The 57,671-nt window shown below is 59.2% G+C and carries 48 protein-coding genes and 4 tRNA genes (2 of these 52 running past the window's edge); 10 read left to right on the forward strand and 42 right to left on the reverse strand.

What is annotated here, in order from left to right; all coding sequences use genetic code 11:
• The 32 genes from dnaE to tig all read right to left on the reverse strand — a co-directional run.
• A protein-coding gene (gene dnaE, locus ACO07N_RS22640) for a DNA polymerase III subunit alpha (protein WP_421983192.1) crosses the window boundary here: on the reverse strand, nucleotides 1-3,118 show its 5' portion. It extends 386 nt beyond the left edge of the window; the window shows 3,118 of its 3,504 coding nt (coding positions 1-3,118); it begins with the start codon at nucleotides 3,116-3,118; the stop codon falls past the left edge of the window.
• 453 nt (nucleotides 3,119-3,571) lie between these two features.
• Nucleotides 3,572-4,294, reverse strand: coding sequence for an ABC transporter ATP-binding protein (locus ACO07N_RS22645; RefSeq protein WP_421984479.1), 723 nt, complete (start codon nucleotides 4,292-4,294; stop codon nucleotides 3,572-3,574).
• Nucleotides 4,295-4,310: 16 nt separating this feature from the next.
• Complete coding sequence (locus ACO07N_RS22650) at nucleotides 4,311-5,615, reverse strand: lipoprotein-releasing ABC transporter permease subunit (protein ID WP_421983193.1); 1,305 nt, start codon at nucleotides 5,613-5,615, stop codon at nucleotides 4,311-4,313.
• 78 nt (nucleotides 5,616-5,693) lie between these two features.
• The gene (gene proS, locus ACO07N_RS22655) at nucleotides 5,694-7,022 is read right to left on the reverse strand and encodes a proline--tRNA ligase (protein ID WP_421983194.1); all 1,329 of its coding nucleotides are present in this window, start codon (nucleotides 7,020-7,022) and stop codon (nucleotides 5,694-5,696) included.
• A 601-nt stretch (nucleotides 7,023-7,623) separates the two neighbouring features.
• Nucleotides 7,624-7,896, reverse strand: a complete 273-nt coding sequence (locus tag ACO07N_RS22660; RefSeq protein ID WP_421983195.1) for a DUF1467 family protein — start codon at nucleotides 7,894-7,896, stop codon at nucleotides 7,624-7,626.
• A gap of 3 nt (nucleotides 7,897-7,899) precedes the next feature.
• Nucleotides 7,900-8,304 carry a methylmalonyl-CoA epimerase gene (gene mce, locus ACO07N_RS22665; protein ID WP_421983196.1) on the reverse strand — a complete coding sequence of 135 codons (405 nt, stop codon included), beginning with the start codon at nucleotides 8,302-8,304 and terminating at the stop codon, nucleotides 7,900-7,902.
• A gap of 44 nt (nucleotides 8,305-8,348) precedes the next feature.
• Complete coding sequence (locus tag ACO07N_RS22670; RefSeq protein ID WP_421983197.1) at nucleotides 8,349-10,028, reverse strand: ribonuclease J; 1,680 nt, start codon at nucleotides 10,026-10,028, stop codon at nucleotides 8,349-8,351.
• A gap of 42 nt (nucleotides 10,029-10,070) precedes the next feature.
• The gene (locus tag ACO07N_RS22675) at nucleotides 10,071-10,844 is read right to left on the reverse strand and encodes a biotin--[acetyl-CoA-carboxylase] ligase (RefSeq protein ID WP_421983198.1); all 774 of its coding nucleotides are present in this window, start codon (nucleotides 10,842-10,844) and stop codon (nucleotides 10,071-10,073) included.
• A gap of 8 nt (nucleotides 10,845-10,852) precedes the next feature.
• Nucleotides 10,853-12,292 carry an NADH-quinone oxidoreductase subunit NuoN gene (nuoN, locus tag ACO07N_RS22680; protein ID WP_421983199.1) on the reverse strand — a complete coding sequence of 480 codons (1,440 nt, stop codon included), beginning with the start codon at nucleotides 12,290-12,292 and terminating at the stop codon, nucleotides 10,853-10,855.
• 22 nt (nucleotides 12,293-12,314) lie between these two features.
• Entirely contained in the window at nucleotides 12,315-13,841 is a 1,527-nt protein-coding gene (locus ACO07N_RS22685; protein WP_421983200.1) for an NADH-quinone oxidoreductase subunit M, read from the reverse strand.
• Nucleotides 13,841-15,850 carry an NADH-quinone oxidoreductase subunit L gene (gene nuoL, locus ACO07N_RS22690; protein WP_421983201.1) on the reverse strand — a complete coding sequence of 670 codons (2,010 nt, stop codon included), beginning with the start codon at nucleotides 15,848-15,850 and terminating at the stop codon, nucleotides 13,841-13,843. The genes ACO07N_RS22685 and nuoL overlap by 1 nt, the downstream gene beginning before the upstream one ends.
• 6 nt (nucleotides 15,851-15,856) lie before the next feature.
• A complete protein-coding gene (gene nuoK, locus ACO07N_RS22695; RefSeq protein ID WP_029063407.1) occupies nucleotides 15,857-16,165 on the reverse strand; it encodes an NADH-quinone oxidoreductase subunit NuoK in 309 nt (102 codons plus the stop codon).
• Between the two features lie 99 nt (nucleotides 16,166-16,264).
• Nucleotides 16,265-16,879 (reverse strand): NADH-quinone oxidoreductase subunit J, encoded by a 615-nt coding sequence (locus ACO07N_RS22700; protein WP_421983202.1) that lies wholly within the window; start codon nucleotides 16,877-16,879, stop codon nucleotides 16,265-16,267.
• Between the two features lie 91 nt (nucleotides 16,880-16,970).
• Entirely contained in the window at nucleotides 16,971-17,459 is a 489-nt protein-coding gene (nuoI, locus tag ACO07N_RS22705; protein ID WP_306143737.1) for an NADH-quinone oxidoreductase subunit NuoI, read from the reverse strand.
• A 19-nt stretch (nucleotides 17,460-17,478) separates the two neighbouring features.
• Nucleotides 17,479-17,715 (reverse strand): hypothetical protein, encoded by a 237-nt coding sequence (locus ACO07N_RS22710; protein WP_421983203.1) that lies wholly within the window; start codon nucleotides 17,713-17,715, stop codon nucleotides 17,479-17,481.
• Entirely contained in the window at nucleotides 17,712-18,770 is a 1,059-nt protein-coding gene (gene nuoH, locus ACO07N_RS22715) for an NADH-quinone oxidoreductase subunit NuoH (RefSeq protein ID WP_319382328.1), read from the reverse strand. The genes ACO07N_RS22710 and nuoH overlap by 4 nt, the downstream gene beginning before the upstream one ends.
• Before the next feature lie 15 nt (nucleotides 18,771-18,785).
• Entirely contained in the window at nucleotides 18,786-20,849 is a 2,064-nt protein-coding gene (gene nuoG / locus ACO07N_RS22720; RefSeq protein ID WP_421983204.1) for an NADH-quinone oxidoreductase subunit NuoG, read from the reverse strand.
• 26 nt (nucleotides 20,850-20,875) lie between these two features.
• Complete coding sequence (nuoF, locus tag ACO07N_RS22725; protein WP_319382330.1) at nucleotides 20,876-22,177, reverse strand: NADH-quinone oxidoreductase subunit NuoF; 1,302 nt, start codon at nucleotides 22,175-22,177, stop codon at nucleotides 20,876-20,878.
• Nucleotides 22,178-22,186: 9 nt separating this feature from the next.
• Entirely contained in the window at nucleotides 22,187-23,419 is a 1,233-nt protein-coding gene (locus ACO07N_RS22730) for an NADH-quinone oxidoreductase subunit E (RefSeq protein WP_421983205.1), read from the reverse strand.
• A gap of 81 nt (nucleotides 23,420-23,500) precedes the next feature.
• Nucleotides 23,501-24,685: an NADH-quinone oxidoreductase subunit D gene (locus ACO07N_RS22735; protein ID WP_306143743.1), complete on the reverse strand. Its 1,185-nt coding sequence runs from the start codon at nucleotides 24,683-24,685 to the stop codon at nucleotides 23,501-23,503.
• Between the two features lie 11 nt (nucleotides 24,686-24,696).
• Nucleotides 24,697-25,302, reverse strand: a complete 606-nt coding sequence (locus tag ACO07N_RS22740) for an NADH-quinone oxidoreductase subunit C (RefSeq protein WP_319387673.1) — start codon at nucleotides 25,300-25,302, stop codon at nucleotides 24,697-24,699.
• Between the two features lie 88 nt (nucleotides 25,303-25,390).
• Nucleotides 25,391-25,969, reverse strand: coding sequence for a NuoB/complex I 20 kDa subunit family protein (locus tag ACO07N_RS22745; protein WP_299484012.1), 579 nt, complete (start codon nucleotides 25,967-25,969; stop codon nucleotides 25,391-25,393).
• The gene (locus ACO07N_RS22750) at nucleotides 25,960-26,325 is read right to left on the reverse strand and encodes an NADH-quinone oxidoreductase subunit A (RefSeq protein WP_306143746.1); all 366 of its coding nucleotides are present in this window, start codon (nucleotides 26,323-26,325) and stop codon (nucleotides 25,960-25,962) included. Before ACO07N_RS22750 ends, ACO07N_RS22745 begins: the two co-directional genes overlap by 10 nt.
• Nucleotides 26,326-26,803: 478 nt before the next feature.
• Nucleotides 26,804-26,880: transfer RNA gene (locus tag ACO07N_RS22755), tRNA-Asp, on the reverse strand.
• Between the two features lie 55 nt (nucleotides 26,881-26,935).
• Nucleotides 26,936-27,012: transfer RNA gene (locus tag ACO07N_RS22760), tRNA-Asp, on the reverse strand.
• A gap of 459 nt (nucleotides 27,013-27,471) precedes the next feature.
• Nucleotides 27,472-27,547, reverse strand: a tRNA-Val gene (locus tag ACO07N_RS22765).
• 494 nt (nucleotides 27,548-28,041) lie between these two features.
• Nucleotides 28,042-28,713, reverse strand: coding sequence for a hypothetical protein (locus ACO07N_RS22770; protein ID WP_421983206.1), 672 nt, complete (start codon nucleotides 28,711-28,713; stop codon nucleotides 28,042-28,044).
• Between the two features lie 155 nt (nucleotides 28,714-28,868).
• Nucleotides 28,869-29,144 carry an HU family DNA-binding protein gene (locus ACO07N_RS22775; protein ID WP_306143749.1) on the reverse strand — a complete coding sequence of 92 codons (276 nt, stop codon included), beginning with the start codon at nucleotides 29,142-29,144 and terminating at the stop codon, nucleotides 28,869-28,871.
• A 187-nt stretch (nucleotides 29,145-29,331) separates the two neighbouring features.
• Complete coding sequence (lon, locus tag ACO07N_RS22780) at nucleotides 29,332-31,761, reverse strand: endopeptidase La (protein ID WP_421983207.1); 2,430 nt, start codon at nucleotides 31,759-31,761, stop codon at nucleotides 29,332-29,334.
• Between the two features lie 330 nt (nucleotides 31,762-32,091).
• Nucleotides 32,092-33,357, reverse strand: coding sequence for an ATP-dependent Clp protease ATP-binding subunit ClpX (gene clpX / locus ACO07N_RS22785; protein ID WP_306143751.1), 1,266 nt, complete (start codon nucleotides 33,355-33,357; stop codon nucleotides 32,092-32,094).
• Nucleotides 33,358-33,592: 235 nt separating this feature from the next.
• Nucleotides 33,593-34,228: an ATP-dependent Clp protease proteolytic subunit gene (locus ACO07N_RS22790; protein WP_421983208.1), complete on the reverse strand. Its 636-nt coding sequence runs from the start codon at nucleotides 34,226-34,228 to the stop codon at nucleotides 33,593-33,595.
• Between the two features lie 199 nt (nucleotides 34,229-34,427).
• Nucleotides 34,428-35,777 (reverse strand): trigger factor, encoded by a 1,350-nt coding sequence (gene tig, locus ACO07N_RS22795; RefSeq protein WP_421983209.1) that lies wholly within the window; start codon nucleotides 35,775-35,777, stop codon nucleotides 34,428-34,430.
• A gap of 867 nt (nucleotides 35,778-36,644) precedes the next feature.
• Between tig and ACO07N_RS22800 the strand changes: the two genes are divergently transcribed.
• Nucleotides 36,645-37,643, forward strand: a complete 999-nt coding sequence (locus ACO07N_RS22800) for an aldo/keto reductase (RefSeq protein ID WP_421983210.1) — start codon at nucleotides 36,645-36,647, stop codon at nucleotides 37,641-37,643.
• A 186-nt stretch (nucleotides 37,644-37,829) separates the two neighbouring features.
• Nucleotides 37,830-38,579: a L,D-transpeptidase family protein gene (locus tag ACO07N_RS22805; protein WP_421983211.1), complete on the forward strand. Its 750-nt coding sequence runs from the start codon at nucleotides 37,830-37,832 to the stop codon at nucleotides 38,577-38,579.
• Nucleotides 38,580-38,683: 104 nt separating this feature from the next.
• On the opposite strand, the gene ACO07N_RS22810 is transcribed toward ACO07N_RS22805, so the two are convergent.
• Nucleotides 38,684-38,768 (reverse strand) — tRNA-Leu (locus tag ACO07N_RS22810).
• Nucleotides 38,769-38,850: 82 nt separating this feature from the next.
• Nucleotides 38,851-40,404, reverse strand: a complete 1,554-nt coding sequence (locus ACO07N_RS22815; RefSeq protein ID WP_421983212.1) for an NAD(P)H-hydrate dehydratase — start codon at nucleotides 40,402-40,404, stop codon at nucleotides 38,851-38,853.
• On the opposite strand from ACO07N_RS22815, the gene ACO07N_RS22820 reads away from it, so the two are divergent.
• The 3 genes from ACO07N_RS22820 to glnA all read left to right on the forward strand — a co-directional run bounded on the left by ACO07N_RS22820 (nucleotide 40,403) and on the right by glnA (nucleotide 42,641).
• Nucleotides 40,403-40,747: a hypothetical protein gene (locus tag ACO07N_RS22820; protein WP_421983213.1), complete on the forward strand. Its 345-nt coding sequence runs from the start codon at nucleotides 40,403-40,405 to the stop codon at nucleotides 40,745-40,747. The two genes, ACO07N_RS22815 and ACO07N_RS22820, sit on opposite strands and share 2 nt — an antisense overlap.
• A 21-nt stretch (nucleotides 40,748-40,768) precedes the next feature.
• Nucleotides 40,769-41,107, forward strand: coding sequence for a P-II family nitrogen regulator (locus ACO07N_RS22825; RefSeq protein WP_006934743.1), 339 nt, complete (start codon nucleotides 40,769-40,771; stop codon nucleotides 41,105-41,107).
• A 124-nt stretch (nucleotides 41,108-41,231) separates the two neighbouring features.
• Nucleotides 41,232-42,641: a type I glutamate--ammonia ligase gene (glnA, locus tag ACO07N_RS22830; protein WP_421983214.1), complete on the forward strand. Its 1,410-nt coding sequence runs from the start codon at nucleotides 41,232-41,234 to the stop codon at nucleotides 42,639-42,641.
• 58 nt (nucleotides 42,642-42,699) lie between these two features.
• On the opposite strand, the gene ACO07N_RS22835 is transcribed toward glnA, so the two are convergent.
• The 5 genes from ACO07N_RS22835 to ACO07N_RS22855 form a co-directional block, all read right to left on the reverse strand.
• Nucleotides 42,700-43,746, reverse strand: coding sequence for a P1 family peptidase (locus ACO07N_RS22835; RefSeq protein WP_421983215.1), 1,047 nt, complete (start codon nucleotides 43,744-43,746; stop codon nucleotides 42,700-42,702).
• A gap of 99 nt (nucleotides 43,747-43,845) precedes the next feature.
• The gene (phnE, locus tag ACO07N_RS22840; protein ID WP_421983216.1) at nucleotides 43,846-44,754 is read right to left on the reverse strand and encodes a phosphonate ABC transporter, permease protein PhnE; all 909 of its coding nucleotides are present in this window, start codon (nucleotides 44,752-44,754) and stop codon (nucleotides 43,846-43,848) included.
• A gap of 75 nt (nucleotides 44,755-44,829) precedes the next feature.
• Complete coding sequence (gene phnD, locus ACO07N_RS22845; protein ID WP_421983217.1) at nucleotides 44,830-45,837, reverse strand: phosphonate ABC transporter substrate-binding protein; 1,008 nt, start codon at nucleotides 45,835-45,837, stop codon at nucleotides 44,830-44,832.
• Nucleotides 45,838-45,859: 22 nt separating this feature from the next.
• Nucleotides 45,860-46,684, reverse strand: a complete 825-nt coding sequence (phnC, locus tag ACO07N_RS22850) for a phosphonate ABC transporter ATP-binding protein (protein WP_421983218.1) — start codon at nucleotides 46,682-46,684, stop codon at nucleotides 45,860-45,862.
• Between the two features lie 198 nt (nucleotides 46,685-46,882).
• On the reverse strand, nucleotides 46,883-47,152 hold the full coding sequence (locus tag ACO07N_RS22855; RefSeq protein ID WP_421983219.1) for a tyrosyl-tRNA synthetase: 270 nt from the start codon (nucleotides 47,150-47,152) through the stop codon (nucleotides 46,883-46,885).
• Nucleotides 47,153-47,318: 166 nt separating this feature from the next.
• On the opposite strand from ACO07N_RS22855, the gene ACO07N_RS22860 reads away from it, so the two are divergent.
• Together ACO07N_RS22860 and tyrS are read left to right on the forward strand one after the other, a co-directional pair.
• On the forward strand, nucleotides 47,319-47,537 hold the full coding sequence (locus ACO07N_RS22860; protein ID WP_421983220.1) for a hypothetical protein: 219 nt from the start codon (nucleotides 47,319-47,321) through the stop codon (nucleotides 47,535-47,537).
• Nucleotides 47,538-47,771: 234 nt separating this feature from the next.
• Nucleotides 47,772-49,025, forward strand: coding sequence for a tyrosine--tRNA ligase (gene tyrS / locus ACO07N_RS22865; protein WP_421983221.1), 1,254 nt, complete (start codon nucleotides 47,772-47,774; stop codon nucleotides 49,023-49,025).
• Nucleotides 49,026-49,067: 42 nt separating this feature from the next.
• Here the strand turns inward: tyrS and ACO07N_RS22870 are convergent, their stop codons facing one another.
• Nucleotides 49,068-52,325: an AsmA-like C-terminal domain-containing protein gene (locus ACO07N_RS22870; protein ID WP_421983222.1), complete on the reverse strand. Its 3,258-nt coding sequence runs from the start codon at nucleotides 52,323-52,325 to the stop codon at nucleotides 49,068-49,070.
• Nucleotides 52,326-52,552: 227 nt separating this feature from the next.
• On the opposite strand from ACO07N_RS22870, the gene bcp reads away from it, so the two are divergent.
• The 3 genes from bcp (at nucleotide 52,553) to ACO07N_RS22885 (ending at nucleotide 55,335) form a co-directional block, all read left to right on the forward strand.
• Complete coding sequence (gene bcp / locus ACO07N_RS22875; protein WP_421983223.1) at nucleotides 52,553-53,020, forward strand: thioredoxin-dependent thiol peroxidase; 468 nt, start codon at nucleotides 52,553-52,555, stop codon at nucleotides 53,018-53,020.
• Nucleotides 53,021-53,058: 38 nt separating this feature from the next.
• Entirely contained in the window at nucleotides 53,059-53,895 is an 837-nt protein-coding gene (locus tag ACO07N_RS22880) for a ferritin-like domain-containing protein (RefSeq protein WP_421983224.1), read from the forward strand.
• A 135-nt stretch (nucleotides 53,896-54,030) separates the two neighbouring features.
• On the forward strand, nucleotides 54,031-55,335 hold the full coding sequence (locus tag ACO07N_RS22885; RefSeq protein ID WP_421983225.1) for a M23 family metallopeptidase: 1,305 nt from the start codon (nucleotides 54,031-54,033) through the stop codon (nucleotides 55,333-55,335).
• A gap of 46 nt (nucleotides 55,336-55,381) precedes the next feature.
• Here ACO07N_RS22885 and prfB read toward each other — a convergent pair.
• Nucleotides 55,382-56,513, reverse strand: a protein-coding gene (gene prfB, locus ACO07N_RS22890; protein WP_306143770.1) for a peptide chain release factor 2 whose coding sequence is annotated in 2 segments (ribosomal slippage) — nucleotides 55,382-56,443 and nucleotides 56,445-56,513 — 1,131 coding nt in all. Because the reading frame shifts where the segments join, the coding sequence is not laid out codon by codon here.
• Between the two features lie 151 nt (nucleotides 56,514-56,664).
• Nucleotides 56,665-57,671 carry the final stretch of a penicillin-binding protein 1A gene (locus tag ACO07N_RS22895; protein WP_421984480.1) on the reverse strand. 1,438 nt of this gene lie beyond the right edge of the window, so 1,007 of the gene's 2,445 nt are visible here — the last part of the coding sequence; its start codon lies beyond the right edge, outside the window — the gene reads right to left on this strand; its stop codon occupies nucleotides 56,665-56,667.

The raw sequence follows: 57,671 nt of genomic DNA on the forward strand, positions 1-57,671 counted from the left end.
TTGCATCCGAAAGCCGCGCGATTCCCATCCTTGTCCCGGTGCGCGTCTTGCGTTCCTGAAGCGAAATGACCGTTCCCGCGAGCCTTCCATGCGACGCGCCCTGCTTGACCGCCTCGGCAAACTGGGTCCAGGGCTGCGCGCGCATCTTTTCCAGCACCTTCGCATATTCATCGATCGGATGCGCCGACAGGTAGAAGCCGATCGCCGCGTGCTCGCGCTGGAGTTTTTCGTCATTGGTCCAGCTGAGCACCTCGTCAAGCTGCAGCGGCTCTTCACTGTCGCTTCCGCCGAACAGTTCGTCCTGACCGAGCGTCCTGTTCTCCTCGGTCCGTTGGGCCAAACCCATGATCCGGTCGATCCCCTCGAACACGCGGGCCCGGTCCGGCTCGAGTTCATCAAACGCACCGGCGGCGACAAGGTTCTCAAGGGTTCGCTTGTTGAGGAACTTCGGTGAGATCCGGCGTGCAAAGTCGCCAAGGCTCTTGAACGGTGTATCCCCGCGCATGTCGACGATGTGTTCGACCGCCTGTTCACCGACGCCCTTGATCGCGCCCATCGCATAAAGGATCTTCCCGTCCGAAACATCGAAGACCACACCGCTGCGGTTGATCGACGGCGGCAAGATCTCGATCTTCATACGCCGGGCCTCCTGGCGGAAGTCACCCAGCTTGTCGGTGTTGCCGAGATCCAGCGTCATTGACGCCGCCATGAACTCGACCGGGTGGTTCGCCTTCAGCCAGGCGGTATGATAGGAGACGAGCGCATAGGCGGCGGCGTGTGATTTGTTGAAGCCGTAGTTTGCGAATTTCGCGACGAGATCGAAAATCGTTCCGGCCTGGCTCTTGTTGATTCCGCGCTCGACCGCCCCGTCGACGAAACGCGCTCTCTGGACTTCCATTTCCGCGGCGATCTTCTTGCCCATCGCGCGGCGCAGCAGGTCCGCCTCTCCGAGCGAATAGCCTGACAGCACCTGCGCAATCTGCATGACCTGTTCCTGGTAGACGATGATCCCGTTCGTCTCCATCAGGATCGGTTCGAGCAGCGGATGCAGGCAGTCAGGCTCCTGTTCACCGTGCTTGACCGCGTTGTAAACGGGAATGTTCTCCATCGGTCCGGGACGATACAGCGCCACGAGCGCGATGATGTCCTCGAACCTGTCCGGCTTCATGCCCGCGATCGCCCGGCGCATTCCCTGGCTTTCCAGCTGGAACACGCCGAAGGTCTCACCGCGCGCAAGCAACTCGTAGGTCCCGGTATCGTCGATCGGCAGACCGGCGACATCCACCGAGACACCCCGCCGCTCGATGAGGGCCACGGCCGTGTCGATCACCGTCAGTGTCTTCAGACCGAGAAAGTCGAATTTCACCAGACCCGCATCTTCGACCATCTTCATGTTGAACTGCGCGACCGGCATGTCCGAACGCGGGTCGCGATAAAGCGGAACAAGCTGTTCCAGAGGGCGATCGCCGATCACGACGCCGGCAGCATGCGTCGACGCATGCCTGTAGAGGCCTTCCAGCTTCTGGGCCATGGAGAGCAGTCTTTCGACGATCTCCTCTTCCCGCGCCGCCTCGCTCAGTCGCGGTTCGTCCGCAATTGCCTGGGCAAGCGTCACCGGATTGGCCGGGTTCGCCGGAACCAGCTTGCAAAGCCGGTCGACCTGGCCATAGGGCATCTGCAGCACGCGGCCGACATCCCGGAGCACGGCGCGCGCCTGAAGCGAACCGAATGTGATGATCTGCGCGACCTGCTGGCGGCCGTATTTCTCCTGAACATAACGGATGACTTCTTCACGCCGGCTCTGGCAGAAGTCGATGTCGAAATCCGGCATCGAGACACGCTCGGGATTGAGAAAGCGCTCGAAAAGCAGCGAGAACCGCATTGGGTCAAGATCGGTGATCGTCAGCGACCACGCGACAAGTGACCCGGCACCAGACCCGCGGCCCGGACCGACCGGGATATCCTTTGCCTTGGCCCACTTGATGAAGTCGGCAACGATCAGGAAGTATCCCGGAAACTTCATGCGCTCGATAATGCCGGTTTCGTAGTCGAGCCGCTCCCAATAGTCCTTTTCCTCAAGTCCCGGAGCCAGACCGTGTTCGTCGAGCCTCGCTTTCAGCCCTTCGCGGGCCTGGCGCTTGAGTTCGTCCGCCTCGGCCTGCTCGGCGGCTTCCGGGTCCGCATCCGCGTCGGTGAAACGCGGAAGGATCGGGGCCCGGCGCTCCGGCCGGAAACTGCATCTTTGCGCAATCTCGACCGTTGCTGACAGCGCTTCTGGCAAATCTGAAAAAAGAGCGCACATTTCAGCGCGGCTCTTGAAATAGTGTTCCGGCGTCAGGCGTCTGCGGTCCTCTTCGATGAGAACACGACCCTCGGAGATGCAGATCAATGCATCGTGCGCCTCATAGTCTTCGCGCTTCGCAAAGAAAGGCTCGTTGGTCGCGGCCACCGGCAGGCCGTGTTCGTAGGCAAGCTCCAGAAACGCGTCTTCCGTCTTGCGCTGCTCTTCCATCCCGTGCCGCTGGATCTCGACGTAGCAGCGACCGGAAAACGCCGCCGACAATTTCTGGAGACGGGTCCGGGCGATCGCCTTCTGCCCGGCTAACAGCGCTGCGCCCACCGGGCCCAGATGGCCGCCGGTCAGAACGATCAGGTCTTCCGACTTGGAAAACAGGTACTCGGCCGAGACATGCGGCTTCAAACCGGTCTCGGTATCGAGAAAGGCCCGGGAGGTCAATTCCATGAGATTGCCGTAACCGTGTTCGGTCATCGCGATCAGAACGATGTCGGCGAGCGCAATTTCACCCCGGCGCGCGCTTTCCAGACCATCATCGAAGAAGACGGACAGCTGACACGCGGTGATCGGCTGAATACCGGCCCCCCAGGCTTTTGAGGAAAACTCCTGGGCACCGAAAAGATTGTTGGTATCTGCGACGGCGAGCGCCGGCTGGCCGTCGTCTTTCGCCAATTCAAGAAGTTTCTTGATCGGCAACGCTCCCTCGAGGAGCGACAGCGCGGAGTGCACTCTCAAGTGCACGAAATCCGGGCCACCCGAACCGGGTTCGCCCGCCACCGGCGTGCTTTCAGACTGTACGGATCCACCTGATGTCACGGACATGCCGAGGCTCTTTTCTGCTGCTGGAATCAGAGCCTAGTCAATCTCGTCTTTGTGCTGCTGTCGAGACGCAGTCGGAGTTGTGCCCGTTCTTCTTCGCCGGCACACCGCGTTCATTGATTTTGGAAAGATCATCCACCGGTCCACCTGCCGGCGCTGGCCGCGCAATCTTGTCGGACAGCCGGATCAAGCAGCCGCGAAAAGAACATCACCCCAAACGGCGAGTGTAGTGCAGAAACAGACCAGGGAAGCAAATGCTGCAAAATCACGAGCGATATGGATCATGTCGTCCTCCAACGTCTTACTCTTGAATGTCAACACAATGTTCCATTTTTGTTCCTTTTGCAAGCACTTTTTGTTCACGCCCCTCGCCACAGGTGTGCCACAATTTTAAGCGGCATGTATTTGATTTGTTCTCAACGCCACGAAAAGGGCGGAACCGCGCGCCCGTAAACCTCAGCCAATCGTCTCGAGGTCTTTCACCAGCCCGTCTTCCAGCGTGATCGCCCGGTCCATCCGTCCTGCGAGTTCCAGGTTATGCGTTGCAAAGAGTGTCGCCACGCCCGAGGCGCGAACGAGTGCCGAAAGCGCTTCGAACACGTAGTTTGCCGTGTTGGGATCAAGGTTGCCCGTAGGCTCGTCGAGCAACAGAATGCGGGGCGCATTCGCGACGGCCCTTGCGACGGCGACGCGTTGCTGTTCACCGCCGGAAAGCTCCGAGGGTCTGTGACTTCCCCTGTCGGCAAGCCGCAGGTAGGCGAGCAGTTCATCGGCACGCTCCGCCGCAACATTCCTGGCCAGGCCCCGGATCATTTGCGGCATCATGACGTTTTCCTGCGCCGTGAACTCGGGCAGAAGATGGTGGAACTGGTACACGAAACCGATGTCGTTGCGCCGGATCGCCGTCCTTTCGTCGTCGGACAGATCCGAGCAGTTGACCGGCCCCAGAAACACGTCGCCCTCATCGGGTCGTTCCAGCAATCCGGCGATATGCAGCAACGTGGATTTGCCGGTCCCTGACGGGGCGACCAGGGCGACCATTTCACCGGCCTCTATCCTGAGATCCGCGCCCTTGAGGATATGCAGCTTCCTGTCACCCTCGTCGAAGCTTCTGACGATGCCGGACAGTTCCACGGCGGCGTGCTGAGTGCCGGGTCCAGCGTCCGTGTCCACGGCCATGTCCACCTCTCGTTCCTCACTCATACCTGAGCGCCTCGACCGGATCGAGGCGGGCCGCACGCCACGCCGGGTACAGGGTTGCCAGCAGCGAAAGGGCGAGCGCCATCAGCAACACCGTGATCGTTTCGCCGCTGTCTATTTCGGCGGGAAGTTTCGACAGGAAATAGAGCGTCGGATCAAAAAGCTGGGTCGATGTCAGCCAGGAAACGAATTGCCGGATGCTCTCGATATTGAGACATACGATCAGCCCGAGGAAAAACCCAGCAAGCGTTCCGACACAGCCAATGCTCGCCCCCGTGATCAGGAAGATCCTCATGATGGCGCCCCGGGTCGCCCCCATGGTCCGCAAGATGGCGATGTCCCTGCCCTTGTCCTTCACGAGCATGATCAGTCCGGAGATGATGTTCAGCGCCGCAACAAGGACAATCAGCGTCAGGATGATGAACATCACGTTGCGCTCGACTTCAAGCGCCGAGAAGAACGTCGCGTTGCGCTGCGTCCAGTCGGTGACCAGTGTCGGCCGTGCCGCCCCCTCCTCGATGGCATTGCGCATCACATTGACGCTGTCCGGATTAACCACATAGATCTCCACGCCGGTCGCCCGGTCACCCATGTTGAAGTAGGCTTGGGCCTCTTCCAGCGGCATGAACAGGAACGTGGCGTCGTATTCGCTCATGCCGATCTCGAAGATCGCCGACACCGGATAGGCCTTGACGCGCGGTGTGACCCCCATCGGCGTGACACTGCCTCTGGGTGAAATGATCGTGATGTTGTCGCCGACCGTCAGGCCGAGTTGCTGGGCCATGCGTGTGCCGATGACGACACCCTCGCCTGCATCGAACCCGTCGATGCTGCCGGGACTGATATTGTCGGCCACAAGCGGCATCCGGCGAAGATCGCTTTCGTAAACACCGCGAACGAGCGCGCCGAGATTGCCCGCGGGACCGGACACGAGGGCCTGCCCCTCGATGAAGGGAAACGCGGCAACAACGTCCGGAACCCCTTCGAGACGCTCCGAAACGGCGTCATAGTCGTTGAGCGGCATGTCGATGGGCTGAACGAGCATGTGCCCGTTGATGCCAAGGATCTTGTCCAGCAGCTCCGAGCGGAACCCGTTCATCACCGCCATGACGATGATGAGCGTGGCAACGCCGAGCATGATCCCGGCAAACGAGAAGCCGGCGATCACGGAGATGAAGGTTTCCCGCCGTCTCGACCGCAGATAACGCCCCGCGATCATCCATTCAAAGGTGGAAAAAGGCCGTGTCGGTGTTGCCGTCGTCTGGCCATCGCCAACATCCGCCATGTCTGCTGTCGTCATCACACTTCCACTTCAGCAATGCCCAGCCGGCCGCGAATGCTGCAACCGAATCCCCGTTCAAAGGATCACCGCACCGGCTTATTCCGTCAATGCCGACGTCAGCTTGTTGAGAGCGGCTTCCGGGGTCATCATTTCCTTTTCCCCAGTTGAACGCTCCTTCACTTCCAGAAGACCGTCCTTCAGTCCCCTCGGACCGGCAACCACCTGGTACGGCAGTCCGATCAGATCCATCGTGGCGAATTTTGCGCCGGCGCGTGTGTCGGTGTCGTCATAGAGGACTTCCACGCCCGCGGTTTCGAGTTTGGCATAGAGGTCTTCCGAAACACTGTCGGTCAACGCGTCACCCGGTTTCAGATTGACCAGCCCCACATGGAACGGTGCAACGGACTTCGGCCAAATGATTCCGTTGTCGTCATGATTCGCTTCAATCAGGGCGCCAAGAAGGCGGGAAACACCCACGCCGTAGGACCCCATGTGAACCGGCACCTCGGTGCCTTCAGCCGTCGCGACCTTCGCTCCCATGGCATCGGAATACTTGGTGCCGAAGTAGAAGATATGGCCGACCTCGATGCCGCGGGCGGACACCCGGTCTGCTTCGGCAAGCTGTTCGAATGCGGCCGCGTCATGCATCTCGTCAGTCGCGGCGTAGGGCGTCGTCCAGCGTGTCACGATCGGCGTGAGATCGGAAAAGAAGTCCGTTCCCTCCTCCGGGATCGGCAACTCCAGAAGAGACTTGTCGCAGAAGACTTCGCTTTCCCCGGTGTCGGCCAGAATGATGAACTCGTGGCTCATGTCTCCGCCGATCGGACCGGTCTCTGCCTTCATCGGGATCGCCTTAAGACCCATGCGGTCGAAGGTTCGCAGGTAAGCCACGAACATGCGGTTATAGGCGTGCCGGGCCGCTTCCTTGTCGAGATCGAAGGAATAGGCATCCTTCATCAGGAACTCGCGTCCGCGCATGATCCCGAATCGCGGACGCACTTCGTCCCGGAATTTCCACTGGATGTGGTAGAGGTTAAGCGGCAGATCCTTGTAGGAGCGGACATAGCCCCGGAAGATATCGGTGATCATCTCCTCGTTCGTCGGTCCGAACAGCATGTCGCGCTCGTGCCTGTCGGTAATGCGCAGCATTTCCTTGCCATAGGCATCATAGCGGCCACTCTCGCGCCACAGATCGGCAGATTGTATCGTCGGCATCAGAAGCTGAATGGCACCTGCCCGCGCCTGTTCTTCTTCGACGATGCGTTCGATCTTGCGCAGAACCTTGAAACCGAGCGGCAGCCAGGAATAGATGCCAGCAGACTGCTGCCGGATCATGCCTGCGCGCAGCATCAGGCGGTGTGAGACAATCTCGGCCTCTTTGGGTGTCTCTTTCAGGATCGGGAGGAAGTATCTGGACAGACGCATCATGTTCTCTCGGATTGGCGAATAGCTCGAATTATGCGCAGTCAAACCGCATGCTGCGCCTAAAAACAAGTCCCTTGGCTGAACCACACCTGCTTTTGCAATCCTTGCTTTATCGAATGGACAAAAGCGTGGCAGTTCCCTTCTTTTGCCGTCTTAATTGACCGGCCTTTTCGGGCAACTGGTGAACCAATTATCATGCGGATCAATTAGGCAAGCAAAAAAAATAGGCTCTTTACGACAAACAGGTGACAAGCGCGAATTGTTCCGCTAGGTTCCATTTCAATAACAAAAAGATGCTTCAGCAGAAATGCTAGGATGCTCAAGGACATCGCGGTCTGAGTCTTGGGAGGAAGGACCTTCTGGCGCATCGCAAGATCCGCAGCCGCCCAGCCAGGTTGTCAAACAACCGGCCAGGGAACGGGGGTCAGTTTGGACGCGGAACTCATCAAAGGCAGAGCTTGCTCTGCCTTTTTCTTTTGTGGACCTGCAACCCGTCCTCTTCAGTCACCAATGAACGGATCTGACAAACCCGATGCTCTAGGTATGCCCAAGGTACAGACTCACAAATGAGTCTGTACTCTAGACGGTCGCTTCCCGCGACTCAGCTTTGCGAAGGCGGTTTGAAGAACGGAATGTCGTCGAGACCGAATCCGGACTGACGCAAGGCCAGATAGCTGCCGAACACCATGGCTGCAATCACCGTCGTCAGCACGATGACCTTCAGGAATTGCGGCTTGTGCGGTGCGCTCGGTTCGCTTCCGGGGACAACGTCCCCGGCTTCTTCCTGCGTCCTGTGAAGACCGAACGGCAGGATTGCAAACAGGATGATCCACCAGATCATGAAGAAGATGGCCATGCCAAACGCGACCGACATCAATCAGGCCTCTTCCAGCTCGGTCAGCGTGCCGAGGAAGTCTTTCGGATGCAGGAACAGGACGGGTTTGCCATGCGCTCCGATCTTCGGCTCGCCGTCGCCAAGCACCCGTGCGCCGTCAGCGACAAGCTTGTCACGGGCTGCGAGGATGTCGTCCACCTCGTAGCACACGTGATGAATGCCCCCTGACGGGTTCTTTTCCAGGAACTTGGCAATCGGTGAATTGTCGCCGAGCGGCTCCAGCAATTCGATCTTGGTGTTCGGCAGATTGATGAAAACGGTGCTGACGCCGTGGTCGGGTTGCTCTTCCTTGCCCGAAACCACCGCACCGAGCGTATCGCGATAGACAGCCGTCGCCGCCTCGATATCCGAGACCGCAATGGCAACATGGTTCAACCGTCCGATCATTTCAGCTCCTTCACGCAGACGCAGCCCGGAGGCCACACACTGGATTATAGTTGGGTCACCATAACCTTGCAGAGCGTCTTTTTGCCCCACACGTCGAGTATCTCGGAACGCGCCGCCCGCCGGGCTGCTTCACCGACAAGGTCCTTGTCCTTGCGCCGCGCCTTCGGAATGCTTGTCACCGCACCGATCACGGCCTTGATGACAATGTCTTCCATCGGTTCGCCATCGTCATCCGTGTCCGGCAAACCCAACAGCGCAACGTCCGGATCGCTCAACAGATCTCCGGCCCGATTGACCACGAGTGCCACGATGGCCGCTCCGGCAAAAGAAAGCTTGCGCCGTTCTTTCACGCCGGTCACCTCCGGGTCGTCGAGAACGCTTCCGTCCTTGACCAGAATGCCCGACGGCGCCTCGTCGATGACGGCAGCCCTTCCTGCGTTCAGGCGTATGATGTCCCCGTTCTTGCCGCGGACCACTTCCGGAACACCCTGTTCCTTCGCAAACGCGGCATGCGCGGCAAGATGCAACGGCTCACCGTGAACGGGAAGCACGACTTTCGGGTTGAGCACTTTGTATAACTGTTCCAACTCGCCCCGGCGCGGGTGGCCGGAGACATGCACGAGCGCATCCTTGTCCGTGACGATGTCGATATCGTTGTCGGCGAGATTGTTGAGCACCTCGGCAACCGCCTTCTCGTTTCCTGGAATGGTGCGCGAAGAAAATATGACGGTGTCGTCACGGGAGAGCGCCACGTTACGGTGGTCCCCTGCCGCAATACGTGCAAGTGCGGCCCGGCTTTCGCCTTGCGATCCGGTGCACAGGAGAACCGTCTTGTTCCGGGGCAGATACCCGAATGCCTCTTCGTCGTGAAACTGCGGCAGCCCGTCCATGTAGCCGAGCTCGCTTGCCACCGCGATCACCCGGTGCATCGACCGCCCGACGATCACCACATCGCGGCCATTGGCCGCTGCGGCTTCGGCAACGGCGCGGATCCGCGCGACGTTGGACGCGAAGGTGGTCACGGCAACGCGTTGTTTGGCCCCGGCAATCACTTTTTTCAGTTCGGCGGCGACATCCCGTTCGCTGGGACTGATACCGTCACGCACCGCGTTTGTGCTGTCGCAGACCAGCGCCATCACGCCTTCCCGGCCGATCTCCGCCAGTCGGTCCAGATCGATGGGCAGACCGACACCCGGTGTCGGATCGATCTTCCAGTCGCCGGTGTGCAGAACGAGGCCGGCCGGTGTCCGGATCGCCAGGGCGCAAGGTTCGGGGATCGAATGCGCCATCGCGACGAATTCGACCTCGAACGGACCGATCTCGTGCCGCTCACCCTGTTTGACGATCGTGACGGGTACTTCTTCCGCGCCCGGCTCGCTCTCCGCCTTTGCGGCCAGCAGCCCGGCAGTAAACGCAGTTGCGTAAACCGGAACCTTCAGGAAAGGCCACAGGTGCAGAATGCCGCCATAGTGGTCTTCGTGTGCATGGGTGATGACCATGCCGGCAATATTGTCGACCTCGTCTTCGAGAAACTTGATATCGGGGAGAAGCACGTCGATCCCGGGCAGGTCAGGCCCAGCAAAGCTCACCCCGCAATCGACGATGAGCCAGGTCCGGTCATGTTCCGGGCCATAGCCGTAGAGACCGAGATTCATACCGATTTCACCAACGCCACCAAGCGGCAGGAACACGATTTCGTTTTTATTCTTGTTGGCCGAAGCCATGGATTGCTCCTTTAAACTTTGGAGCAGGCGGTTCACCGGAACTCAGTCACCGGGAAAGAAAACATCGCCTGCATAGAGGGTGCGTACGCTGCCGTCATCCTGCTTGAGGACCAGGTGGCCGCGCGCATCCAGATCGGCAAAAATGCCGGAAATTTCTTCTCTGGCTGTTTTTACGGAGATCTCTTTGCCCAGATGGGCCGCCCGATCGAGCCAGTTCTTCCGGATCTGTTGAAATCCCCCCGGTTCCCGCCATGTACCCAGATGCGCCGAAAAGGACGACGCGAGTGCCCCGAACATGCGCTCGGCAGACACCTGGAGCCCCAGGCTCCTCAGATCAGTCGCCTGGTACATTGCAAGTGGCGGATGGGAGATACAGTTGACCCCGAAACCGATAACGACCGCCTGACGGCCATCGGCGAGAATCTCCGCCTCAAGCAGGATGCCTGAGAGCTTCGCTCCATCGACCAGCAGATCATTCGGCCATTTCAGCTGCACCAGATGGAGTGTTCCGGCCGCTTTGTCAACTGCATCGGCAAGAGCCACCGCTGCCACGAGCGGCAATTCGCCGATCCGCTCGGCCGGTTTCGGGTCGATCAGCAGCAGGCTGGCAAACAGATTGCCGACCGGAGACGACCAGTCGCGCCCTCTGCGCCCCCGGCCTTCCGTCTGTTCTGCGGCACGGATCCAGAGATTGCCGCCATGCCCGGCGCGCGCACGTTCAAAACAGAGCGCATTGGTCGAACCGACGCTGTCCAGGTCTTCAAACAGAAAGTCCGGCGCACCTGGCGCCGGACGTTCAAGATGGTCCCGTGTCATCAGAGCGGTCAGAACAGCGACTGCGCAGCGGCGCTTGCCGCATTGACCACCTGTCCGGGTGCCAGCCAGAACAGAACGACGAACACGCTCGACAGACCAAGGACGACGCGCAACTCCATCGGCATGGCCTCGAAGCCTTCGACCGGCTCGTCGAAGAACATGACCTTGACGATCCTGAGATAATAGTAGGCACCGACCACGGACATCAGTACGCCGATGATCGCGAGCGGGTAAAGACCGGCCTCGACAGCAGCAACGAAGACGTACCACTTGCCGAAGAAACCGACCAGCGGCGGAATACCTGCGAGCGAGAACATCAGAAGTGCCAGAAGGATCGCCATCGGCAGGTTCGTCTGCGACAGTCCCGACAGGTCGTCAATCTCTTCGACCATGCCGTCCTTGCGCCGCATGGACAGGATGCAGGCGAACACGCCGAGCGTCATGCCGAGATAGGCGATCATGTAGAATATGACGCCTTCTACACCGGTCTGCGTGCCGGCGGACAGCCCGACCAGCGCGTACCCCATGTGACCGATGGAGGAATAGGCCATCAGCCGTTTCAGGTTGCGCTGCCCGATCGCGGCAAACGCACCGAGCGCCATTGAGGCAATCGAGACGAAAACAACGATCTGCTGCCAGTCGCTGGTAACCGGCTGAAACGCCTCGATCACGATGCGCACCATCATGCCCATCGCCGCGACCTTGGGCGCAGCGGCCAGGAAGGCGGTAACCGGTGTCGGTGCGCCCTCGTAGACATCCGGTGTCCACATGTGAAACGGAACGGCCGAAATCTTGAAGGCAAGGCCCGCCAGGATGAAGGTAAGACCGATCACGAGACCGATCGAAGCGCCGTCATGCGCCAGCACCTCGGCGATCGCCGCGAAGGAAATCTGGCCGGTGAAACCGTAGACCAGCGACATCCCGTAAAGCAGCATACCCGAGGAGAGCGCGCCCAGGACGAAATACTTGAGGCCGGCTTCCGTGGACCGCACGCTGTCACGGTTGATCGCCGCAACGACGTAAAGCGCCAGGCTCTGAAGTTCCAGTCCCATGTAGAGCGCGATCATGTCGTTTGCCGACAGCATTAGCATCATGCCGAGCGTGGCGAGAACGATGAGGATCGGATATTCGAAATGATCGAAGGACTGGCTCTTGGCATAGGCCCACGACATGGCGATGGCAAAGAACGACCCCGCCAGGACCAGCAGTTTCAGGAGATAGGCGAAATCATCGAGCACGAAGGACCCGCCGAAGGTTTCGCCGAAGCTCGGCACGAGCATGAGCACCAGGAAGCCGGTTCCGAGCAAGCCCATGGCCCCGCCGAAGACGACATAGCTGACGCCCTTTCCGCCGAACGCTCCGATCATCAGCAGCACCATGGCTCCGACGGCGAGGATGATCTCCGGCAAGACCGGCATGAGATCTGGCAATTGGCTCACATCTGACATAGCTCTGTCTCGTCCTCGAAACCTATTGTGCCGCTGCAGCGGCGGCGGCGTGCTGGGTGACCCCGGCCGCTTCAAGCGCTGCAGTGTACTGATTGATGAGATTGTCCACCGATCCTTGTGTCACATCGAGGATCGCCATCGGATAGAAGCCGAAGAAGATGGTCAGGATGATCATCGGAAACAGGATGACCTTTTCCCTGAGGTTCAGGTCCAGCATCGACTTCAGGCTTTCCTTCTCCAGGGCACCGAACACGACGCGGCGGTAGAGATAGAGCGCATAGGCGGCCGACAGGATGACGCCCGTCGTGGCAAGGAAGGCAACCCAGGTATTGACCTGGAAGGCGCCCATCAGCGTCAGGATCTCACCGACGAAACCCGAGGTTCCCGGCAGCCCGACATTGGCCATCGTGAAGATCAGGAAGGCAACCGCGTATTTGGGCATCCGGTTGACGAGACCGCCATAGGCGGAGATCTCGCGCGTATGCATCCGGTCGTAAATCACGCCCACACACAGGAAGAGTGCGCCGGAGACAATGCCGTGCGACAGCATCTGGAAGATCCCGCCCTGCACACCCTGTTCCGTCATCGTGAAGATGCCCATGGTGACGTAACCCATGTGCGCGACCGACGAATAGGCTATCAGCTTCTTGATGTCTTCCTGGGCAAGGGCGACCAGGGACGTGTAGATGATCGCGACCACCGACAGTGTGAACACGAAGGGTGCGAACATGTCGGACGCGATCGGGAACATCGGCAGCGAAAACCGCAGGAAGCCGTAGCCCCCGAGCTTCAGGAGGATACCCGCCAGGATGACGGACCCGGCCGTCGGCGCTTCCACGTGCGCGTCGGGAAGCCAAGTGTGTACCGGCCACATCGGCATTTTCACGGCAAAGGAGGCAAAAAAGGCCAGCCAAAGCCATGTCTGCATGCCGCTCGGGAACGAGTGTGCGAGCAGCTTCTCGATATCGGTCGTGCCCGCGTTCCAGTACATCGCCATGATCGCGATCAGCATCAGGACGGAGCCGAGCAGCGTATACAGGAAGAACTTGTAGGACGCGTAGACGCGGCGCTTCCCGCCCCACACACCGATGATCAGGAACATCGGAATGAGGCCGGCCTCGAAGAAGATGTAGAACACGAAAAGGTCGAGCGCGCAGAAGACACCGATCATCAGCGTTTCCAGCACCAGGAACGCGATCATGTATTCCTTGACCCGGTTCTGGATGCTCTCCCAGGAGGCGAGAATGCAGAACGGCATCAGGAACGTCGTCAGGATCACGAACAGCACCGAAATGCCGTCGACGCCCATCTTGTAGCTGATGTCGCCGCCGAGCCAGTCGCGGTTTTCCACGAACTGGAAGCCCGGATTGGCGTAGTCGAAATTGCCCCAGATGAACAGCGACAGCAGGAACGTCACGCCGGTCGTGACCAGGGCCACCATCCGGATGTTTCGTTTGCTGCCCTCGTCGTCGCCCGGCACCAGGAGGATGAACAGGACGCCGAGCAGCGGCAAGAAGGTCGTGAGTGACAGAATTGGCCAGTCAATCATTAGTGTGCACCCCCGCCGGTGCCAGTACCGGTGAACATCGACCAGGTGATGAGCGCAGCCACACCGATCAGCATCGCAAATGCGTAGTGATAGAGATATCCGGTCTGAAGCCGGACGACCCAGGACGTGACGTTCTGGACCCGTGCGGAAATGCCGTCCGGTCCGAAGCCGTCGATCACGGTCCCGTCACCCTTCTTCCAGAGCGCGCGGCCGATCCACATGGACGGACGGACGAAGAGGAAATCGTACAATTCGTCGAAATACCACTTGTTGAGCAGGAACTTGTAGAGCCCCTGGTGCCGCGCCGCGAGCTGCTTTGGCATCTCGGGCGAGCGAATGTAGAACTGGTACGCGACCAGGAAGCCGAGCACCATCATGACGAAAGGCGAGACCCGCACCCACGCCGGCACATCGTGCATGGCATGAAGAACGTGGAGGTCGCCGAACGCAGGAAGGGACCCGTTCCAGAACGCCGTGTAGGCGTCTTCGGAATAGAAGAACGAGTTGTAGAAGACCATGCCCGCAAGGACCGCCCCGATCGACAGAACGAACAGCGGCACGGTCATCACCAGTGGCGATTCATGGACATGTTTCATCACGTCAACCGGCGCGCGCGGTTTGCCGTGGAAGGTCATGAAGGTCAGCCGCCAGGAGTAGAACGAGGTGAGAGCGGCGGCAATGACCGTCAGCCAGAAGCCATAGAGCGCCATAGGGTTTGCGTGCTCTCCGCCTGCCCCTGCAAAGGCCGCCTCGATGATCCCGTCTTTCGACACGAACCCGGCGAAGCCGATATGCGTAAACGGAATGCCGACACCGGTGAGCGCCAGCGTGCCGATCATCATCGTCCAGTAGGTGATCGGAATGTGCTTCCTGAGCCCGCCCATCTTGCGCATGTCCTGTTCGTCGGACACCGCGTGGATCACCGAACCGGCACACAGGAACAGAAGCGCCTTGAAGAAGGCGTGCGTGAACAGGTGGAAGATGCCGATCGAATAGGCACCGACGCCGAGCGCCACGAACATGTAACCGAGCTGGGAACAGGTCGAATAGGCGATCACGCGCTTGATGTCGTTTTGAACCAGGCCAACGGTCGCCGCGAAGAACGCCGTTGTCGCGCCGAAGAAGACAATCACGGTCAGCGCCGTTTGCGACAACTCCATCAGCGGAGACAGACGCGCCACCATGAACACGCCTGCGGTCACCATCGTCGCCGCGTGGATGAGCGCGGAAACCGGTGTCGGGCCTTCCATGGCGTCGGGTAGCCAGGTGTGCAGCAGGAACTGCGCCGACTTGCCCATCGCACCCATGAACAGGAGCAGGCAGACAATGGTCATCGCCCCTTGCGGATCGAGTTGGTAACCGAGGAACGTCATGACCGGCTCCTGGCCCTCGATGAAGGACGGAGCGTCATTGAAGATGGTCGTGAACTCGATGGTCTGGAAAAGATAGAAGACACCGAAGATGCCAAGTGCGAAGCCGAAGTCGCCCACGCGGTTGACGACAAATGCCTTGATCGCCGCCGCGTTCGCGGACGGCTTCTTGTACCAGAAGCCGATCAGCAGGTAGGACGCCAGACCAACCCCTTCCCAGCCGAAGAACATCTGCAGCAGGTTGTCGGCAGTCACGAGCGACAGCATGGCGAAGGTGAACAGCGACAGATAGGCAAAGAAGCGCGGGCGGTGCGGATCGTGATGCATGTAGCCGATCGAATAGACATGCACGAGCGCGGACACCGTGTTGACAACGACCAGCATGACGGCGGTCAGCGTGTCCACCCGAATGGACCAGGCCACCTTCAGGTCGCCGGCATCAATCCAGCGGAACAGCTCGACAATCTGCAACTCGGAACCGCCGAGCCAGAATCCAAAGAACGTGATCCACGAAAGGATTGCCGCGAGAATGACCAGGCCGCTTGTGATGTACTCGCAGGCTTTGTCCCCGATGACGCGGCCGAACAGGCCGGCGATCAGGAAGCCGATAAGCGGGAGGAACAGGATTGCGGAATACATCAGGTCCTACCCCTTCATCACGTTGACGTCTTCCACGGCGATGGAGCCGCGGTTTCGGTGGAACACCACCAGGATCGCCAGCCCGATCGCCGCTTCGGCGGCAGCAACGGTCAGAACCAGCATCGTGAAGATCTGTCCCATGAGGTCGCCGAGGAACGAGGAAAAGGCGACGAAATTGATGTTGACCGAAAGCAGCAGCAATTCGATCGACATCAGAATGACAATCACGTTCTTTCTGTTCAGAAAGATCCCGAAAATCCCGATTGTGAACAGGATCGCCGCGACCGAAAGATAATGCGACAGACCGATTTCCATGGGCGCCTCGCCGTGCTCCCCTCAATTACCCCAACCGGGAACCGCACGGAGGAGCGTGCCGGTTTCCGGACTATTCTCAAGTGACGCGGAAGCCCCGCGTCAGATTCCCTTGCCCGTCTCCACCTTGCGGACCTCGATGGCGGCTTCACGCGTACGCCCCACCTGTTCCGGAATGCTTTGACGTTTCACATTTGGTTTGTGGCGCAGCGTCAGCACGATCGCGCCGATCATCGCCACCAGCAGCACCAGGCCCGCCACCTGGAAGAAGTAGATGTACTTCGTGTAGAGAACCGAGCCGATCGCTTCGATATTGCTTGTCTGCGCCAGGTCCGGCGTCGGTTCCGCCCCATGGCCGAGCACGCCCGGCGCAATGAACCAGGCCCCCAGTGCCATCAGCAGTTCGACCATGAGGATCAGGCCGACCAGGCCGCCGATCGGCAGATACTGAAGGAAACCCTGCCGCAATTCGACAAAGTCGACGTCCAGCATCATGACGACGAAGAGGAACAGCACCGCGACCGCGCCCACATAGACCACCACGAGCAGCATCGCGAGGTATTCCGCGCCAAGCAACACGAACAGTCCGGCAGAGTTCACGAAGGCCAGAATCAGGAAAAGGACCGAGGTCACCGGGTTCCGGGCAGCGATCACCATTAACCCAGACGCCAGCGTGACACCGGCAAAGAGGTAGAAAAAGAGGGCTTTAAGGATCATATCAAGAACCTGCCTGTCGTGTGGCCGAACCGGCCGAAGATGCGCGGTCCGACCGGATTGCCGGGCCAGCGCCGAAGTAGTCGGTTAGCTCCTAACGGTAAGGAGCATCCATTTCAATGTTGCGCGCGATTTCGCGTTCCCAGCGGTCCCCGTTGGCGAGCAGCTTTTCCTTGTCGTAGTAAAGCTCTTCGCGGGTTTCCGTGGCGAACTCGAAATTAGGCCCCTCGACAATCGCATCCACCGGGCAGGCTTCCTGGCAGAAGCCGCAATAGATGCATTTGACCATGTCGATATCGTAGCGCGTCGTCCGCCGCGTTCCGTCGTTACGGCGCGGACCAGCCTCGATCGTGATCGCCTGCGCGGGGCAGATCGCCTCGCACAGCTTGCACGCGATACAGCGCTCTTCCCCGTTCGGGTAGCGGCGCAGCGCATGCTCACCCCGGAAACGCGGGCTGACAGGCCCTTTCTCGAACGGGTAGTTCACGGTCGGCTTCGGTTTGAAGAAATAACGCATCGCCAAAAAGAACGCCGACACGAACTCCTGCAGAAACAGCGATTTGGCGGCCTGGTTAAGTCCCATCGCGTTTGCCTCTCCTTGATCAACCAGCCAGCTGGCTGGCGGCCCAATAACCGATAACCGGGAAGCCGATTATCGGAACTCCAAAAATCAGTGCGCCGAGGGGCGCCTTGTACCTGGCCGCAGCGCCACCGTCACCGCCTGCCTGTCTGTTCTTCATCTCCGATGCCTGAAGGATTCCCTTCAGGATCCTGTAATCGATCCAGCCGACATAAAGCCCGACCACGGCACCGATCACACCGGCAATCGAAACGCTCACGCCGCGCCCGGTGCCCAGCCGGTTGCCATCAGGACGGCGGCAACCACAACGACCATCGCCAGCGACAGCGGCAGGAACACTTTCCAGCCCAGGCGCATCAGCTGGTCATAGCGGTAGCGCGGCACCATTGCCTTGACCATCGCGAACATGAAGAACCCGAGAAGGCACTTCAAAATGAACCAGACGACACCCGGAACCCAGGTGAACGGAGCGAAATCAAAAGGCGGCAGCCATCCGCCCATGAAGAAGATCGTCATCAGGGCGCACATCAGGCAGATGGCGACATATTCCCCGAGCATGAACATCATGTACGGCGTGGAGCCGTATTCCACCATGAAACCGGCAACGAGTTCCGACTCCGCTTCCGCAAGGTCGAATGGCGGCCGGTTCGTCTCGGCAAGGGCGGACACGAAAAACACCACGAACATCGGGAAGAGCGGCAGCCAGTACCAGTTCAGGAAGGACAGCCATGGCACGCCGAGCATGGTCGCCAGACCCGTCTGCTGCGCCTCGACGATACCGGTCAGGTTCAACGTGCCGGCGCACAGCAGAACCGTGACGATCACGAAACCGATGGAGACTTCGTAGGAAACCATCTGGGCCGCGGACCTGAGCGCGGACAGGAATGGATATTTCGAGTTGGACGCCCAGCCACCGATGATCACGCCGTAGACTTCAAGTGACGAGACCGCGAAAACGAACAGCACGCCGACATTGATGTTGGCAATGACCCATCCGTCGGCAACGGGAATGACCGCCCACGCCGACAGCGCCAGCAGAACCGAGATCAACGGTGCCAGCAGGAACAGGATCTTGTTGGAGCCGTCCGGGATCACCGGCTCCTTCAGAACGAATTTCAGGAGATCGGCAAAGCTCTGCAGCAAGCCCCAGGGACCGACCACATTCGGACCGCGGCGGATCTGAACGGCTGCCCAGATTTTGCGATCTGCGTACAGAATGTAGGCGACGATCACAAGAAGCACGACCATCAGCAAAATGCTTTGGAAGGCGATCCAAAGGAACGGCCATCCATAGGTCGTCATGAAATCAGCCATATCGGTCCCCTGCCTCTATTCAGCTGCTTCTGCGGCCCGCGATTGCGCGAGCGCCGAGCACTCGGCCATCGTCTTCGAGGCGCGAGCAATCGGATTGGTCAAGTAAAAGTCAAGGATCACGTTGGCGAAGCCGGCGCTGTCCATCGTTGCGGATGCATCCGCCAATTTGTCCAGATCCGCAGCGTCGCCTGCCTCGATCGCATCGATCCCCGTCATGAGAGGATGCGCTTCGAACAGTTTTGCGCGCAATTCGGCAAGTGAATCGAAATCGAGCGTCTGGCCGAGATTTGCGGAGAGCGCCCGCAGGATCGCCCAGTCCTCGCGCGCATCACCCGGAGGAAACGCGGCGCGGTCGGCCATCTGAACCCGGCCTTCTGTGTTCACGTAGATGGCGGACTTCTCGGTATAGGCCGCACCCGGCAGGATCACGTCCGCACGATGCGCGCTGCGGTCGCCATGCGTGCCCTGGTAGACGACGAACGCACCGTCCGGAACCTCGACTTCGTCGACGCCGAGAAGGAACAGGACATCAAGCGCGCCTGTTTCCAGCATTGCCCCGGTGTCCTTGCCGCCTTCACCCGGCACGAAACCGATATCGAGCGCGCCGACCTGGGACGCTTCGGTGTGCAGGACGTTGAACCCGTTCCAGCCGTCCTTGATGACGCCGAGGGATTTCGCGGCCGCCAGGATGTTCGCCAGAACCGCCGCGCCATCCGGACGGTTCAGGGCACCCTGCCCGACGATGAACATCGGCCGCTCGGCCTTGGCCGGAGCGTGATCGACAAACTGCTTCAGACTGTCCGGACCGGCGCCGAGATAGGTGACCGGATAGGTCAGGTCGGCATTCTCTCCGATGAGGCCGATCTGGATATCGCCCTGTGTCCACCGCTTGCGGATCCGGGCATTAAGAACCGGAGCTTCCTGACGGGGATTGGTGCCGATCAGCATGATCGCGTCAGCCTCTTCGATCCCCTGGATCGAGGAGTTGAAGAGATAGCTCGCCCGGCCGTTTTTCGGATGAAGCGGTGACCCGGGGAAGCGGCTGTCTATGTTTTCGACACCGAGTTTGCCCATCAGGCTCTTCAGCGCGAACATGTCCTCGACACCAGCCAGCTGCCCGGCGAGCGCACCGATTTTGTCCGCTGTCGTTCCCTTGACCTTTTCCGAAATGAGCTGGAAGGCCTCGGACCAGGAAACCGCCTGCAGCTTGCCGTCCTTGCGGGCATACGGACGATCGAGGCGCTGGGTCTTCAGACCGTCCCAGATGTAACGCGACTTGTCGGAGATCCACTCCTCGTTGACGTCCTCGTTCAGCCGCGGCATCACCCGCATGACTTCCTTGCCGCGGGAATCGACCCGGATCGCGGAGCCGACCGCATCCATGACGTCGACGCTTTCGGTCTTTGTCAGTTCCCAGGGACGCGCATGAAATTCGTAAGGCTTGTGGGTCAGCGCACCGACCGGGCACAGATCTGCCACATTGCCCTGCATTTCGGAGGAAAGCGCCGCTTCCAAATAGGTCGTGATCTCGGCGTTCTCGCCGCGCCCGACCAGCCCCATGTCGGTGACGCCGCACACTTCGGTGGTGAACCGGACGCAGCGCGTGCAGTGGATGCAGCGCGTCATGATCGTCTTGATCAGCGGGCCGATTTCCTTGTTCTCGACCGCACGCTTGTTCTCGTGGAAGCGGGACCCGTCGACACCATAGGCCATGGCCTGGTCCTGCAGATCGCACTCGCCGCCCTGGTCGCAGATCGGACAATCCAGAGGATGGTTGATGAGCAGGAATTCCATCACGCCTTCGCGTGCCTGCTTGACCATCTCGGACTTGGTTTCGACAACGGGGGGCTCGCCGTTCGGGCCCGGGCGCAGATCCTTGACGCCCATGGCACAGGACGCCGTCGGTTTCGGCGGGCCGCCCTTGACCTCGACGAGACACATGCGGCAGTTGCCGGCAATCGACAGCCTGTCGTGATAGCAGAAACGCGGAACTTCTGCGCCCGCCTCTTCACAGGCCTGCAGCAGCGTGTAGTCCGCCGGAACTTCCACTTCCTTGCCATCAATGATGAGCTTCGTCATCCGTTGCTCTCCAAATCCCGTTCCGCTTACTCAGCCGCCACCATGGTCGAAGACGACTTCGACTTGGCGACATAGTCATCGATGCGCTGTTCGATGACCGGCCGGAAATTCTTGATCAAACCCTGGATCGGCCACGCAGCCGCGTCGCCGAGCGCGCAAATTGTATGGCCTTCGACCTGCTTGGTCACCTTGAAGAGCATGTCGATTTCCTCGTAGGAAGATTCGCCCTTCACCATGCGTTCCATGACACGCCACATCCAGCCCGTGCCCTCGCGGCACGGCGTGCACTGGCCGCAGCTTTCGTGCTTGTAGAAATAGGACAGCCGCGCGATCGCCTTGATGATGTCCGTCGACTTGTCCATCACGATCACCGCAGCGGTTCCAAGACCGGATCCCATGCCGCGCAGCGTGTCGAAATCCATCGGCGCATCCTTGATCTCGTCCGCCGTGCAGCACGGCACGGACGACCCGCCCGGGATTACCGCGAGAAGGTTGTCCCAGCCGCCGCGAATGCCGCCGCAATGCTTGTCGATCATCTCGGAGAACGGAACGCCCAGTTCCTCTTCGAAGGTAGCCGGCTGATTGACGTGTCCGGATACGCAGAAAAGCTTGGTCCCGGTGTTGTTCGGACGGCCAAGAGCGGAAAACCAGGCGGCCCCGCGGCGCAGGATCGTCGGCGCGACCGCGATCGATTCCACGTTGTTCACCGTGGTCGGGCAGCCATAAAGGCCAACATTGGCGGGAAACGGCGGTTTCAGGCGGGGCTGACCCTTCTTGCCTTCCAGACTTTCCAGCAGAGCTGTCTCTTCGCCGCAAATATAGGCCCCGGCACCGTGGTGCACGTAGATGTCGAAATCGTAGCCGTTCTTGTTGTTCTTGCCGATGAGGCCCGCGTCGTAGGCCTGATCGATTGCCGACTGCAGACGCTCACGCTCGCGGATGAATTCGCCGCGGACGTAGATGTAGGCGGCAACGGCATTCATCGCGAAACCGGCGACAAGGCACCCTTCCACCAGCGTGTGCGGGTCGTGGCGCAGGATTTCCCGGTCCTTGCAGGTCCCGGGCTCCGACTCGTCCGCATTCACCACGAGGTAAGCCGGCCGTCCGTCGGATTCCTTGGGCATGAAGGACCATTTCAGGCCAGTCGGGAAACCCGCGCCACCGCGGCCGCGCAGGCCCGAATCCTTCATTTCCTGGATGATCCAGTCGCGTCCCTTGTCGAGCAGTGCCTTGGTGTTGTCCCACTGGCCGCGCTGTTTCGCGCCTTCCAGACCCCAGTCATGCAGACCGTAAATGTTGGTGAAGATCCGATCCTGATCTTTCAGCATCTCTTCCCCCTAGTCTTCGCTTTTCGAAGAAGCCACGTCACCGGCTTCCACACGCTTGGAAAATTCTGTGTCCTCACCGGCGGCCAGGATCTTGGCTTGCTCGATCCAGCCGTCGCGTTCGATGCGGCCCTTGAACTTCAGACGGCTGTCGACCCACGCGACTTCCGCCGGCCCCCAGTTGGCGACCTGGTCGAAGTGATAAAAGCCAAGCTCATGAAGTGTTGCTTCAAGTTTCGGCCCTACACCCTTCAATTTCTTGAGATCGTCCGGCTTGCCGTCTCGCGCTGCAGTGAGCGTTTCCGGCGCTTTTTCTTCAACGGCTCGGGTCTCGGCGCCAGACGCAGAAGCCTTTGCCTTCTTGGGGGCAGGCTTGCTATCCGCAGCTTTCGGCGCTTCGGGCTCTTTCTTTTCAGCTGCCTTCGGCTTCGGCTCGGTCTTCTTGGCCGGCGCGGGTTCAGCTTTTACCTCTGATTTCGCCGCGAAGGCCGCTCTTACCTTCTCAACCGCATCCTCGGCAGGTGTCGGAACGCCGTCATAGTCGTTACCGCCTGAATTGATCGCGGCACCGGCGAAAAAATGTGATGCTTTTTCTGCGCCGTCGACGACATGCGCGATCGGGAGGGTGCCTTCGGTGGTATCCTCAAGCTCGGTCAGACTGGTCAGGCCGCCCTCGGCCATCGCGAAGCGCCTGCCGTTCTGCGGTCCGGGCGTGACTTCTCTACCGGCGGCAATATCGTCGATCAGGTTCTCGAAGCTTTCCGGCGTCAGGTCCTCATAGGTGTCCTTGAAGATCTGCACCATCGGTGCGTTCACGCACGCACCCAGGCATTCCACCTCCTCCCAGGAAAACAGGCCGTCTTCCGAGATCTCGTGCATGTGCTTGGCAATGCGTGATTTGCAGACCTTGATCAGGTCTTCCGATCCGCGAAGCTGGCAGGGCGTGGTGCCGCAGACCTGGATATGCGCTTTCTTTCCGACCGGCTGCAGCTGGAACATCGTGTAGAAGGTCGCAACTTCCAGAACCCGGATGTTGGGCATGTCGAGGAGGTCGGCAACGTAGCGGATCGCGGGCTCGCTCACCCAGCCGTCATTCTGTTCCTGGGCGCGCCACAAGAGCGGAATGACCGCCGACGCCTGACGGCCGGCCGGATAGCGGTCGATCAGCTTCTTTGCCCACGAAAGGTTCTTTTCCGTGAACTCGAAGCTGTCTGGTTGTTCCGCGGCAAGTCGGCGAACTGCCATGGTGTCATCCCCGTTCTAAAAAACTGACCGCAACCGCAGAAACGGCCGCCGTTGTCACAATCTGTCGGCAAATTGGCCGCATCAGCGGTCCACCTCGCCAAAAACGATGTCCATGGAACCCAGAACGGCCGAAACGTCGGCCAGCATGTGGCCGCGGCACAGGAAATCCATGGCCTGAAGGTGCGCATATCCCGGCGCCTTGATCTTGCACCGGTAAGGCTTGTTGGTGCCGTCGGACACGAGATAGACGCCGAACTCGCCCTTCGGCGCTTCCACGGCGGCATAAACCTCTCCGGCAGGCACATGATAGCCTTCGGTATAGAGCTTGAAGTGGTGAATCAGCGCTTCCATGGAGCGTTTCATTTCACCGCGCTTCGGCGGCACGATCTTGCCGTCGACCGAGGAGACAGGACCTGTCTCGACCGTCAGTTTTTCCAGGCACTGCTTCATGATCCGGATCGACTGGCGCATTTCTTCCATGCGGATCAGGTAGCGGTCATAGCAGTCGCCGTTCTTGCCGATCGGAATATCGAATTCCAGATCCGAGTAGCACTCATAGGGCTGCGACTTGCGCAGGTCCCACGCGGCGCCGGAACCGCGCACCATGACGCCGGAAAAGCCCCAGGCCCAGGCGTCATCCAGATCGACGACGCCGATATCGACGTTGCGCTGCTTGAAAATACGGTTGTCGGTCAGAAGACCTTCGATATCATCGAGCGTCTGCAGAAACGGATCGCAGAAATCCCAGATATCGTCCAGAAGATCACGCGGCAGGTCCTGGTGCACCCCGCCCGGACGCACATAGGCCGCATGCATGCGCGCGCCACAGGCACGCTCGTAAAACACCATCAGTTCTTCGCGCGGCTCGAAGCCCCAGAGCGGCGGCGTGAGCGCGCCGACATCCATGGCCTGGGTCGTGACGTTGAGAAGATGTGACAGGATGCGCCCGATTTCGGAATAGAGAACGCGCACAAGCTGGCCGCGCTTGGGAACCTCGATATCCAGCAGGCGCTCCACCGCCATCGCGAAGGCGTGCTCCTGGTTCATCGGAGCGACATAGTCAAGCCGGTCGAAATAAGGCACCGCCTGAAGATAGGTCTTCTGTTCGATCAGCTTTTCGGTGCCGCGATGCAGAAGTCCGATATGCGGATCGACGCGGGTCACCACTTCGCCGTCAAGCTCCAGAACAAGGCGAAGAACGCCGTGCGCGGCCGGATGCTGCGGACCGAAGTTGATATTGAAATTTCTGACCTGAGCCTCAGCCATCTGGACCAGCCTTAGTTCGTCGTTGCTTTTTCATCACCCGGAAGCACGTAGTCGGTGCCTTCCCAGGGAGAAAGAAAGTCGAATGTGCGCATTTCCTGGTTGAGGCGGACCGGCTCGTAGACGACCCGCTTCTTCTCGTCGTCATACCGGACTTCGACAAAACCCGTGACCGGAAAGTCCTTGCGCAGCGGATGGCCGTCAAACCCGTAGTCGGTCAGGATCCGGCGAAGATCGGGATGCCCCGTGAAGAGAATGCCGTACATGTCATAGGCTTCGCGCTCGAACCACTCGGCCCCGGGGAAAAGCGGCGTCAGCGACGCCACCTGGGAGTTTTCATCCGTTTCCAGCTTGACGCGGATGCGCTGGTTCTGCACGGGCGAGAGGAAATGATAGACGACATCGAACCGCTTTTCGCGCGCGGGATAATCAACGCCGCAAATGTCGGTCAGGTTCACGAACTTGCATGAACTGTTGTCGCGAAGGAACCGCACGACGTCGAGTATGTCCGTGGCGTTCACGGTCAGTGTCAGCTCACCATATTGCAGCTGCCAGGACACCAGCGACTCGCCCAGGCCGAGTTCGATATGCTCAGCGAGTTCCGTTAGCGTCTCGTCCATCGTGTTCAACCTCATTCATCGGGTGTTTTCCGCTGGAGCGTTCAACACCCGCCCACCACAAATCAGCCGCGGACGGCGGCTGAGTTCACTAGCGTTCGATCGTTCCGGTTCGCCGGATCTTCTTCTGCAGCAGCAGGACCCCATAGAGAAGCGCCTCGGCCGTCGGAGGACATCCGGGGACATAGATGTCGACCGGCACGACGCGGTCGCAGCCGCGAACCACGGAATAGGAATAGTGGTAGTAGCCACCGCCATTCGCGCAGGAGCCCATCGAAATCACGTAGCGCGGTTCGGGCATCTGGTCGTAGACCTTGCGCAGAGCCGGCGCCATCTTGTTCGTCAGCGTTCCGGCGACGATCATCACATCGGACTGGCGCGGAGATGCGCGCGGTGCAAAACCGAACCGTTCCGCGTCGTAACGCGGCATCGACATCTGCATCATCTCGACGGCGCAACAGGCCAGCCCGAATGTCATCCACATCAGGGAGCCCGTGCGCGCCCATTGGATGAGATTGTCCGTCGACGTGACAAGAAAGCCCTTGTCCGCAAGTTCGTTGTTCACTTCCAGGAAGAACGCATCGTCTTCACCGACCGGCTTGCCGGTGTTGGGATCGATGATGCCCTTCGACTGCGGCGCGACAAGCGGCTCGGTCGTGGTCAGTCCCATTCCAACGCTCCCTTTTTCCACTCGTAGATGAAGCCGACCGTCAGAACCCCGAGAAACACCATCATCGACCAGAAACCGTACCAGCCGAGTTCACCGAAGACCGTTGACCACGGAAACAGGAAGGCCACCTCGAGATCGAAAATGATGAACAGGATCGCGACGAGATAGAACCGCACGTCGAACTTCATGCGCGCGTCATCAAATGCGTTGAAACCGCACTCATATGCGGAGAGTTTTTCAGGATCCGGGTTCTTGTAAGCCAGAAGGAATGGAGAGATCAGCAGGGCGAGCCCGATAACGAGCGCAATGCCGATGAACACGACGATCGGGACATATTCCCGCAAGAGTTCTTCCATATCTTTCGCGTCCTTGCATCTGGAGTGGATCGGGACTTGATCCGGAGCCAGGGTTCATCCTCTGCCTGAAATGCCGTCAGACCGGAACGGACCCGCCAGTCGATAAAACCAACATGCGAGCGCACGCTTATCTTACGACTTGTTGCAGCGCAAGACCCCGTGTGGTCAAAGTCTTGCCATACTCGAACCAAATTCCCGACGACCCCTGTCCTCACCTGCAGTTTAGCCAATTTGTCCCGGCGGTAAAACTTTGCTCGGGTGGAGCGCAATTATGCCGCACCTGCCTTGATATCCCAGCCAAAACAAGAATCGGATTCAAGCCCAAAACGGCGCGCATTACCAGTCCGCCCGCCGTTTTCCGATCAAAACCGGGTCAGCTGAACAAGACGTGAGCGATCTGTACGCGGCGGAGGGCCGCCAGACGTCTTTCAAAGGCGAAATTCGGGGGGAATTTATGACACTGGAAGGGAACCGTGAGTGGCGCGAGTGACGGGGCTCGAACCCGCGACCTCCGGCGTGACAGGCCGGCACTCTAACCAACTGAGCTACACCCGCACATTCACGGTATCTCGCCACGTCTCCCAACCGATACCCTGTATCCTGAGGAGAGTGGCGCGAGTGACGGGGCTCGAACCCGCGACCTCCGGCGTGACAGGCCGGCACTCTAACCAACTGAGCTACACCCGCTTCGTGCGGCAACAGCGCGTTGCCGTGAAGTGGCGCTGATTTACGGCGGCTGAGGGGCGAAGTCAAGCGCCCACTTGCACGAAACATGTCGTTTTTGCGAAAGCCGACCAAAACCGTGACCGGCAAGTGCCTCGGCGCTCGGCTGAGGTGTGGATAACCCGCTGCTTCGGATAGGCCGAACGCAAATTCCCACGCTCGGTGTGAAACTTGGAACCCCTTGAGAAAAAACAATTTCCTGCTCATGCGCGCACCCGCGCACCGCCAGGATTTATCGCGCACCGCGAAGACGGCGTCCACCTGCAGAAGGCACGGCATATCAACGCCCGCCCCGGACCAGAGGTGAGCATCGCCGTTGTGTGGCAAGAGTGGATCTTGCGCAATCCTGACGCAACTGTACCGCCACCACGTTCGTGTGCCACAATCCAAGCAGTTCAGGCAGCGGAAGATGTAGGGAGGGAATGGTGGGCGATGAGAGACTCGAACTCCCGACATCTTCGGTGTAAACGAAGCGCTCTACCAACTGAGCTAATCGCCCTCAACGAGGTGAGACGCCTTTTAGGTGGTCCCTCCTCTCTTGGCAAGTACAAAATTCAAAGAATTTTTCCTTCGTTTTTCCGCCTGTGGATGACTTGCGAACGACGCTCTGTGAACGCATCCGCGGCCAAGACCAGTCCTGAAAACCATTGGAAATCATGGATGTGAATAAACCATGGGCCGGATCAACAGACTGCACGGTGCCGAAGGTGTCCGCTGGCAGATCGGGGAGCGGGATCGCGCTCTAGGGTACGGACTCATAAATGAGACTGAAATGGCATGGGAAATGGCGAAGTCCCGTTAGGAAGGGTGCGCGGAGCGGGCTTCTTGCCCGGTCAAGCACTCTGACGCCACGGGGTAAAGCCATTTCCATGTCCTTCGGATTTGAACGGATTGCGCCTCCCCGGCGTCGCGAAAGGCTTGAAAATGAACCACATTTCCTGCGCTTCCGCTCCTTGAGGAGAAGCAATCCGCCTCAAACCATTTCAGCCTCATCTATGTGTCCGTACCCTGGCGAAACCGGTAGGCGAATTCCAGCATTTCGGTCAGACCCTGCTGCGGATTGTCCTGAGCGAGACCGTTCTGGGAGAAAAACTGCGCCAGCCTTGCAATGCCAAGGTGATCATTCGGACCTTTCGGCGGTGGCTGCCCCATGAGTTTGGCCGCGATGATCCAGGACATGGTCCGGCGATACCGGTTCCTGTTGGCGGAAAACTCCGGATTGCTGGCCGCACGCTCGAACAATCCGCCCCAGGCCTGGTTCACGGCATCATTGACGGCCTCGATGCGAATGAACCCTGCCTTGTTTGGACTGCGGGCCTTGTTCAGAAGATGATCGATGTTGTAGCCGGCCAGATCGCTGCTGGTTGCCTTGATGCCGTAGACCTGGTTCACGAAACCCAGCCAGGCCTTCTGATAGGACGCATAGCCCGCCCTCACCCAGACACTGGTGTTCTCGTCCGGGTTTCCCGGTTTGCTGACGATCGCGACATTCTTCAGACTGCGCCACCCGGCCCGTTCCGTGGCAACCGCGTCATCGAACTCATTCAGAAACACCAGGCGGCCCAGGCTATCGGGATGCTCGACCTGCACCTGCACCAGCGGGTTGCGCACCCAGGCATCGAACAATGCTCGTTGCCGCCGCCCGATCAATGCCTGCAAGCTCATGGGAATCACCGCTCACTCGTGAGGTCTTCATCTTCAAGACTACACCGAAACGGGTCAGCCGACACGGAACAACGCACACGGCATTCTGGAAAAGCAAAAGCCCCGCCCCCGAAAACCGGGAACGGGGCTTTCAAGACAGTCTTGCGCGTATGAACTTATGCGTTCACGGCGTCTTTCAGGCCTTTGCCGGCCTTGAACTTCGGCGTCTTGGAAGCCGGGATCTGGATCGTTTCGCCAGTCCGCGGATTGCGGCCTTCCGTTGCAGCCCGAGCGGAAACGGTGAAGTTGCCGAAACCGATGATGCGTACTTCGTCGCCGCTTTTCAGCGTTTCCGTTACAGCTTCAAAAGTTGCGTCAACTGCTTCGCCCGCCTGCGCCTTGGTGAGGCCGGTCTTTTCTGCAACAGCTGCGACCAGATCGTTCTTATTCATAGCAGATACCTTTCTAAGAAACGGCAGAGTGCCGACGATTCCTGTCAGCGCCGTTGCGCGAAATTCGGGCGAATTGAGACGAAACGCAAGTGGTTTTTTCGCAGAAAACCGCCATTTCTACCGATTATTCAAAAGAAAAGCCCCGGAATCTCCGGGGCTCCTCGTTTTGTGCGGTGCAAATCGGCTTTTAGTGCGCCAAAACGCCCGACTTGTCCTTGTCCGATTCACTCGCCTTGGCGGCGGCTTCAGCGGCACTTTCATCCCACTCGATCGGCTCCGGAAGACGCACGAGCGCGTTCTTCAGAACTTCTTCCATGCCGGAGACCGGGATGATTTCGAGCGAGTTCTTGACCGAGTCCGGTATGTCGGCAAGGTCCTTCGCGTTGTCTTCCGGGATCATCACCAGCTTGATCCCACCGCGCAGCGCAGCCAGAAGTTTTTCCTTCAGCCCACCGATCGGCAGCACCCTGCCGCGAAGCGTGATCTCACCGGTCATGGCCACATCGCGGCGAACGGGAATCCCGGTCATGGTCGAAATAACGGCCGTAGCCATGGCGATGCCCGCAGACGGCCCGTCCTTCGGCGTCGCTCCTTCCGGAACGTGCACGTGGATGTCTTTCTTGTCGAAATTCGGCGGTTCAATGCCGAAGTCGACAGCGCGCGAGCGGACATAGGACGCCGCCGCAGAGATGGACTCCTTCATGACGTCTTTCAGGTTCCCGGTGACGGTCATCTTGCCCTTGCCGGGCATCATCACCCCTTCAATCGTCAGGAGTTCACCGCCGACTTCCGTCCACGCAAGACCGGTGACGACACCGACCTGGTCTTCCAGCTCCGCTTCACCATAGCGATACCGCGGAACGCCAAGGTAGTCCTCGACCACTTCCGTCGTTACCGTGATGCTGTCCTTGTCGCTCATCAGGATGTCCTTGACCGCCTTACGGGCAAGGGTCGCCATTTCGCGTTCAAGATTACGGACACCTGCTTCGCGGGTGTAGCGGCGCACGACAAACTGCAGCGCGTCGTCTTCAATCGCGAATTCGCCGTCCCGCAGTCCATGATCCTTTTCGGCCTTCGGAATGAGGTGACGGCGGCAGATTTCGACTTTCTCTTCCTCGGTGTACCCGGCGATCCGGATGATCTCCATCCGGTCCATCAGAGGCCCCGGAATGTTGAGCGTGTTCGCCGTCGTCACGAACATCACGTCGGACAGGTCGTACTCGACCTCCAGGTAATGATCCATGAAGGACGAGTTCTGTTCCGGATCGAGAACCTCCAGCAGCGCCGAAGACGGGTCTCCGCGGAAATCCATCCCCATCTTGTCGATCTCGTCGAGCAGGAACAGCGGGTTGGATTTCTTGGCCTTTTTCATCGACTGGATGACCTTGCCGGGCATCGAACCGATATAGGTGCGGCGGTGTCCCCGGATCTCGGCTTCGTCACGGACGCCGCCAAGCGACATGCGCACGAATTCGCGGCCAGTCGCCTTCGCGATGGACTTTCCGAGCGACGTTTTACCGACGCCGGGAGGCCCGACGAGGCAGAGGATAGGCCCGCGAAGCTTGTTGGCACGGCTTTGAACGGCGAGATACTCGACGATCCGCTCCTTGACCTTGTCCAGACCGTAGTGATCGGTGTCCAGAACCTTCTCGGCAAGCGCGAGATCGTGCTTCACCTTGGATTTCTTGTTCCACGGAATGCCGATCAGCCAGTCGAGATAGTTGCGCACAACCGTTGCTTCCGCGGACATCGGGCTCATCTGCTTGAGCTTCTTGATTTCCGCAGCCGCACGCTCGCGCGCTTCCTTGGTCAGCTTGGTCTTCTTGATCTTTTCTTCAAGCTCGGCGACCTCGTCGCGGCCGTCCTCGCTGTCGCCGAGTTCCTTCTGAATGGCCTTCATCTGCTCATTCAGGTAGTACTCGCGCTGGGTCTTCTCCATCTGGCGCTTGACGCGCGAACGGATCCGTTTTTCGACCTGGAGAACGGAGATCTCGCTCTCCATCATGCCGAGAACACGCTCAAGACGCTCGGCAACCGACACCACGCCGAGAATTTCCTGCTTCTCGGGAATCTTGATCGCAAGGTGCGAGGCGATCGTGTCAGCGAGTTTCGAGTAGTCGTCGATCTGGTTGACCGCGCCCAGAACCTCGGGCGAAACCTTCTTGTTCAGCTTCACGTAATTCTCGAATTCCGAGACCACTGAGCGTGCGAGAGCTTCAACCTCGATGTTCTCGCCATCGCGTTCGGGCAGCACCGTCGCCGACGCCTCGAAATAGTCCGTGCGGTCGGTGTACTCACCGATCTGCGCGCGTGCGCCGCCTTCGACAAGCACCTTCACGGTGTTGTCGGGCAATTTCAGGAGCTGCAGCACGGTGGCGAGCGTACCGACGTCGTAGATCTGGTCCGAATTCGGATCATCATCAGCCGCATTTTTCTGGGTCGCCAGAAGAATGTGCTTGTCGGTCGTCATAACCTCTTCGAGCGCCTTGATCGATTTTTCACGACCAACGAAGAGCGGAACGATCATGTGCGGGAACACGACAATGTCGCGCAGTGGCAGAACGGGATAGACAGCAGTGCTGTCTGCGTCGGTGGCGCGGATTTCTGCGTCGCTCATTTTTTTTCCTTTCTCAGCGTGTCCCGGCCCCATTCAAGAAAGCAACCGAAACACTGAAAAACGGCTTTCGGAGAAGTTTCCGACTGGCCGAACCGCAGCACCCCTAGCGAGCGTCCTGCAATTCGCACGAGCCGTCGTCAGTCCTATTAGGTGGACACCAGCACTCCTGGTGTCAAGGCAGGTTTTGTTCGCAAATTGGTCTAGTCTGTTGACGACTCACACATCCGGTGGAAAACGCTGCGGTTGTGCGGAAACAATGGACAAAAAACAAAATGCCGCCCTGTGCGAGCGGCATTTCGTGATTGTTTGACGGAAAGACAAGCCCCTTCGTCAGGCACTCGTTGCCGACGTTTCTTCGCGATCCTCGTAGATATAGAGCGGTCGTGCCTCGCCTTTGACGACTTCAGGCGAAATCACCACTTCCTTGACACCCTTGAGACCAGGCAGCTCGTACATCGTGTCCAGCAGGATGGATTCAAGGATGGACCGCAACCCGCGCGCTCCCGTCTTGCGCTCGATCGCCTTGCGCGCGATCGCCTTCAGCGCTTCATCGTGGAACGCAAGTTCGACCTGTTCCATCTCGAACAGCCGCTGATACTGCTTCACGAGCGCATTCTTCGGCTCGGTCAGGATCGTCACCAGGGCATCTTCGTCGAGATCCTCAAGCGTTGCGATCACCGGAAGGCGGCCGACGAATTCCGGAATGAGACCGAACTTCAACAAGTCTTCCGGCTCCAGCTCCGCAAACAGTTCGCCGATGCGCCGGTCTTCCGGTGCTTCGACCCGCGCCTGGAAGCCGATGGATGTCTGCGTTCCGCGATCGGAAATGATCTTGTCGAGACCCGCAAAGGCACCACCGCAGATGAACAGGATGTTCGTCGTGTCCACCTGCAGGAACTCCTGCTGCGGATGCTTTCTGCCGCCCTGCGGCGGAACCGAGGCAACCGTCCCTTCCATGATCTTCAGGAGGGCCTGCTGCACGCCTTCACCGGAGACATCGCGCGTGATCGACGGATTGTCGGCCTTGCGGCTGATCTTGTCGACTTCGTCGATGTACACGATGCCACGCTGCGCGCGCTCGACATTGTAGTCGGCTGACTGGAGCAGCTTCAGGATGATGTTCTCGACATCTTCGCCGACATAGCCGGCTTCCGTCAGCGTGGTCGCGTCGGCCATCGTAAAGGGCACATCCAGGATGCGTGCAAGTGTCTGCGCCAGAAGCGTCTTGCCGCAGCCGGTCGGACCGACGAGCAGGATGTTGGACTTTGCCAGTTCAACATCATTGTTCTTCGACGCGTGGTTCAGACGTTTGTAGTGGTTGTGAACGGCGACCGACAGGACCTTTTTCGCACTGCCCTGTCCGATGACGTAATCATCCAGAACATCGCGTATTTCCTGAGGGGTCGGGATACCGTCCCGTGACTTCACCAGCGAGGACTTGTTCTCCTCGCGGATGATATCCATGCACAGCTCGACACATTCATCGCAAATGAAAACAGTCGGGCCGGCGATCAGCTTGCGAACCTCGTGCTGGCTTTTGCCGCAGAAGGAGCAGTAGAGCGTATTCTTGGAATCGCTGCCGCTGGCCTTTGTCATGTAGTCAACCTCGCGTTTGTGGGGCTTGTCCCCTTATCGTTCCCGTCACGGCCAAATTGTGGCGGAACCGTTCTGAAGCCGCCCAGGGGGCGATGCTTCGCAATATTAAGTCATCATGCTTCACCAATAAAAATCAATATGGGTTTAAGGTGAAGATGAAAACCCGGCATTAATCTGCCGAAGTGCGATCTTTCGGAAGGATTCTGCATCCTTCCTTAAGATCGTTTTAGCGACGTCAGCTTTCCGCTTCCCCGCCGAGGGTGGTGCGATCGCTGATCACATTGTCTACGATACCGAATTCCTTGGCCTTTTCGGCGGTCATGAAGTTGTCGCGCTCGAGCGCTTCTTCAACCTGATCAAGGCTCTGTCCGGTATGCTTCACATAGATTTCATTCAGCCGGCGCTTCATTGCCAGGATTTCCTGTGCATGAAGCATGATGTCGGCCGCCTGTCCTCTGAACCCGCCGGAAGGCTGATGCACCATCACGCGCGCGTTGGGCAGGATGAATCGCATGTCCTTCTGGCCGGCAGCCAAAAGAAGCGATCCCATCGAGGCAGCCTGTCCGATGCACAGCGTCGAAACCGCCGGACGGATGAACTGCATCGTGTCGTAGATCGCAAGACCGGAGGTGACCAGCCCCCCCGGTGAATTGATATAGATTGCGATTTCTTTGCTCGGGTTATCGGCTTCCAGATAGAGAAGCTGCGCGCTGACGAGGGTTGCCATGTGATCCTCGACCGGGCCGGTGAGGAAAATGATGCGCTCCTTCAGCAGGCGCGAAAAGATATCGAAGGCCCTCTCGCCGCGATTCGTCTGCTCGACGACCATCGGCACGAGAGTGTTCATGTAGATATCGACAGGATCCTTCATACCTCATCCATATGCTTGAGATGATGTCCGGTGACACCGGACTGGACACAGGCCCTTGAAGCGCATCGATCAGGGGCCCGACTCGAAAAAAGCGACATCCCGTATATATGGGATGTCGCCCTTAACGCAAATTCATGGCAGATGCGACATGAAGGCAAGGTTAAGGCCTTGGCCGCATCTGGGGATATCAGGCCTGAACTCAGGCGTCGTCTTCGTCTTCCGCGACCAGCTTTTCAAGCTCTTCCTTGGTGACCGTCTTGTCCGTGACCTTGGCAAGTTCAAGCATGAAATCGACGACTTTTTCCTCGTAGATCGGTGCGCGCAGCGAAGCCAGGGCCTGCTGGTTGTTCTTGTAGTATTCGAACACCTGCTGTTCCTGGCCCGGGAACTGGCGAACGCGGTCATAGAGCGCGCGCTGCAATTCCTCGTCGGTGACCTGGATGTCGTTCTTTTCGCCGATTTCGGAAAGAACCAGTCCGAGACGCACACGCCGTTCGGCGATCTTGCGGTATTCCGCCTTCGCCTCTTCCTCGGTCGTGTCTTCGTCCTCGAAGGTCTTCTCGTTCCGCTTCATGTCGTCTTCGACCTGACGCCAGACGATCTCGAATTCCGAATCCAGCAGTTTTTCCGGAAGTTCGAAGGAATAGTGCTCGTCGAGCTTGTCGAGCAGCTGGCGCTTGACGCGCTGGCGGGTCATCTGGCCGAACTGGCTCTCGATCTGGCCGCGCACGATTTCCTTCAGCTTTTCGAGCGACTCAAGGCCGAGACCGGTTGCGAACTCATCGTCGATCTTGACGTCGCCAGGCGCCGCCACTTCCTTGACCTCGACATCGAATGTCGCTGCCTTGCCGGCGAGATGCGCGGCCGGATAGTCCTCGGGGAAGCTCACTTCAACAACTTTGGTGTCACCTGCCTTGAGACCGACAAGCTGCTCTTCGAAGCCGGGAATGAACTGGCCCGAACCGAGAACAAGCTGACCGTTTTCATCCGCACCGCCTTCGAAAGGCTCGCCGTCGATCTTGCCCAGGTAGGACATGGTGACCCGGTCGCCGTCTTCCGCCGCGCCGTCCTTGGTGTCGAACGGCGTGTTGTTCTTGGCGATGTCGGCAACCTGCGTGTCGACTTCCTCGTCGGCGATCTCGACAACCGGACGCTCGATCTCGAAACCGGCGAAGTCGACGATTTCGAATACCGGCAGCACGTCATAGCTCATCTTGAACGACAGGTCCGCATCGCCGGCCATGATCTTCTCGGCTTCTTCTTCCGGAAGATCGATTTCAGGCGTCAAAGCCGGGCGCTCGGAGCGCTCTTCAACAGCTTTCTGCGTCGTTTCCTGGATCGTGTTCGACAGGATTTCCGCCATGGCCTGACGACCATACATCTTCTTCAGGTGCGCGACCGGCACTTTGCCCGGACGGAACCCTTTGATGTTGGCCTTGGACTTCAGGTCCGCCATGTAGTCTTCGAGCTTGGTGGCAAGATCACCAGCCGGAATGTCGATTTTGAGCTCTCGCTTGAGGCCCTCGGAGAGGGTTTCGGTTACCTGCATGGGTTTTTTCGTCCTCGATCCCGAGCGGCAATTCGCTCCGGAGGTTTTGTTTTAAATCCCGTGTGCCGCGCCGCCTGCGCCTTCCTTTTTCCGAAAGCGTTCAAATAGCAGCGCCTCACCCCGAAGCGGACTCCGGGGCGCACGATGGGAGCGCGATAAAGCGTGGGGCTGAAAGTGTCAAGTGCAGACGCCCGAAATTGCCGACGATTCCGGCCCTGCCCGCGAGCCAGGACACCGCGTTTCTGCGCGCGGCCGCGTTGGTAAGTTTCACACCCCATCTACACCAAACAAGGGTTTGACGCGCCCTGTCTATCGCTTAGGGTCAGGACTCACTAATTTGGTTGAATTGGCGCAGCAAACGGCGATGAGCTGCAAGGAAAAAGCGCGACAAGCGGGCTTCCTGCCCGGTTGAGCGGTTTGACGAAGCAGATCGAAGCCGTTTTTGCGTCGCTGAGCGATAGGGTGAATTTGCCCGGCAACGTCGTTGCAAACCTTTGGAAACCGGACGGTTTCCTGCAGCTTTGCGCCTCGTATCCGAACAAATTCATCGCTACCAATTCATCCAAATTAATGGGTCCTGACCCTAGTCACCTGAATCTGAAGTTCGTCTCATTGTGCAGCGGGCTTCGAACGAACTTCAGGTTCAAGAAGGTGACTAGCAAGTCTATGTTTCTAGTGCGGTTTACGAATTTCAAGTTCGCTTCGGAGACTGCTGCAGCAATGATGCGAACTTCAAATTCACCGCACTAGAACATTCAGGAGACCCATTGCACGCTCCTTCAAAAGGGTGCAGACGCGCAATCGACGAGGCTCGGCAGCTTGCCGACCCTCGATACCATCTGGTTATTCAGAAGCTTAGAGGTTGAAATGGAACGACGCAGACTGGGTGCAAACGGGCCGGAAATCAGCGCGATCGGGTATGGTGCGATGTCCTTCTCCGACATGTACGGTGCCACGAACGAAGCGGCAAGCCACGCGGTCCTCGACGCCTGCCGCGATCTCGGCGTGACCCATCTGGACACCGCCAACATTTATGGCATGGGCAAATCGGAGAACGCCATCGGGACTTACCTGAAGGCCAATCCGGGCGCCCGGCACGAATTCATCATCGCCACCAAGGCAACGATCACCAAGGACGCAGACGGCAACCGGGCCTTTGACAACTCGGCGGAGCACCTCGAAGCGGAACTTGATAAATCCCTTCAGCGGCTGGGTGTGGACTGCGTGGACCTGTTTTACGCGCATCGCCGTGACACCCGCTTCACACCTGAGGAAACGGCGGCCAATCTCGGCCGGCTGGTCGAAAAGGGCAAGACACGGGCGATCGGGCTGTCGGAGGTGTCCCCGTCCACGCTTCGTCGCGCCATGACGGCACATCCCGTGGCCGCTGTTCAGTCGGAATATTCACTGTCGACGCGCGCTCCAGAACTCGGACTGGTTCAGGCCTGCGCGGAACTCGGTGTCGCCATGGTTGCCTTCTCGCCGGTCGGGCGGTCTTTGCTGACCGACAACCCGATCCCCGCGGACCGGATCCGGGACATCCCCTTTCTTGCCGGCAACCCGCGCTTCATGGAGCCCAACCTGTCTGAAAACCTGCGCATCATGCAGGGGTTCCGCGAACTGGCGGCCCGGATGGGAACAACGGCGGCGGGTCTGGCCAACGCCTGGCTCCTGGCACGCGGTCCCCATGTCATCCCGATCCCCGGTACCCGCTCGGTCGCACATCTGCGCGAATGCATCTCCGGAGCGGACCTGACCCTTACTGAAGCAGATCTGGAAAAGATCGAAACCGCCCTTCCCGTCGGCTGGGCCCATGGTGACCGGTATTCGGAGCAGCAGTGGATCGGGCCGGAACGTTTTTGTTAATCGCGTGAACGCAACGAGATGTCTTAAGCCTCTATGCCTACGGTGAAAATGGCATCAAGAGCACCATTTTGAACGGTTTGGGGCTTCGCGTTGGAGTAGTAGCCGCAGTGGGATCATAAAACCGTCTCTTTTCTCTCTCATTTCATTGCGAAACTCGCCTAGGTTGCAATGAGCGGAGGGAGGAATATGAGAGTTGGTAGAAAACCAATTGCCGTCGGTTTGGTTTCAGCTCTGGTAGTTGCAACTTTGCTGTATATCCAAGCAGGATCTATCCTCAGCAGATTCGGGCTTCCCGGTTCCGCCAATCTGACGGAAGTCGAAACGCGTCTGACACCAGCTCTTGCTGCAGAACTCTCAGAAAAGGGGCTTCAACTCGGCGCAGCGGTCTTCATGCGAGTATTCAAGGAACAAAGGGAGCTTGAAGTTTGGGTCAAAGCCGGAGCCCACTTCAAGCACTTCAAAACATATGAGATTTGTACCTATTCCGGTGACCTGGGTCCGAAACTGAAGGAAGGAGACCGGCAAAGTCCAGAGGGATTTTATCGGGTAACTCCCGCGCAAATGAACCCCAACAGCAACTACCACCTTTCCTTCAACATCGGTTTCCCGAACGCATTTGACCGATCACACCAGCGAACCGGTAGTTTCCTGATGGTACACGGCCACTGCGTTTCAATTGGCTGTTATGCAATGACCAATTCCGGCATCGAAGAGATCTATTTGCTCGCGAATGAGACATTCAAAGAAGGTAAGAACCACTTCGACATCCACATTTTCCCGTTTCGAATGACCGAAGCAAACTTGAAGCGCTACAGCCGATCCCCATGGTACGCTTTTTGGAATGATCTGAAACTCGGCCATGACGCATTCGAACACGCATTCGTCCCACCGAACATTGTTGTCAGGGATGGCAGATATCGGATCGAGGCCGAATGATACCGAACAGGGTAGTACTGACATTCAAAACTCAAACCGAAGTCCTTAAGCCGATTGAACACGGTTGAAATGCCAAAGATCTCAAACTCAAAAAAGGTCGATTTTGGTGCGGATGGAGGGACTTGAACCCCCACGCCTTGCGGCACCAGAACCTAAATCTGGCGTGTCTGCCAATTTCACCACATCCGCATCGCAACAGGCCGGAGGCGCTGCGCTCAAGGCGGGGCTTCTATAGCACCGCAGGTTTTTCCGTCAAAGGAAAAAGATGTCTTCACGAGGCCATGTCGCGGCGCTTGTCCACAAGCGCCGCGATGGCGGGACGCAGTGCGGGTCCGAGATCTTCCGCGATGAGTCCCGCCCCCGCTCGCGATCCTGCTTCCCCGTGCAGCCAGACCGCCTGGCAGCCGGCTTCAAACGCCGGAACGCCCTGTGCGAGCAGGCCCGTTACAATACCGGCGAGAACGTCGCCGGACCCCGCCGTTGCCAGCCAGGGCGGCGCGTTTGAATTGATCGCTGCGCGGCCGTCCGGCGATGCGATCACGGTATCCGGCCCTTTCAGGACGATGATGGCGTCCGACGTGCGTGCGGCTTGCCGCGCCCGCTGAAGCCTGTCTCCCGTAATGTCCGGAAACAGGCGCGAAAACTCGCCTTCGTGCGGTGTCAGAACAACCGGAACCCGGGCCTTGCTTGTCTGATTGAACAGGGGGCCCGGATCTTCGGCAAAGCTGGTCAGCGCGTCGGCATCCAGCACAAGGGCACGTCCGGCATTCAAAAGCTCCGCGACAACGTCCCGCGTGTGCGCACCGACACCGAAACCCGGTCCGACGAGGAGAGCGTTCAGTCGCGCGTCGGCCAGAAAGTCCCTGATCGCATCGCCGTCACCGACCTTTTTCAGCATCACGGCCGTCAGGTGGCAGGCGTTGACCATCATCGCATCGGGCGGCGATGCCAGTGTCACCAGGCCCGCCCCGGCCCTGAGCGCGGCACCGGCCGACAATCGCGCCGCGCCGGTCGCGGATATCGGCCCGCTGAAAACCACGGCGTGCCCCCTGGAATACTTGTGCCCGCCCGCGGAAGGCATGGGCCAGGCGTCCAGCCAGAGGCCGGGACCGTTTTCGAACGTCTTCGGACCGATGTCTTTCAGTGTCTCCGGATCGATGCCGATATCGGCAACGTTCATAGACCCGCACAAGGACCTGCCGGGAAAGAGCAGATGCCCTGGCTTCTTCCGGAAAAACGTGACGGTCGCACGCGACTTGATCGCATCGCCGAGGACTTCGCCCGTGGCACCGCTCAAGCCGGAGGGAAGATCAACGGCAACCACGGGCACGCCGGACTGATTGATCCTGCCGACAAGATCGAGAACGGGTCCGGCAAGCGGTCGGTCCAGACCAGCCCCGAACAAAGCATCGATGACCAGATCTGCAGAACGGAGGTCTTCCAGGAAGCCATCAGAAATGCGATCCCCTGATGAGAGGTACGAAATCGAGCCGCGCATGTCTGAATGCATACGCTTGAATGCCTCAAGCGCATCTCCCTTGAGCGTCTCCGGCGGCTTCAGCAGATAAAGACTGACGGAATAGCCCGACATGTCCAGGCAACGCGCTGCGATGAAACCGTCGCCGCCGTTATTGCCCGGCCCGCAGAGCACCAGCACCCTGGCCCCTGCAGACACCTGATCCGACGCCGTCCTGGCAACGGCCTGCCCTGCCCGCTCCATCAGAACGATCCCGGGCACACCCCCCTCAATCGTCCGTCTGTCGGCACGGCCCATCTCGTCGGGCGTGAGCAGAACGGCAGTCGATTTTCCACATTCTGATGTCATGACAAACACACTCTCAACGCCGGAAGCGGCCAGACGGCCAGCACGTCTTTTTATGGAATTTCATCCGAGCAATGACAAGCGGGCCACCAGTTTGCACATTTATTCATCACATCGCCCATCTTTTAACCACCTTCTTGCCGGCGCACATGGGTATCCACGCTTTTGGCAAGCCGAATTGCCACTTTTCTTGGCTGTTTTCCCGGACTTCCAAATTGACGCGAAAAACGCAACCCGGTTGGCACGCATCGTGCTTAGGGACAGCATCGGTTTTCGCCGGTGCACGGGAGCGCTCGCCTTCAAGTCATCGGCCAAAAATGAGCCTGCCGACATGTCCGGCATGTAATTTGGAGAGAGAAACAAGGTGATGAAAAAGATCGAAGCGATCATAAAGCCCTTCAAGCTGGATGAGGTCAAAGAGGCTTTGCAGGAAGTCGGCCTTCAGGGCATCACCGTGACCGAAGCGAAAGGTTTCGGCCGTCAAAAAGGCCACACGGAGCTTTACAGAGGCGCCGAATACGTCGTCGATTTTCTCCCAAAAGTGAAAGTCGAGATCGTCCTTGGGGACGATATGGTCGAAAAAGCGGTTGACGCGATCCGTTCGGCTGCGCAAACAGGGCGCATCGGCGACGGCAAGATCTTCGTTTCGAATATCGAGGAAGCCGTTCGCATCCGTACCGGTGAATCCGGTATCGACGCCATCTGACCCACCCAATTCCGGCAGCCGCCGGTAATCCGAACTCCGGCCTTGTCCAACAGAGAAAAATGGAACCCTCTGAAGGCCCGGACCCAAACCCACCGTTCACAAGATAATCAAAGGGATGGACATAATGACCACTGCCGCTGACGTCCTCAAGGAAATTCAGGAAAAGGACGTGAAATTCGTCGACCTGCGCTTTACCGACCCGCGCGGTAAAATGCAGCACGTTACAATGGACGTTGCACTTGTCGACGAGGACATGTTCGCAGAAGGTGTCGCCTTTGACGGGTCGTCGATTGCCGGCTGGAAGGCCATCAACGAGTCCGACATGATGCTGATCCTCGATCCTGAATCTGCCCATATGGACCCGTTTTTCGCACAGTCCACCATGGCGATTTTCTGCGACATCATCGATCCGATCACCGGCGAAGGCTACAATCGCGATCCGCGCATGACCGCAAAGAAAGCCGAAGCTTATGTCAAGTCCGGCGGTTTCGGTGACACGATCTATGTTGGTCCGGAAGCCGAATTCTTCATGTTCGATGACGTTCGCTTCACGGCTGACCCCTATAACACCGGCTTCATCCTGGACAGTTCCGAACTGCCGTCCAACATGGGTTCCGAGTATGAGACCGGCAACCTCGGCCACCGTCCGCGTACCAAGGGCGGCTACTTCCCGGTCCCGCCGGTCGACAGTGCTCAGGACATCCGCTCCGAAATGCTGTCCGTCATGGGTGAAATGGGCGTTCCGACCGAAAAGCACCACCACGAAGTGGCTGCCGCTCAGCACGAACTCGGCATGAAGTTTGAAAAACTGACCTCTTGTGCCGACAACATGCAGGTCTACAAGTACGTCGTTCATCAGGTCGCACACGCTTATGGCAAGACGTCCACGTTCATGCCGAAGCCGGTTTTCGGCGACAACGGCACGGGCATGCACTGCCACCTTTCCATCTGGAACGGCGGAGAGCCGGTCTTCGCCGGCAACCAGTATGCCGACCTGTCCGAGACCTGCCTTTACTTCATCGGTGGAATTCTGAAACACGCAAAGGCGCTGAACGCCTTCACCAACCCGTCGACCAACTCCTACAAGCGTCTGGTCCCGGGTTACGAAGCACCGGTTCTGCTGGCCTACTCCTCGCGCAACCGGTCCGCGTCCTGCCGCATTCCGTTCACCGCTTCGCCGAAGGCAAAGCGCGTTGAAGTTCGCTTCCCGGATCCGACGGCAAACCCGTATCTCTGCTTCTCCGCTCTGCTGATGGCTGGCCTCGACGGCATCAAGAACAAGATCCATCCGGGCGACGCAATGGACAAGAACCTTTATGATCTGCCTGCCGAAGAGCTGGCCGAAATCCCGACGGTTTGCGGTTCTCTGCGTGAAGCACTTGAATCCGTAGATGCCGACCGCGATTTCCTGAAAGCCGGTGGCGTCTTCGACGACGACCAGATCAACGCTTACATCGAGCTGAAGATGGAAGAAGTCGAGCGTTTCGAAATGACGCCGCACCCGGTCGAGTTCGACATGTACTACTCCGTCTAAGAGCACCTGCTCTTTTGAACGCGAAAACCCCGGCCGCAAGGCCGGGGTTTTTTGTTGTTCACGCCCTTTCGGCGTTCAGCCAGTCCGCCAACGACGAACGGCTGCGGCCCTTGAAGCCGTCCATTGCAGGGGACGCGATCATGGCGTTCAGAACCGCTTCCTGCGTGGTCTCCGCCGCCGCCTTGAACAGAATGTCAATTCCATCTTCCCGCAGAACATCGCGCACGATGAAATCGCCTTCAGCGAAATGCGGAATGCGCTGTGCGGTGGAAAACGCCAGCGCAATGTCGCCGCTGCCGTTGCCGTAATAGGCACCAAGTCGCCCGAGACCGGCAGCTGCGCGCCGCGCGATCCGCTTCAGCTGGCGGCTTTCAAGCGGTACATCGGTGGCAAGAACGACGATCACCGATCCGCGCTCAAGCGTCTGCGCTGCCTCTGACGGGCGGGGCTTGCGCCCGTCGGGAAGCGTGAGGTCGCCCGGCTTGCCGAAATTCGCCTGCACAAGGGCTCCGAGCGTGAACTCACCGCGGTCAAACGCGAAGACGCGCGACGCGGACCCGATCCCGCCCTTGAAGCCGAACGCGCTGATGCCAGTGCCGGCGCCCACACTGCCCTGTTCGAAGTCGCTCGCGGCAGCTTCAAGCGCGGCAAATGCATCCGCTTCGCTCAACGCCATCGCGTTAATATCGCTCAGATACCCGTCATTGCATTCCATGACGACCGGATTGACCGTGCCGCCGGAGCGGTCGACATCGGGGTTGATCGAGAGTTCCCGCCGGATCAGCGCGTTGATCCCGGTGCCCACGGCGAACGTGTTGGTCAAGAGAATGGGTGTTTCAAGCGTTCCAAGCTCCTCGACCTGGACAAGACCCGCGCTCTTGCCGAATCCGTTGATAACGTCCGCCCCGGCAGACAGTTTTTCCAGAAAGAGATTTCCGGCGTGCGGGAGAATGGCCGTGAACCCGGTCCTGAAATCGCCCTCCTGCAAGGTGCGATGCCCGACCGTCACGCCCGCGACATCGGTGATCAGGTTGGACGGACCCGGCTGCAGGTCGCCGCACAGGAGACCGTGGGCACGTGCTGGTGAGGCTGAGGGCGACAACATGAGACAATCCGTTCCAGGAGATTCGACTGGATCTCATAGAAGGTGATTGTCCCGCTGCATACAACACCGGAACCCTGCCACGTCAAACAAACCAGCGTGTCAGGTCCTGGCCAGCAGAACCTCAAGACCGATGACAAGAACTGCGAGAAACAGGAAATAGGCTGCGAAACGTCCATGATCGGTGCCGTCAATCACGACTTTGCGCAACAGCGACCCGAACACGTCCAGCAGCGAGACTGTGACGAGAATAATAAGCAGGATAGCGGCCCCGGCCGAATAGTCGAAACCCCGCAACGACTCCGACAGCGACATTCCGATACCGCCCGCGCCCACGATACCGAGAACGGTCGCGGATCGGACATTGGCCTCGAATCTGTAAAGCGAATAGGAAATCCACAGCGGCAGAACCTGCGGAACGACACCGTAGATGATTTCCTGTATTACCGGAGCACCGGTTGCCTTGATGCCTTCGACGGGACGCGGATCGATCGCCTCGACTGCCTCGGAGAAGAGCTTTGCCAGCGTGCCTGTCGTGTGGATCGTGAGCGCCAGCACACCCGCGAGCGGGCCCAGACCGACCGCCGCGACGAATATCAGCGCAAAGACCAGTTCGTTGATGGCGCGGAATGCATCCATCAGTCGCCGCACTGGGAAAACGATCCAGAATGGAGCAATGTTGGATGAGGACAACAGGCCGAACGGGATTGCCAGCGCGACGGACAGGAACGAGCCCCACACAGCCATCTGGACCGTTTCCAGCATGAGATCGAAATAGCTGTGCCAGTACCTGAAATTCGGCTCCAGAAAGTCCTTCAACAGAAGCGCCATATTGCCGCCGCCGGTCAGGACATCTCCCAGGCGGTGCATGTCCGCGGGCCTGAAACTCCAGACCAGCATGACGATCAGACCGCCCCAGATCAGAATATCGAAGACTTTTTCCTGCGTTTCGCGGCCCGGAACCTTCAGGTCAGGCTCGGCCTTGTTGATCAGATCGACATTGCTCGACATGGGACTGCTTCCGTGGGAGGGACAAAACCGGCGCAAGAGTGGTGTGTTCTCGCGCCGGTCGCTCTTCAGTTCGGGTTACTTGCGCGGACGGGCAGCCGCCGCAGCGCGGATTTCCTCGATCTTGGCATTTATTTCCACGATCTTTTTGGTTCGCTCGTCGTCCGAATAGGTGTCGTCACCCTCGATGGACATGCGCTGACGGATCTGGTCCATCTCATAGAACGGCCAAAGCTGTGCGTTGGACGAGGGAATGAAGGGGCCCATGTCGATCAGGGCAAGGTTCTCACGCGCCTGTGCGACTTCCTCGTCGGTTCCCTGACGGCCGTATGTCATGAAGAAATACATGATCTTCGATTTGATCGCGTCGTCCAGTTCCGGGCGCCACGCCATCGGATCGGATGCGATCAGCGGTGAGCGCCAGATTTCCTTCAGCTCTGCGAACAGCTCCGGCTTGGCGTTCTTTAGGCGGGAATACATGCCAGTGGAGGATGCAACAGCCGCGTCTACCTGTTTCGTCGCGACCGAAATCAGGTTGGTCTCGTGATTTGCGTTGCGGACAGTCTTGAAGCAATCCTTGGGGTTCACCCCTTCCTTGGCAAAAATGAAAGTGGAGGGAACGAGAAAGCCGGACGTGGAGTTAGGATCTCCGATGCCGAAATCGAGCTCCTTGCCGCACTTCATGACATCCTCATAGGTAAGGCCAGAATCCTTGTGCGTGATCATGACGGACCAGTAGCCGCGATCGCCGGTCGCTTCCGTTGTCTGTGCGAAGATCTCGGCTCCGGCACGATCGACAGCAACCATAGCCGATTTGTTCCCGTACCAGACGACATCGACCTTGTCGAAGCGCATTCCTTCGATGACTCCGGCATAGTCGGCGGCAAAGAACGGCTTGACCGGCATGCCGAGCGAGGCTTCCATGGCCTCAAGGAAAGGACCCCATTTTTCCCGTTGCGCCGAACTGGATTCGGTCGACAGAATGCCGAAGTACAATTCTTCCGGATTTTCTCGCTCAGCCAGTGCCGGAACGGCCAGGCCAGCCATGATGGCTGCAGACGCAGCAATACGCGTAAGAAATTTCATGTCGTGTCTCCCAGCGGGTGTATCAGGCCGTTGCCGACATTGGCGTGGTCCCGAAATCGTCGGCATCAGGCAGAACGAGTTCCTCGCTCGCCTCACCGTAGATCTCTCTCAGAAACTGCGTGGTCAGCGCGTGGCTAGGCCCGTCGAAAACGATCTTACCGGCCCGCATGGCGATCGTGCGCTTGCAGTACCTGCGCGCATATTCAACCTGGTGCAACGACACCAGGATGGTGGTCCCGTCTTCCTCGTTGATACGCGACAGAATGCTCATGACGCGCTTTGCCGAGGCTGGATCAAGGGATGCAATCGGTTCGTCGGCGAGGATAATCTTCGCACCCTGAACCAGTGTTCGCGCGATCGCCGCGCGTTGCTGCTGCCCGCCGGACAAAGTGGCTGCCCGCTGCCGCGCTGTCTGATCGATACCGACCCGATGGAGTGCCCGCATCGCGAGCTGCTTTTCTTCAGCAGTGAAAAGCCCGAGCATGCCACGCCATGCCGGCACCCGTCCAAGCAGCCCCGCCAAAACGTTCATGAGAACACTCAGACGCGGAACAAGATTGAATTGCTGGAAAACAACACCGACACCGGTTCTCGTGGACGCGATGCTTTTGGCAACCCTGCCGCCTTCCTGGACCTTTTTGCCGGTGACGGTGATGGTGCAGCAGCCGGGTTCCCTGTCCCCTGCAATTAGCCCGCTCACGTGCCGGATAAGAGTCGATTTGCCCGACCCGGACGCGCCGATCAGCGCAACGAATTCGCCCTCGGCAACTTCAACGCTCACCTTGTCGAGCGCCCGCGTGCCGCCAAGATAGGTCTTCGACAGCTTTTCTATTTCGATCGCGTTCATCACTACCCCCGCATCCACAGGGTGTTAACAAATCGCGATCCGGATCAGATGAAGGATATGTGTCAGAATGACGAAACTGGACGGGTCGGGCTAAAAAAGGGCCTGGAGTGCCTGCGGCACCAGTTTTCAATCGGCAGAAAAACGAAAGGCCTCCGAAATCGGAGGCCATCGTTGATGAGGTCAGGTGATCAGTGGATCTTAGTAGCAGACCTGACGATATCCGACGACGACATAACGGCCGTAGTAGGGGCTCCAGCGCTGAATCGGCTGGTTGTGGCAGCGGACGGGGTGGTAATGGCGGCGCTGTGCCTGCGAGGCGATGATGGCGCCGGTCGCCAGACCGATGATGGCACCAGCAGCGACTGCACCTGCACGGTTCTTGGCGTGTGCCTCGGTCGGTGCAACGGCAAGGGCGGTTGCCGCGATCGTTGCGACGGTGACGGCTGCGATGGCAAATTTGCGAAACATAACGGGTCCTCTCAACTGGTGTTCAACTGTGTCTGCGTCTTGATGTACCCAAGATAGGACCGTCCCTGACACGCCGCTGTGATCACCATCACGCAACGTCACATTCGTATGATTTCGGAAAAATCACGGTATAGTCGGCGTCAGACAGCAGCGCAGGATCGAGCAAATGTGGGTGATACTGGCCGTTTCCATTCAAGTGCTATCGGGCCCGAATGTCTGGCCTGTCCTGAATCATGGAACCTTCGTCTCTGAGACCGAATGCCAGGCGGTGCTGGACGAAGCCGTCCCGCGCACCCTTTCCGAACAGATGCGTATCGCCTGGGAACAGGGTGAGCTCAAATTTGTCTGCATCAAGGCGCGCGAGCCCGGATCTGCAGGCAACTGACGGAAGCTGCGTCGGCCCTTTGAGCCCAGCCTTTAGCCTTGATTTACGTCCATGTCGGCCGAGGTCACGGCCCATCAATCCTCTAAATGGCGAGCGCCTGGTACCGGCTTGACGTTCGAACCGTATCCGGCAGAGTTTTTCTGACGGCCGTGATTTACATCTTTCCCTGCGCGCGCTAGAGCACGTCCGCAGAAAAGACATCCCTCAAGACGACAGACGGGTTCGGACGACACCATGAGCGAGTTCAAATCGGATTTCCTGAACGTTCTTTCGGAACGTGGCTTCATTCATCAGATTTCCGATCCACAGGGCCTTGACGAACTGTGCGCAAAGGAAACGGTCACGGCCTATATCGGCTTTGATTGCACCGCTCCCAGCCTGCATGCCGGATCGCTCGTCCCGATCATGATGCTGCACTGGTTCCAGCAGACGGGACACCGGCCCATCGCATTGATGGGCGGCGGCACCACCCGCGTCGGTGACCCGTCGGGCAAGGATGAAAGCCGGAAGATTCTCACCGAGGAGGCAATCGAGGAAAACAAGGCCGGTATCCGGAAGGTGTTCGAGAAGCTGCTGCGTTTCGGCGACGGGCCGGGCGATGCCATCATGCTCGACAATGCGGACTGGCTCCTGAAGCTAAACTATGTCGACTTCCTGCGTGACATCGGCCGGCACTTCTCGGTCAACCAGATGATCCAGAGGGACTCGGTGCGACTGCGTCTGGAACGCGAGCAGCATCTCTCGTTCCTCGAGTTCAACTACATGCTTCTGCAGGGCTACGACTATCTGGAACTCTACCGGCGCACCGGCTGCCGTCTCCAGATGGGCGGTTCGGACCAGTGGGGCAACATCCTCTCCGGCACCGATCTCGTCCGCAGGCTCGCGGAAACAGAGGCCTTCGCCCTCACCTCGCCTTTGCTGACGACCGCCTCGGGTGCAAAGATGGGCAAGACGGCGGCCGGTGCCGTCTGGCTCAACGAGGAACAGCTCTCGGCCTATGACTACTGGCAATACTGGCGCAACACCGAAGACGCCGATGTCGGCCGTTTCCTGAAACTCTTCACCGTCCTGCCGATGGACGAGATTGCCCGGCTTTCCGCCCTGGAGGGGTCGGAGATCAACGATGCCAAGAAGATCCTGGCCACGGAAGCGACCGCACTGATACACGGACGGGAAAAGGCCGACGAGGCGGCAGAAACCGCACGCAAGGCATTTGAAGAAGGCCAGTCCGCCGAGGGCCTGCCGACCGTCGAGATTTCCAGAAACGACCTCGAAGCGGGTATCGGCGTCCTGTCCGCCTTTGTCACGGCCGGTCTGTGTAGCTCCAACGGAGAGGTGCGCAGGAACATCAAGGGCGGCGCGGTGAAAATCAACGACAAGGGCGAGCAAAACGACAAGCGCATGCTGGGCATGGCCGATGTCTCGGAAGACGGCATCGTCAAGCTGTCGCTCGGCAAGAAGAAGCACGTCCTGCTGAAGCCGGTCTGAGCGGTCCTGAGGCAACCGGGATGGAAGCCTGGGAATCGATGTTCAGTTCTGCTGAAACTCGAACATCTTCCGGAAAATGCCCGGTGCGATCGCGGAGATCGGATTGACCGAAAGCACGGGGTCGGACACCGCCCCCGAAAGGCGGTAGGTCACGCCGATCAGGCCCTCGCCGGAATTACCGCCGAGCGCAAAACCGAGGATCGGTATCTTGGCGAAGAAATTGTTCAGCGCATAGATTGGCACGAAGGTCCCGCTCAGGTTGAGCGTCTGTTCCTTGAGGTTCACGGTTCCGCTGACGGTGCCACCCAGAACGTTGCCCTGAAGCGCCCCGCGCAGGATCGTCATGATGTCGCCGTCGCGGGTGAAGTTGATATCCATCGTATCGAAATTCGCCGACCCGTCGGACGTCCTGGCCGTCACGATCCGCGCATCCGGATCAGGGTTCGACCGCTCCCGGTCCCGGATGCTCCTGATGGCAGGGTCTTCCGTGATCCGCAGGGAACGCACCTTGAAATCTCCGGCCCAGCTGTCCTCGTCCGCCATGGCGACGCTGATGACGCCGCGCCCGCCTTCCATGCGCTCGTAGAAATCGAGAAATTTGAGTGTCGCGCCCGTGTCGTCAAACTGACCGGTGGCAAGCTGGCTTTGCCCCTGCTCGACGATCTTGAATTCCAGATCGGAGCCGCCGTTGATTTTTCCGCTCAGATCCGCCGTCCGGATGCCCTTCGGTCCGGTCTCGACCTTGCCGGAGACCCCTTTTAGTGTCTGTCCGTTGAACCCGGTCACGCTCTGCAGGGACACCGCAATGCGGGCGCCTTCGGAGAAATCGCCGGCACCCTGGCTGCCGCCCGGGCTCGTCAGGCTCTGAATGAGACCGCGCCCGTCGAACACGGAGCCGGAAAAGATGATGTCGTACCGGCCATTTGCCGTGCGCTGTATCTCGACGTCAGCATTATCGCCGGGGCGGAGCTTGAACGTATCGAAGGACGCGGTAACAAGCTCTCCGGCCTTGGAAAGCTGCATCGATCCGGAAATGTTCGCGCCCTCCGACGTCAGCCTGAAGTCGCGGACCATCTGGTTTTCTTCAGTCTCGATCAGTTTGAAGGTCGCGGTTGCCGGCACGCCCCTCGCCTTCTCCCAGCCGAGCGCTTCAAGAACGACCGTGCATTTGGTCAGATCGACCGAGAAATCCTGTCCGTCGCTTCTCCCTGTCACGCTGAGAACAAGGTCGCCGTCGAGAAATGCGGTGAGGTCGATCCCCTTCTGCTTCAACTGGTCTGCGGTGACCGAGACGACGACATCCTGCTTGCCGGCAACGCCGGAGCCGCCGAGCGGCACCACCAGATCGATATCGGCATCGAGGCCGTCGAGCACCCCGTTCCCGGTGATGGCAACCTGTTCGGGCGTTGCATCGATCTCAACATCGGCATTTTCGATCGTGCGGCCCATGATGGGATTTTCGTCGCTGAAGTCATCAAGCGCTCCAGTGACACGCCATGAGACATCATCGAGGCTGATGCCTTTGGCGAGCGGAAAACGCGCCACGACATCAATGCTGCCGTCTCCGCTCGCACCGCCTGTCTTGAGCCCCGCGCGGTCAATCACGTTCAACGGATTGCTGTTTGCGACGGTTGCCAGTTCACCGATGCCGCCTTCCACCTTCGCCTCGATCTTGGCTGTTTTTCCTTCGCGAAGCGGCAAGTTGTAGATCTCAAAGATGCTTTGCGGCACCGTGACGTTGCCGCCTTCGGCGGTTTGCGCCACGCCGCCATCCGCACGCACGGTCAGCACTTCACCCGCCACCTTGAGCGATCCGGTCAGGTCCGACACTTGCGGCAGGTCTCCGAACGGTGTGACGGCGCCGCCGCTGAAGGTTGCATCCATGAGCATGTCGTCGCCGGACCATCCCGCATCCGGGTCCCGGTGGTTGAAGGCGGGCGGCCGGATTGCTGCGCTATAGGTAAAGTCTTCGATCAGGCCCGCCTTGATATTGTCCGCCACCCAGCGGCGCGCTGGCGGAACAAGCGTGATCGGCCACACCTGCTTTGCCGTTGCGATGGGTATGTTCTCACCGGAGGCGGCAATGGCAACGTAGGGGCCTTGATCGGTAATCTCGATGGACGCGACCAGTTGCGCGATTGCCTTTCCGGCTTTCGCGATGAACCGGTCAATGGATATCACCCGGTCGAGCGGATTGAAGCGCGCCCTGATCTTCACGCCGTCCAGCATCTGCGGGGCTTCGCGAACGTCCGCCGAGCCGAATTGCGGATAGTCCGAAGTGAGCCCGATGTTCCACTCGTTGGAGCCTGCGTCTCCCGGTTCGACAAGTCCGGAAAAGAAGATGCGCGTGTTGCCCCGGATCACGTGCGACTTGGTAATTTCGATCGCGTTCTGTCCCGCCTTGAACAGCAGCGATAGCGCGGCGTCGTCAAAGGCGACAAGGGTTTTGCCAAGCTGGAACCAGCCATTCTGCACCCGCGCGACCGCGTTTGCGGACAGGAACTTGCCGTCACCGTCAAGCTTCGTCTCGACCTTCGCCGATGCCGGCAGACCAAAGCCCTTGCCGTGCCTGTCCAGGGTCGCCGGACCGAGCAGTTCGGCAAGAGTTATTCCGTTGACGACAATACCGATGGTCTTTTCAGAACCGTCTTCAGGCGCACTGCGCGCCAGTTGCAGCCGCCAGGTGGATACGTTGCCCGATACCTTTGCGTTCGCCCGAATAACGCGGCGGTCGCTTCGGACGACATCGGCGTCGATCCCGTCGAAAAGGCGCGGTTTGGCTCCGGTGAGCTCGAACGTGCCGTTGCGGATCGAGACGTGCCTCAGGCCGCGCCGCGAGAACTGGTCGTCCACGACGTCACTCATCCGGTCGACCGCTTCCATGAGCGGACCGATCTCGGGCAGTTTCGCCGGGCCTCCCTTGAGCGCGACGGTCACCCTCGGCTGAACGAGGCGCAGAGACGAAAACCGGAGCTTGCCCCCGAGCAAGGCATCCGGGTCAAGCGGAACAACCAGTTTGGGAAAGCGGATCGTGACGGGGGCCGGCCCGTCGATCTCCAGCACCGCCTCTTCCAGGATGAATTCGATGCCGTCTTCGGCGGTGAAATCGACGCTGCCCTGCCTTATGGCAAGCTCCAGTGGCCCGCGCGTGGCCTGGGAGGCCAGAACGCTTCCCAGGAAGGGAATACGGACCGGGCCGGAAGCAAACAGCACCACAAGCGCCGCCGACACGCAAACGAGAAGTCCGAGAGCGGCAAACAAATAGCGTCTGCGAACGGTCTTTCGCGCCGTTTTGTTCAAGTTTTTGCCGCCAGATCTTCCAAACAAATTCGGTCCATTCTCCTGACTTGCGAAAGCGGACGGGCGCTGCTGCGCGGCGCCGATACAAATACATGTTCTAGCGCGCATTGAACGAGTCGCAACGCGACCTATGATACTTCGAAAGTCGGGACAAAATCGACTGCCGCTTGCGCAGCCGTTTTCCGGTTCCGGCAAAAACGCACAAATTATGACAGAAGGATGACAAGATGCAGGAACTCGCCATCGGAGATACGGCGCCTGACTTCGATCTTGAAGGCGACGGAGGCGGACGGATCGCCTTGAGCGGCCTCAAGGGAAAACCGGTGGTTCTGTATTTCTACCCGAAAGACAACACGCCAGGCTGCACGAAGGAAGCAATTGCCTTTTCGGAACTGATCGGAGAATTCGAAAATCTCGGCATCACGATTGTCGGCGTGTCGCCTGACTCCGCCAAAAAACACGACAATTTTATTGCCAAACACAATCTTGCGGTCCGGCTCGGTGCGGACACCGAAACACACACCGCAGAGGCGTATGGCGTGTGGGTGGAAAAATCCATGTACGGCAAGAAGTACATGGGTGTGGAACGTTCGACCTTTCTGATAGACAAGGACGGAAAGATCGCCCAGGTCTGGCGAAAGGTAAAAGTGCCCGGTCACGCGGAAGCCGTGCTGGAAGCGGCCAGGGCACTCTGACAACACGCAGCGCCAGCGACACTGTATCCGGGATCACGATGAAGCCAGACAAGACGCCGCCCGCACCGCCGACCCTCGTCGCCGGAGCCAGAGCCATCGTGTCGGCTTCGGATGTGGCGGAAAAGGTGAGACTGGCTTATCAGGTGTCTAAAGCCTGGTTCGGCAGAGACCTTGCCCTGGGTTCGCCATCCAAAGACGGGCTCATGCCGGACCGCCCCGGACGGCCTGCCCGGCCCGAGTTGCTGGCACCGCGTGACATGCCCAAGCGGAGCGTCTCCGGAAAGGCCGGCCGTCTTGCCTTGCTTCATTCGCTGGCGCATATCGAATTGAACGCCGTCGACCTCACCTGGGATCTGGTCGGACGCTTCGCACATGTCCGCCTGCCGCGCACCTATTACGACGACTGGGTCCGGGTCGGCCTTGAAGAGGCCAAGCATTTCTCGATGCTGCAGGACAGGCTCGCGAGACTGGATGCCGCCTATGGCGATCTGCCGGCCCATGACGGGCTCTGGCAGGCAGCGCAGGACACGGGACATGACCTTGCCGCGCGGCTGGCCATCATTCCGCTCGTACTGGAGGCGCGCGGCCTCGACATCACGCCACCGATGATCGAAAAGGCGCGCAAGTCGGGAGATGACGATACGGCGAAGTGCCTCGAAGTCATCTACCGGGATGAAAAGAACCACGTTGCTTTCGGCGCAAAGTGGTTCCGATTCTTGTGCGACAGGCAGGGAATCACCCCGGAACCGGCATTCCACGCCTTCGTCAGAAAGCATTTCCGTGGCAGTTTGAAACCGCCTTTTAATGATCGGGCAAGATCCGAAGCAGGGCTAACCCCCGGATTTTACAAGCCTCTCGCCCCAATCACGGGTTAAAAATAGTCGTGTTGCAGACGATTTATTAACCTTACCAAATTCTAATCATCATCAGTTCATTTGCAGAATGCAGACAGTGACTGAGTGATCATGCAACAAAGTCAGAAATCGCAGCGACCTCTAAACGGGCCAAGAATGGCAGCGCATCATGCGTCATTGAACCGGGTCGAGAAGTCCACCACGTATAGCGTGCGCCCGATGCACCTGATTTGCGGGGCACTTGCATGTGTCGCCGTCACGCTGGGTGTCAGCGGATCCGCTGCCTATTACCTGATGCGCAGCGACGTGATGGCGGAGGCGAGTGCCGAACGCACCGAACTCGTGCTCGAATACCAGGACCATATTGACCGGTTGAGAGCCGAAATCGAAAAACTTACCAGCCGCCAGATGGTCGATCGCGAAACCGTCGAAATCCAGGTAATGGACGTGCTGCGCCGCCAGCAGGATCTCAACCAGCGCCATGCGATCGTGGCCGATCTGGTGGCGCGGGCAGAAAGTGTTGGCATTTACCTCAGCAACGACAAGCCCCTCCCCCCGCCGAAACCGTCACTGGATGCACGCGAACTTGCGACCATCGGCACCAGCGACAAATCGGCGATCGGTGGCGAGAGCGAGTTGATCGACGAACCGGTCAAGGCGCTCGGACTTCGCGAGACGACGACCAGAAGCGTCGATCCGCTGTCTATCTTGCAGCAAACGGAACCGCAGCCTGAAGCACGCACGACCGTAAAAAAAAACACTGAAAAACGGGCTGCCCTCGACGCAGTGAAGGCCGACATTTCCGAAATGGATGTCGAGAGCACCGCGGCCGTCGACACGATCACGGTCGCGACGGAAAGCCGGATCGAGGAGATCCTGAGCATCACCAAGTCGATCGCTCCGTCCATCAATGAGGCTCTGCGCGACAACAGTTCGATCGGCGGGCCGTTCACGCCCATCTCGCACAAAACCTTTCCGGAGCGTCTGAGACGCGCCGACAGCGCGCTTGAAACACTGCGCCGCGTGAAATTCGCCGCGCTCAGGCTCCCCGTGAAACGACCCGTCCGCAACGGGACGATTTCGAGCAACTACGGTCCGCGCGTGGATCCGTTCCTGCGCCGTCTCGCCATGCACACGGGAATTGACTTCAAGGCACCTTACGGCGCGCGGGTCTATGCCACGGCGCCCGGCACGATCGTAAGCGCCAAGTGGAACGGCGGTTACGGCAAGATGATCGAAATCAGACATGCCAACGGCTTCGTGACGCGCTATGCGCATCTCAGCCGCATGCAGGTCGCAGAAGGCGATCATGTGCTGGCCGGTGACCTGATCGGCAATATCGGGTCGACGGGCCGGTCAACCGGCCCGCACCTGCATTACGAGATCCGCCGGCATGACAAGCCGCACAATCCTGGTGCCTTCCTGACGGCAGGCAACAAGCTGACCGAGCTGTCTCGTTGAAAAACGGGGCCTTGCGCCCCGTTTGTCCTCACTCTGGTCGTTCGGATCAGTCGATGTCGTCGACTTCCACGGGGTCTCCCCCAAAGACGCGCTGCGCCAATGCGGCTTCCATGAACTTGTCGAGATCCCCGTCCAGCACATCGCCGGGAGACGTGCTCTCCACTCCGGTACGCAGGTCCTTCACCAGTTGGTAGGGCTGCAGAACGTAGGAGCGGATCTGGTGTCCCCAGCCGATATCCGTCTTGGACGCTGCTTCGGCATTCGCCGCTTCTTCGCGCTTTTTCAGCTCGGCCTCATAGAGCCGCGCCTTCAGCATGCCCCAGGCTGTCGCCCGGTTCTTGTGTTGGGATCTTTCCGACTGGCACTGGACGACGATCCCGGTCGGCTGGTGCGTGATCCGCACCGCCGAGTCCGTCGTGTTGACGTGCTGTCCGCCTGCACCCGACGCCCGGTAGGTGTCGATCCTGCAGTCGCTCTCGTTGACGTCGATCTCGATCGAATCGTCAATCACCGGGTAGACCCAGGCGCTTGAGAAACTGGTATGCCGCCGCGCATTGCTGTCATAGGGCGAGATGCGAACAAGCCGGTGGACGCCCGATTCCGTTTTCAGCCAGCCATAGGCGTTCTCGCCCTTGATGAGCAGCGTCGCGGACTTGATGCCCGCTTCCTCGCCATCGCTGTAGGCGGGCACTTCGACCTTGAAGCCATGCTTTTCCGCCCATCTCCGGTACATCCTGAGAAGCATCGACGCCCAGTCCTGGCTTTCCGTGCCACCGGCGCCGGAATTGATCTCCAGGTAGGCGTCGTTGCCGTCGGCTTCGCCGGACAGCAGCGAGTTGAGCTGCAGCTGGTTGACCTTGTCCTTGAGGCCCCGCAGGGCGTCTTCGGCGTCCTCAATGACGTCCTTGTCGTCTTCCATCTCACCGAGTTCGATCAGCTCGATATTGTCCGCAAGGTCCTGCTCCAGGCCCCTGACGCCTGTAATGCCATCGTCGAGTTGCTGGCGTTCGCGCATGAGTTTCTGCGCCTTCGCCGGATCGTTCCAGAGATCGGGATCTTCTGACAGGGCGTTCAGTTCTTCCAACCGGACAAGAGCCTGATCCCAGTCAAAGATGCCTCCTCAGCAGGCTTATGGCCTGCTTGATTTCATCAACGATCGCTTCCATTTCGGCGCGCATCGGATACCTCGCTGTAGTGTGAGACGGCCCGGTTTTCCTGGACAGGACCGGGCCGTGAATTGGAGCGGGACATTAGCCGCGCAGATAGGCGGTGTAAACCGCCTTTGGGCGCGCAGCTGACGTTCGAGAACCTGTCCGGTTCCGTCAGGGATCAGTAGAGGCCGCCGGTCCCCACGGTCACCGCTTGCTGCGCCTCCGGCGAAACCGCCGTCGGGACGCCAAGCTGGCTCTGGAAATCAATGACCGCGTAGCTGTCATTCGGCGTCATCCCGGGCTTGAACGCTTCCAGGATTGCGCCGGGCGATCCGGGCGCTGCCCGCCCGCCGGTCCGCCGGTTGATGGCGATCAGCTGGAGACCGCGCGGCACGCGGAATTCGACCGGCGGTTTGTCGGCGAGCGCTTTCTTGACGAAGTCCGTGAAGATCGGTGCTGCAACCTGGCCACCCGTGGCGCCTCGTCCCATGGGTTTGGGATTGTCGAAGCCGACGAAGACACCCACGGCCAGATCCGGCGTGAAGCCCATGAACCAGGCGTCCTTCTCGTCGTTGGTTGTCCCGGTCTTGCCGGCAACGGGCCGCTCGACGGCGCGCACGGAAGTGGCCGTGCCGCGCTGGACGACGCCTTCCATCATCGACGTGATCTGATAGGCCGTCATGGGATCAAGCACCTGCTCCCGGTCATCGATCAGGATCGGCTCCTGCTGGCCTTCCCAGGCGTTCTGCGTGCAACCGTCGCAAATCCGGCTGTCATGCTTGTAGATCGTGCGGCCATAACGGTCCTGGATCCGGTCGATCAGGGTCGGGCGGACCTTTCGCCCGCCATTCGCGATCGTCGCATAGGCGGTTGTCATCCTCAGGACCGTTGTTTCCCCTGCCCCCAGCGACATGGACAGGACTGGCAGCATGTTGTCATAGATCCCGAACCGCTTGGAATACTCGGCAACCAGGGGCATGCCCATGTCCTGGGCGAGACGGACCGTCATCACGTTCCTGGAGAGTTCGATTCCCGTGCGAAGCGTGGAGGGCCCGTAGAATTTGCCGCCATAGTTCTGCGGCCGCCATGTCCCGAGACCGGGTCCCTGGCTGATTTCGAGTGGCGCGTCCATGATCACCGACGACGGCGTGTAACCGTTGTCCAGCGCCGCGGCATAAAGGAACG

The organism is Roseibium sp., assembly GCF_965229775.1.
Taxonomy (GTDB): Bacteria; Pseudomonadota; Alphaproteobacteria; order Rhizobiales; family Stappiaceae; genus Roseibium.

Coding starts and splice junctions, on each gene's coding strand:
- ACO07N_RS22675 (WP_421983198.1), bottom strand. CDS start 10,844: ATGACACGGGACCATCTTGAACGTCCGGCGCCAGGTGCGCCGGACTTT.
- ACO07N_RS22775 (WP_306143749.1), bottom strand. CDS start 29,144: ATGAATAAGAACGATCTGGTCGCAGCTGTTGCAGAAAAGACCGGCCTC.
- ACO07N_RS22815 (WP_421983212.1), bottom strand. CDS start 40,404: ATGACATCAGAATGTGGAAAATCGACTGCCGTTCTGCTCACGCCCGAC.
- ACO07N_RS22790 (WP_421983208.1), bottom strand. CDS start 34,228: ATGAAGGATCCTGTCGATATCTACATGAACACTCTCGTGCCGATGGTC.
- ACO07N_RS22885 (WP_421983225.1), top strand. CDS start 54,031: ATGGCAGCGCATCATGCGTCATTGAACCGGGTCGAGAAGTCCACCACG.
- clpX (WP_306143751.1), bottom strand. CDS start 33,357: ATGACAAAGGCCAGCGGCAGCGATTCCAAGAATACGCTCTACTGCTCC.
- nuoK (WP_029063407.1), bottom strand. CDS start 16,165: ATGGAAATCGGTCTGTCGCATTATCTTTCGGTCGCGGCGATCCTGTTC.
- ACO07N_RS22750 (WP_306143746.1), bottom strand. CDS start 26,325: ATGGAAGAACTCTTGCGGGAATATGTCCCGATCGTCGTGTTCATCGGC.
- ACO07N_RS22855 (WP_421983219.1), bottom strand. CDS start 47,152: ATGTTTCGCAAATTTGCCATCGCAGCCGTCACCGTCGCAACGATCGCG.
- nuoI (WP_306143737.1), bottom strand. CDS start 17,459: ATGGGACTTAACCAGGCCGCCAAATCGCTGTTTCTGCAGGAGTTCGTG.
- ACO07N_RS22650 (WP_421983193.1), bottom strand. CDS start 5,615: ATGACGACAGCAGACATGGCGGATGTTGGCGATGGCCAGACGACGGCA.
- proS (WP_421983194.1), bottom strand. CDS start 7,022: ATGCGTCTGTCCAGATACTTCCTCCCGATCCTGAAAGAGACACCCAAA.
- bcp (WP_421983223.1), top strand. CDS start 52,553: ATGCAGGAACTCGCCATCGGAGATACGGCGCCTGACTTCGATCTTGAA.
- phnC (WP_421983218.1), bottom strand. CDS start 46,684: ATGAACGCGATCGAAATAGAAAAGCTGTCGAAGACCTATCTTGGCGGC.
- nuoL (WP_421983201.1), bottom strand. CDS start 15,850: ATGTATTCCGCAATCCTGTTCCTCCCGCTTATCGGCTTCCTGATCGCC.
- phnD (WP_421983217.1), bottom strand. CDS start 45,837: ATGAAATTTCTTACGCGTATTGCTGCGTCTGCAGCCATCATGGCTGGC.
- nuoH (WP_319382328.1), bottom strand. CDS start 18,770: ATGGCTGATTTCATGACGACCTATGGATGGCCGTTCCTTTGGATCGCC.
- ACO07N_RS22860 (WP_421983220.1), top strand. CDS start 47,319: ATGTGGGTGATACTGGCCGTTTCCATTCAAGTGCTATCGGGCCCGAAT.
- tig (WP_421983209.1), bottom strand. CDS start 35,777: ATGCAGGTAACCGAAACCCTCTCCGAGGGCCTCAAGCGAGAGCTCAAA.
- glnA (WP_421983214.1), top strand. CDS start 41,232: ATGACCACTGCCGCTGACGTCCTCAAGGAAATTCAGGAAAAGGACGTG.
- nuoN (WP_421983199.1), bottom strand. CDS start 12,292: ATGTCAGATGTGAGCCAATTGCCAGATCTCATGCCGGTCTTGCCGGAG.
- ACO07N_RS22645 (WP_421984479.1), bottom strand. CDS start 4,294: ATGGCCGTGGACACGGACGCTGGACCCGGCACTCAGCACGCCGCCGTG.
- ACO07N_RS22670 (WP_421983197.1), bottom strand. CDS start 10,028: ATGGCTTCGGCCAACAAGAATAAAAACGAAATCGTGTTCCTGCCGCTT.
- nuoG (WP_421983204.1), bottom strand. CDS start 20,849: ATGACGAAGCTCATCATTGATGGCAAGGAAGTGGAAGTTCCGGCGGAC.
- ACO07N_RS22880 (WP_421983224.1), top strand. CDS start 53,059: ATGAAGCCAGACAAGACGCCGCCCGCACCGCCGACCCTCGTCGCCGGA.
- ACO07N_RS22745 (WP_299484012.1), bottom strand. CDS start 25,969: ATGGGACTGACCACGACCGAGCCGCTTGTCGCGCCGCAGTCGAAGGGC.
- ACO07N_RS22730 (WP_421983205.1), bottom strand. CDS start 23,419: ATGGCAGTTCGCCGACTTGCCGCGGAACAACCAGACAGCTTCGAGTTC.
- ACO07N_RS22735 (WP_306143743.1), bottom strand. CDS start 24,685: ATGGCTGAGGCTCAGGTCAGAAATTTCAATATCAACTTCGGTCCGCAG.
- lon (WP_421983207.1), bottom strand. CDS start 31,761: ATGAGCGACGCAGAAATCCGCGCCACCGACGCAGACAGCACTGCTGTC.
- ACO07N_RS22660 (WP_421983195.1), bottom strand. CDS start 7,896: ATGTCGGTCGCGTTTGGCATGGCCATCTTCTTCATGATCTGGTGGATC.
- ACO07N_RS22805 (WP_421983211.1), top strand. CDS start 37,830: ATGAGAGTTGGTAGAAAACCAATTGCCGTCGGTTTGGTTTCAGCTCTG.
- ACO07N_RS22800 (WP_421983210.1), top strand. CDS start 36,645: ATGGAACGACGCAGACTGGGTGCAAACGGGCCGGAAATCAGCGCGATC.
- ACO07N_RS22700 (WP_421983202.1), bottom strand. CDS start 16,879: ATGATCCTTAAAGCCCTCTTTTTCTACCTCTTTGCCGGTGTCACGCTG.
- ACO07N_RS22685 (WP_421983200.1), bottom strand. CDS start 13,841: ATGATTGACTGGCCAATTCTGTCACTCACGACCTTCTTGCCGCTGCTC.
- ACO07N_RS22835 (WP_421983215.1), bottom strand. CDS start 43,746: ATGTTGTCGCCCTCAGCCTCACCAGCACGTGCCCACGGTCTCCTGTGC.
- ACO07N_RS22825 (WP_006934743.1), top strand. CDS start 40,769: ATGAAAAAGATCGAAGCGATCATAAAGCCCTTCAAGCTGGATGAGGTC.
- nuoF (WP_319382330.1), bottom strand. CDS start 22,177: ATGCTGAAAGATCAGGATCGGATCTTCACCAACATTTACGGTCTGCAT.
- mce (WP_421983196.1), bottom strand. CDS start 8,304: ATGATCGGACGGTTGAACCATGTTGCCATTGCGGTCTCGGATATCGAG.
- ACO07N_RS22740 (WP_319387673.1), bottom strand. CDS start 25,302: ATGGACGAGACGCTAACGGAACTCGCTGAGCATATCGAACTCGGCCTG.
- phnE (WP_421983216.1), bottom strand. CDS start 44,754: ATGTCGAGCAATGTCGATCTGATCAACAAGGCCGAGCCTGACCTGAAG.
- ACO07N_RS22820 (WP_421983213.1), top strand. CDS start 40,403: ATGACAAACACACTCTCAACGCCGGAAGCGGCCAGACGGCCAGCACGT.
- tyrS (WP_421983221.1), top strand. CDS start 47,772: ATGAGCGAGTTCAAATCGGATTTCCTGAACGTTCTTTCGGAACGTGGC.
- ACO07N_RS22770 (WP_421983206.1), bottom strand. CDS start 28,713: ATGAGCTTGCAGGCATTGATCGGGCGGCGGCAACGAGCATTGTTCGAT.